The organism is Nocardia brasiliensis ATCC 700358 (genome assembly GCF_000250675.2).
Taxonomy (GTDB): Bacteria; Actinomycetota; Actinomycetes; order Mycobacteriales; family Mycobacteriaceae; genus Nocardia; species Nocardia brasiliensis_B.
Genome location: NC_018681.1, coordinates 346,029 through 402,884, shown reverse-complemented (window position 1 = coordinate 402,884; position 56,856 = coordinate 346,029). Strand labels below are relative to the sequence as shown.

The window sequence follows — 56,856 nt, the reverse complement described above, 5'->3', positions numbered from 1 at the left end:
AACCCGCTGAAATACTTCAAGAAGGATCACCGGCGCGTCTACGGCGCCCCGCTGCCGTGGAAAGACCTGCGCGCGGCCTTCACCGAGCGCGGCTGGCTGGACCTGACGCACGTGCGCCGCGACCTCGAGGTGGCCGGCATCCGCATCGCCACCGCGGGCGTGGACGACCCGCACCTGCAGCGGGACCGCTACGACACCATCGCCGGCACCCCGAACCCGTTGGCGGACTTGCGCATCGGCCTGACCCACTCGCCCGAGCCGCGGGTGCTGGACCGCTTCGCCGACGACGGCTACGACCTGATCATGGCCGGGCACACGCACGGCGGTCAGTTGTGCCTGCCCGGATACGGCGCGCTGGTCACCAACTGCGGTATCGACCGGTCCCGGGTGAAGGGTCCGTCGAAGTGGGGTGAGCACACCCAGCTGCACGTCTCCGCGGGCGTCGGCACCTCGCCGTGGGCGCCGTACCGCTTCTGCTGCCGCCCCGAGGCGACCCTGTTGACGCTGGTCGCCGCGCCCCCGAAGCGTCCGGCGACGGACTCGGGCCAGGGCGTGTCCGCATCGGAGGCCATCGCCCGCTAAGGTCGCGTGCCGAGACTTGTGTCAGGCAGGGGACAACTGTGAGTGGATTCGACGACCGGCGCAACGACCCGACGGTTCTGGGCCAGCCCGGTGTGCCGTACCCGTACCCGTCCGGCGACGCGCAATTCGACCCGTCCGCACCCCGGGACGCGGATGCCGAACAGCAGGCGCAGGGCCGCCCGTGGAAGCGGGACTCCGGCTTCCATCAAACCTGGCAGCCGCCGGCCGGCTGGGCCGAACGCCAGGCCGAAGCGGGCCAGGGCGCCGATCCCACGCTGCAATGGCAGCCGAATGCCGCTGTGCCCGACCAGCATGCCGGAGCCGACCCGAATCAGGCACGCCCCAACTATCAGTGGCAGCCCGGGCCTAGCGCGCCCGCGCCGACGGTGCAGTGGCAGCCGGGCGGCACCGCCCAGCCCGCGGGATGGCAGTCCCCGGCGCAGGCCGACCCGACGCTGCTGGCACAGCCGGTGCCCGGCGGCGCGCCGGGCGGTGGTGAACCGGCAGGACTGTGGCAGCCCAGCCTGGGGGCCGACCCGAATCAGCATCGCGCGGCCGAAGCCGCGCCGACGCTGCTCGGTTATCCACAGGCCACTCGACTAGGCCAGCCCGACCCCGGGCTGCAATGGCAACCGGCACCAGGCCAGTACGGCGAGGTGCCGCCGATCGAGCAGTATCAAGCCCCCGCGTACGGCACGCCGCAATACGGACAGCCGGGCGGCTACGGGCCGCAGAGCGGGTTCGGCGGGCCGCCGCAGCCGCCCGGCCACGGCATGGGCGGACCACAGCCGGGTGGCCGCGGCAAAGCGGCGCTGCTGATCGGGCTCGTGGTGCTCTTGGTTGTGGCGGGTGCGGTGACAGCGGTCACGCTGGCCGGGCGCGGCTCGGACGACTCTGCGGCGCAAGAGAACTCGCCGTCGATGGTGAGCGCGCTCACGCCCAGCGCCAGCACCGAGCCGGCGCCGACCAAGACCACCTCCGCGGCGCCGACGACCAACCCCAACGGCCGCAACGAAACCCCCGTGATCCCCGGCTACCAGGTCGTCGTCGCGCCCGACCGGGGCGCCGCGTACGACGTGCCCACCGGCTGGACGATCGCGCCGGAGACCGCCATCGGCGGGTTCGGCGAACCACCGAACGCGGTCGCGGGCAAGGGATATGCCAGCGACGGCAAGGGCTACTGCCCCGGCTCCACCCGCACCGTGTCCTTCCTCACCGGTTCGCAGAGCCCCGATTCCGCAACGGCGGCAACCGATCTCGGCACCCGGACGGCCAAGCTCGCCTACACCGCCTCGACCAACGGCACGCCGAGCACGCCGGTGCCGCTCGAATCGCTGGACGGCACCCAGCACGGCATGTTCGTGGAGACCAAGGGCACCGTCACCCAGGCCAAGCCCGGCTGCGCGACGGCCTACTCCGTCTTCACCGTGGCCTACCCCACCGACAGCGGCAACTTCGTCATGGTGATCGCCGCCGACACCGGCGTGCCGAACGCCCTCGACGCCGACACCGCCAAGCGCATCTTCACCAGCATCCGCGCGCACGAGGGCTAGACCGCGTCGCGATACCCCCGCTGAACAGGCGGTTTAACGTCCAGGCCGTCCCTGTTGTAAGCTACTGCAGGTTCGATTCACGGGGTGTGGCGCAGCTTGGTAGCGCGCTTCGTTCGGGACGAAGAGGTCGCAGGTTCAAATCCTGTCACCCCGACTCGTGGTTGAGACGAACAGTTCGCCCCCTGCCCAACGGCCGGGGGCGGACTTGTTTCCGGGACTGGTTTGCGCGGGGCAGCCGGCAGCCGTTGTGTCCTACGATTGCAGCGACTACCACACTGAAGGACGGTCACCGTGTCGGAACTCTTCGACTGGTCTACTCCGAAGACGTACGTCTTTCCTGTCGACATGGACGACTACCTGTCCATGCCCGAGGACATCGCGCGCAACGTCGAGGTGCAAGACGGGATGGTCGTTTTCTGCGAATCCGCCACGCCCAACCACAACGCGGTCGCGCGCAACATCGAACGCGCGCTACTCGATGCCTACGCAAAACGTTCCGACTCGGAGCCGTGCCTGCGTATCAATCGTGATGTCGACATGCTCGTCTCAGAAGTACCGCTGCACTACAAACGACCGGATGTCATCGTTTACCGCTGTATCGAAGAACCCCGTGGGCGCTGGAAGTTGAAGCCGACCATCGCGGAAACCATGCTGGTGGTCGAAGTAGTCTCACCGAGCACTGTCACTGCGGACATGATCGACAAACGGGCCGAGTACGCGCGATTCGGCATCGAAAACTACTGGATCGTGCGCATGGCCCGCGACGACGGTCCCGCGATCTCGGTCGAGATGCTCTACTTGAATTCGGACGGAAAGTACGTCGCCGACCGGCACCGGACTCGCACAGATCAGTTTGCCGTAGCGATCGAGTCATTGAGCCCCTTAGAGGTCCGAATCATGTGGGACGAACTCGACCTCGGCGTCGACTGACCTCAACCGCGAATTCCAGCCCTAGCGCTAGGCCGTCAGGCGCACTCGGCGGCGGCTATTTCTTGGGCGATGCCGTTGAGGATGATTTCCAGGGTGACGGTGAAGTCCGGGTCTTCGGTGGGGTCGGCGGGGGTGGCGGGTGGGGGGTCGAAGACGGTGGAGCTGAAGAGTTTCGCGGCTTCCGGGTAGCGGGACGGGTCGACCAGGGCGGCGAGGGAGCGGGTGTAGGCCTGGTTGACCTGAGCTTCGTCGAGACCGGTGTCCGCGCGTCCTTCGGCCAACTGCTGGGTGAGCAGGCTCGCTTGGCGGACGTGACCGCTGACCAGCATCATGACGGCGACCTTGGTGGCCCAGTCGAGCGGCGTGCCGGCCAGCACGCGCAGGTGCGCGTCCATCCAGCCGACGGTGTTCGGGCCACGCGGCGGGCCCGAGATCGGCAGTTGCGGCAGCCACGGATGCCGCAGATGGGTGGCCCGCATCGCGTGCGCCCAGCGCCGCAGCTCCGCGCGCCAATCGGCGGGCGCGAGCGGGAATTCGGGTGGCGGGCCGGCCGCGTGATCGGCCATCAGCTCGAAGAGTTCGTCCTTGGACCCGACGTGCCGGTACAGCGCCATCTTCGTGAAACCAAGGGCGGCAGCGACTTTCATCAGCGTGACGCCCGCGAGCCCATCACGGTCGGCCAGTTCGACGGACTTGCGCACCACGAGGTCGACGTCGAGCTCGGCGGGCCGTCCCAGCCGCTGCGGTGGCGAGGCGAGCCGCCACAACCTGCTCAGTTCCGCGGGCATTGCCTCGTCGGGCACTGCGGGCACCTTCCTCGAGTTCGGCACAAAGGACCGGTTGCATACTAGCCGCATAGATAGTATCTATTGGATAGTATCCACTAGATATTTAAGATTCGCGGTCAATCGAGGAAGCTGGCAGCCCATGACCGATCAACTGGTCACCCCGCGCACCCGTGTCTACGACGTAGACGCGCTACGCGGCTTCGCCCTGCTGGGCATTTTCATCGTCAACATCACGTTCATGTCGTCCGGCTACCCGGGGAACCTGGTGACCGATCCGGCGTTCGCCGGTCCGGTCGACGAGGTGGTCCGCGGACTGTCCACGGTCTTCGTCGACATGAAGTTCTATCTGCTGTTCTCGTTCCTGTTCGGCTACAGCTTCACCCTGCAGCTGACCGCGGCGGCCGACGCCGGCGCGGCATTCGGACCGCGCATGCTGCGGCGCATCGCCGGGTTGTTCCTCATCGGTGTCGCGCACATCGTGTTCCTGTACGGCGGCGATGTGCTCACCACCTACGCGCTCGCCTGCCTCGCGCTTTTCCTGCTGCGAAGGGTCACCGACCGGACCGCGCTGCGCATCGCCGGCGTGCTCTACGGCCTGGTGCTGTCAAGCCTGCTGATCAGCGGGTTGTTCCTGGATACCGCCGCTTGGCTGCCTGCGCCGGAACAGGCGCGAGCCAACGCCGAGCAAACAACCGCGGCCATGCTCGGTGGCTGGGGCGAGATCATCGGCACCCACCTCGACGGACTCCCGCTGCTGATCCTGCAGGCCATCACCCTGCAGGGGCCGACCGCGCTGGCGATGTTCCTGCTCGGCCTGGTCGCGGGTCGCCGCAAGCTGCTGGCGCGGGTGCGGGGTGACGAACCGGTGCTGCGCCGCATCCAGTGGATCGGCTTCTCGATCGGCTTGGCGGGCAGCGTGCTCTACACCCTCGGCGGCGGGACCGGCACCACGCTCGCGGTGGCGGTCAGCGTCGCCACCGCGCCCCTGCTGTCGGCCGCGTACGTCGCGACGCTGCTGCGGCTGATGCACAGCCCCCGCACCGCGTGGATCCGCACCGCGCTGGCCCCGGCCGGACGGATCGCGCTGACCAACTATCTCGGTCAATCCGCGATCGGCCTGCTCCTGTTCACCGGCGTCGGTCTCGGCTGGGCGGGCCGCCTGTCGCCCGCCGCGACCATGGCGGTGGCGGTGCTCGTCTTCGGGCTCCAGCTGGTGGTCAGCGCGGTGTGGTTGCGCCGCTACCGATACGGCCCCGCGGAGTGGATCCTGCGCTGGCTCACCAATGCCCGCCGCCCCGCCTGGCGCAGCACGCCGGGGTGACACCCCTCACCATCGCGCTGATCGGCGCGGTTCGGCCGGGAGGGTGGCTCACCTTGGGGCAGAATCGGTTTCGCCCCCTCCGAAAGGCCGAATCATGCGCGCACCCGCCGAGGACGTCACCGGAACGCTGGCCGGGAAGACCGTGCTGATCACCGGTGGCGACACCGGCGTCGGCAAGAAGATCGCCGTCTCGCTCGCCGCGCAGGGCGCACAGGTGGTGATCCAGCATCCGCACGCACCGGAATCGGCGGCCGATGTGGTCAAGGAGATCACCGGCTCCGGCGGTTCGGCGCTGGCGCTCGCGGCCGATATCGGCGATCGCCTCGAATACGAGGAACTGGTGCAGGCCCTGCTCGAAGAGTGCGGGCACTGGGATGTGCTGGTGACCACCACGGCTGCCGCGCTCAGCACTTCCCTGGCCGAGCTCACCGCGGACGAATTCGACAGCGCCTTCGCGACCCCGGCGCGAGGCGTGCTGCACGGCCTGCAACTCGCCTCGGCGCATCTGGCCGACGGCGGACGGGTCATCACCGTCGCGAACGCCGCCCCGCCGGGCAATACCGTCGACGAGGCCGCCACGGGGGCAATCGCGGAGTTCACCCGCGCACTGGCCGCGGACTTCACACCGCGGCGCATCGCCGTCAACGCGGTGAGTGCGGCGACCGGCAACCTCGACCCGAACGCGACCACCGCAGCGCGCCTGCTCGGTCCCGTGAGCGAAACAACCGAAATCTCGGAAGTGGTCGCGTTTCTGGCGAGCGACGCCGCCGAAGCGGTCACTGCGCAGCATATTCGGGTCGCCGAGGGTGGCCCGGGAACCGGAAAGACTGCCTGAGGCGCATATCGGCGAATATCGAGCAACGAGATATCCCGCCGAATTACCACCGGGCCGCCCTGGTCATCCCGGGGCCGCCCCGACGGAATAACGCAATGGCGCATAAACTACCTCGATCCGGACAGCGTGTGCCGTGCGCCCGCCGAACATGCGAGCAAACGCCTACGCTGTTGATTTATGACCCGCGTTACCGCGCAAGGGAACACAGTGGACATCGCGACAGCGTCATCGACGCCCGTGTACCGGTTGGCCGCACTCTCCGATCTCGCCCGTGTCGCGGCGGTCGAGCAGGAACGGTTCGGCGCCGACGCCTACCCTTACTTCGTGTTGCGCCAGCTCTTCGACCTGCACGGCTGCGACTGGCTGGTCGCGGAGGTGGACGACGTCGTCTGCGGGCACCTGCTGGTCGCCCTCACCCCCGATCGGCGCGCCTGGTTGCTCAGCTTCGCCGTCACCGAGAGCAAGTGCGGCAGGGGCTACGGGTCAACCCTTTTGGCGCAGGCGATCGAGCTGTGCAGCCGACACTCGGTGCGCAGCATCCTGATAACCGTCCGGCCAACCAACCAGTCGGCCTATAACCTATACAAGCGAATGGGTTTCACCTGGACCGCTTATGAGGAGCACTACTTCGGCATCGGCGAGCCTCGCGACATACTCGAGTACAAACTCTGACCGGAATACGATTCTCGAACATCAAGCGCGCGAGCCACGTTCATAATGCGCATGCCATTGCGCCACGGAAAGCCGATCGCGCACTTGCCCGATCGACGCGGTCCATTGCCGGGAGAATCCCGGATCCGATTGCAGACCCTTCCACAGGCCGCGTAACTCGGCGGGACTATGTGCCCCGGGCATCCACAGGCTCGCCAGATGTTGCAGCACGGCTGCCGCGATCTCACCTCGCTGCGGCGCCGCCGCGGGGAATCGGTCCGCCTGCTCCAGCGCCCCGCCGACTGCGGTCAAGAGCCAGTCGTGCACCGCCAGATCCGCGCAGAGGCCCGGTACCGATTCGAGTTCGGCCGCATGGCGGACCACTAACCAGGCGGAACGCACGGATCCATCGTCCAATCGCACGCCCAGTGCCGGTCCCGTCGAACCGCCGATGCGCGCCGTCCAACGCAGCCGTGTGGTTCCTGTGCTCAGGGGTACCAACTGGTCGAGGCATGGATCGGCGCGCAGCCGCAGGAGCAGGCGGTCGCCGATCGAGGCCAGGTCGAGTGTTTCCGCCGTAGCCGGGCCGTCCAGATAACCGGCGGTCAGCGCGTCGATGAGCGGTTCGCGCGCACCGCTCGCGCCGAACAACTCGGTCGTGCCGATCTGGCTCGTATAGTGCGACCACGTCTGGCGACGTCGCGCAGGCGCACGAACCACCCTGGTGCACACCGAACTCTGCAGCAGGCGTCCGCCCACCACGATCACCCGGCCGGCGACCGTGCCGACCAACCCGGCGGCCGACGCGGCGCCGTCGAGAACCAGTGCACAGTCGACACCGACCGGCGGAGCGTCCGAAACGGCAAGCGTCCCAGGACGTTCACGCCACCGGACCGGCCTGCCGGGTATCAGCTCCAGCAGTTCCTGGATCGCCGGACGCGACAGCACGGCGGACGACGGGGCCAGGCAGGTCTGTATCTCACCGAGGACCAGCAGCGCAGTCATTCACGTTCCGTCCCACAGCAAATGGGAAACGCGGTCGGAGATCTTGCGCGACACCGTGACCGGCACCTCCTCCGCGGCTCCGCGGGCGACGAGCTGATCGATCACGGCACGATCCACGTCCAGGTGATCCAGGATCAGCTGCATCGAATGAACCAGAGCGGCGCGATGTTTGGGCACGATCGACATCGACCGGTAGGCCGCGAACGGAGCTGCGTCGGGTGCGAGTTGCATTACTGCCGGTAGTTCTTGCCACCGGCTAGGCCACGGTGTTTCGGGCGAGAACAGCTGCGGCCGCACGACCGCCGCACCGTGGTAGCGCAGCGCGCCGAGCCGCAGCAACTGCCAGACCGCGGTGAGCAGCGGCGCCGACCATCGGCGGTGAATTTCGTTGCGCCCGTTGACGGACTCGGTGCGCTCACTCCACAGCTGCACATCCAGGAAGATCGAATGCTCGCTTCGGCCGAACTCCTCCGCGGGGCGGAACGGCAGCATCCACATGTGCTGCGGTTGTTCCCCGTCCGACGGGCGGCGGCCGTTGCACAACCAGCCGGACTCCGCGGTCGGCGGCCGACGCCCGGTCGACGACGAAACATCCGGCTCGGCAACGATACTGGCGGCGACCAGCTCAGCGAGGCTGATCGGCGCACCTGATGACCCGCCGTCGTCGTCGCGTGGAATCGCCGCCGCGCAGCCCGCTCGGCGGGCCAGATAGTCGATCCGCACACCGGTTTCGTCCGCCGCGGTGAGTAACTTGCCGAGGATGTCCCGCGGGTCGGCATTCGGCGCGGTGTAGTCGTCGAGGACATAGCAGGTACTCACCCGCGCCCGGGAGCCGAATTCCGCGCGGGCGACGGCGATGAACGCCTCGGCCAACGGCGCGATCCAGCGAAACCGGCGCAGCACCTGATCCATGTCGTGCGCGATCTGCGGCACCGAGAAGTGGCCGACCTCGAGCGACAGATGCGACAGCGGCACCTGCTCGATCCGGGCCTGTTCCCCGTGCTCGCTGTAGCCCATCACGACGCAGCACCCCATTGTGTCCGGCGCGCACACGCCACCTCATCCAACTGGACCAGCCCCGTTTCCACGCCCGCCGACCCTAAAAGTGTGCGCCCCTTCCCACCCCCAGCCAACCCCCCGCGCACCGCTCTCGACGTGCGGCCGAATTCCCATGGCCAGTTCACAGAGTCCCGTTGTCCCTAATTTTGAGACAATCTTCGTACCTTTGTCCTAAGATTAGAGACATCAGGACATGGAGGTGTGCGGTGCTTTACACAACCCCCGTACTCGACGCCACCGACCAGATCGTGCTCGCCGGAATCTACCGTCGTCGGGACAATCTGGCCTCGGCGATGCGGGTGCCGAAACGGTGGCCCGGTTTGCTGCGCCGCAATCTCATGGCTCGCGCCATCCGGGGCTCGAACAGCATCGAGGGCTACCACGTCGAAACCGATGACGCGGCGGCTGCCGTCGACTACGAAGAGGCGCTGACCGCGGACGAACAGACCTTCGCCGAGATCCGCGGATACCGGCAGGCCCTCGGCTATGTCCTCACCGTGGCGCAGGGCAGTGCGTCCGTCGACGAATCCACCATCAAGGCATTGCATTTCATGATGCTCGGCCACGATCTGTCCAAGAGCCCCGGCCAGTACCGCACCGGAGCGATCTACGTGCGCGATGAATCGACCGGTGATGCGGTCTACGAGGGCCCGGGTTCAGCGATGGTTCCGGAGTTGATGGCCGAATTCGCGGACACGTTGGGAAACGAGACCGATCCGATCGTCGCGGGTGCGATGGCGCATCTGAATCTGGTGATGATCCATCCCTTTCGCGATGGCAACGGCCGAATGGCACGCGCACTACAAACTCTCGTCGTCTCCCGCGGTGGTCTCGCCGAACCGACCTTTTGCAGTATCGAGGAATGGCTCGGCGTGAATACCGAGGACTACTACCGCATTCTGGCGATCACCGGTGCCGGCGTCTGGTCCCCGACACGAGACGCCGGGCTGTGGCTGAAGTTCAACCTGCGTGCCCATGACATCCAAGCCCAAACGGTCGAGGGACGACTACGGCGCACCGAACGCGCCTGGCTTCGCCTCGATGAGCGGACCACCGAACTCAAACTGCCCGAACGGGTTACCGATATCCTGTACGACGCGTTGATCGGGTTCCGCATCCGCAGGCACGGCTACCTCGTGCGCGCGGCGATCGACGAGCGCACTGCCTCGCGCGACTTCAAAGCCTTGACCGAGATCGGACTGCTGGCCGCGCGGGGCGAGACCCGCGCACGCCACTACGTCGCCGGACCGAAGTTGCTGGAGCTCAGATCGGTCGTCCGGGCGGAAGTGCCGCGGCGGATTGTGGATCCGTATCCCAAGCTGCGGGCCGAGTTGTTGATGCTTTGAGGGCGGGTGGGTTACGGGGTGCTTACTTGGTGTCATGTGGATGAAATGCGAGGTCGGTAGCGTATACAGGTATGTCGACACGGGCGGGCACACTGGAGAGTGCGGGCGGGCGGCCGCTGCGGGATGTGGTGTATGCGGCGTTGCGCGCAGAGTTGATGAACGGGGACATCAAGTTCGGGGAGCGGTTGACCGAGCCGAAGCTGGCGGCGCGGTTCGGCATCTCACGGACACCGATCCGTGAGGCGTTGACCGTGCTCTGCGCGGACGGCCTGCTGCGACGCGAGGAGTTCGGGTTCAGCCCGGTGCGTCCGAGCATCCCGTTGATCCGCGACCTCTACGAGCTGCGAACCACACTGGAACTGGGCGGAATACAGCGCGCGCTGACGAACCCGGCGGTGTCGCACGACCGTGCCCTGCTCGAGGCGGAACGCGACGCGTGGCTGGCACTGCGCGCCGACCCGCCCGCGCAGGAACCGGGATTCGTGGTGCGCGACGAAGAATTCCACGTCACGCTGCTCACGGCCGCGGGCAACGCCGAAATGGTGCGGGCCCTGCAGGCGGTGAACTCCCGCATCCGGCATGTCCGGATGTACGACTTCATGGTCAACAACCGCGTCGAGACCACCATCGCCGAACACCTCGACATCCTCGATGCCTTACTGGCCGAAGATCTTTCGCTCGCCTACCGGCTGCTGCACACACATATCGGCGCATCGCTCGACGTGGTGCTCGACCGCGTCACCCGGGCCATCGCCGCGATGGCCGCCGAATAGACCACGCCGAAATACGGGAATCCCCACCAGCAGTGATCGGAGTCGACTGAATGACCACCGGCGACCCAGCCAGGACCGCAACCCCCACCGAACGCGTGACCGCCGCGTATCAGCGGATCGCCGAGGTGGATCGACCCGAGGTGTGGATCACGCTGCGCGACCAGCAGGCGGTCGCCGCCGAGGCCGCGGCGATCGAAGCGCGGCTGGCCGCCGGCGCGGTGCTGCCGCTGGCCGGTCTACTGGTCGCGGTCAAGGACAACATCGATGTGGCGGGCCTGCCGACCACCGCGGCATGCCCCGAATTCGCCTACACCGCGCAGCGCACCGCGTCGGCGATCGAACGGCTGGTCGCGGCGGGCGCGGTCGTGCTCGGCAAGACCAATCTCGACCAGTTCGCCACCGGTTTGGTCGGTACGCGCAGTCCGTACGGCGCGGTGCGCAACGCGCATGACCCAGCACTGGTCTCCGGTGGGTCCAGTTCGGGTTCGGCGGTGGCCGTCGCGCTGGGAATCGCCGATCTCGGCATCGGCACCGACACCGCGGGTTCCGGCCGCGTGCCCGCCGCCTATCACGGAATCGTCGGTGTCAAAGCGACATTGGGCATCATCCCGACGCACGGCGTGGTGCCCGCGTGCGCGGACTACGACGCGGTCACCGTTTTCGCCGGCGATCTCGATACGGCGGTGGCGGCGGCCGCGGTGATGTGCGGGCCCGAGCCACGCGATCCGCGTAGTCGCACCTGGCCGGCCGATGTCCGGCTGGCGGCACCGGCGGCGGCGCGTATCGCGGTCCCGCGCGCCGCCGACCTCGCCGCACTGTGTGCATCGTATCGCGGGGCGTTCACCAGAACTGTTGCCGCCGTGGCTGATTCCGGTGCGACGCTCGAAGAAGTCGATATCTCCGGCTTGCTCGAGGCCGCGCGGTTGCTCTATGACGGCGCGATCGTCGCCGAACGTCATGCCGCGGTCGGCGAGTTCCTGGCCACCGCGCCCGCCGGTGCGGACCCGACGGTCGCCGCGATCATCGAATCCGCGGGTAAGACAACGGGTCCGGGATTCGCCGCGGATCTCGACGCGTTGGCGCGCGCCCGTGCGGCCGCCGCCGAGCTGCTTGCGGACTACGACGCACTGCTGCTGCCGACCACTACCGAGCATCCGAGTATCGCTGCGGTGCAGGCGGATCCGCTGGGTATCAACCGCCGGCTCGGTACCTACACGAACTTCTGCAACCTGCTCGATCTGGCGGCCGTGGCGGTGCCCGGCGCACCCACGGCCGACGGTGCGCCGTTCGGCGTCATGCTGGTGACCGCCGCGTTCGCCGATCAGGTCGGCATCGATCTCGCAGCTCGCCTGCTCGGCGCCGAAACCGCGCCGCTGCTGGTACAGCGCGGTGTCGAACTAGCCGTCTTCGGCGCGCACCTGCGCGGTCAACCGCTGCACTGGCAGCTCGAGCAGATCGGCGCGCGCTTCGCCGGCGACATCCGCACGACAGACGCCTACCGCCTGACCGCATTGGACACCACACCGGCGAAACCTGGACTGGTGCGGCACGGCCCGGGCCTAGGCGCCCCCATCGCCGGCGAACTGTTCCGCGTCGCTACCGCCGGGTTGGGCGAGTTCCTGGCTGCTCTGCCCGCCCCGATGGCGCTGACCAGCATCGAACTGTCCGATGGCCGTTCGGTGATCGGTTTCGCGTGCACTTACGACGCCGCGATCACCGCCACCGACATCACGTCGTTCGGCGGATGGAAGGCCTATATCCAGCACTGACCAACCCTGAACGCTCGTCTTACACGTTTGTACTAGACACATGTCTCAGCCTGCTGTAGACATATGTCTAAGACATTCGAGCAAGCAAGGGAACAACAGATGAGCACCCACACCCAGCCCCGCGTCCTCGTCGCCGGCGGCGGCATCGGCGGCAACGCCGTTGCGTTGCAACTGCTTCGGGCCGGCATCCGGGCCACCGTGGTCGAGCGCGCCGCCGCCCCGCGGCCGGGCGGACAGGCGGTCGACCTGCGGGGACCGAGCGCCGAGGTCGCCGAACGGATGGGTCTGATGCCGGGCATCCGCGCCTTCCAGCTGGACGAGCGCGGCATGAAGTTCGTCGACGCCGCGGGCCGCGACATCGTCCGGATGCCGACCGAGCTGTTCGACGGCAAGGGCGCCATCGCCGAAATCGAGATCACCCGTGGGGATTTGAACCAGGTTCTGCTCGACGCGCTGACGGCCGAGGGCGGCGTGGACTACCGCTACGGCGAGTGGATCACCGATATCCACCAGGACGGAACCGGCGTCGACGTCACCTTCGCATCGGGCACGAGCGCCCGCTACGACGTGCTGATCGGCGCGGACGGCCTGCACTCGGGCACCCGCCGGATGGTGTTCGGCCCCGAGGAGCAGTTCTCCACCTACCTGGGCGGGTATATGTCCTTCTTCACCATGCCCAGCGCCGCGGACGCGGAGGACCACTGGTTCACCACGCACTCGCTGGTCGGCGCGACCAATATCGGACTGCGCCCGGATGCCGACCCGGCCACCTCGAAGGCCCTGATCACAGTGCGCATACCGGCCGACCCCGCGCTGCGCCGCGATGTCGCGGCCCAGCAGGACCTGCTCCGGCGCAAGCTGGCGGGCGGCGGCTGGGAAGCGGCGCGGATCGCCGCCGCGATGCCGGGGGCGACCGACTTCTATTTCGACGAGCTGGCGCGCATCGACATGCCCGCCTGGTCGCAGGGCCGGGTCGTGCTGCTCGGCGACGCGGGCTACTGCGGCTCACCCCTGTCCGGGCAGGGCACCGCGATGGCGCTGCTCGGCGCCTACGTGCTGGCCGGTGAAATCGCCTCGCACGGCGCGGATCCCGAGCTGGCGCTGGCCCGCTACGAGGAGGTGCTGCGCCCGTTCATCGCGAAGGCGCAGGAACTCGCCCCTGGCGGCCTGAAGGCCATGACGCCCGAGACCGCGTGGGGCATCCGGGCGGGCCAGACGCTCAGCAAGCTGATGACCTCGAAGGTGCTGCGGCCGTTGATGATGAGAATGTTCACCAAGACCGAGTCCTACGAACTGCCGGACTACCCGGCACACAGCATCGCCGGGTAATCCGGCTACTCGACCACGGTCCGCTCGTCCAGCAGAAACGGAAGCACGAAGGTACGCAGCATGGTTCGTTCTTCGTCTTCGCCGTTCCCGGGCAGGGTCAGCAGCGAGACCATGGCACGGATCACCCACTGGCCGACGCGTTGCGCCGCCGTCGTGGGCAGGCCGGGGCGGAAACCGGACACGAAGTCGGCGGCGAGCGCGTCCAGCACTGCAGACGAATTCGACAGCTGCGCAACGATTCCGGCGTTGTCCGCGGCAAACCACACCGCCAGGTGCGGAGTCTTGCGCACCTCCGCGAGCAACGCGGTGAGCCCGTCGAGCAAGCGGTCCGCCGGGTCCGTGGCCGCCGGGCGGGCCGGATCACGCCACACCCGTTCGACCACCTGGCGCGCTTCGCGCCCGGCGAAGGCCACGTACAGCGCCTGGCGATTCTCGAAGTAGCGATACAGCGTCGCCCTCGAACACCCTGCGGCCTCGGCCACTTCGGCCATGCCGATACCGCTGACCCCCTTCTCGATGAACAGCGCACGGACCGCGTCGAGGATGCGCTCGCTCGCCAGTTCCGCGCGACCGTCCGCCAGCCAGCCGCTCATGCCGCACACCGGAACGCGAGCGTGGTCGGCCGCCGCACATACGGTCCGGGCGCGTATTCGACCGAATCCATATCCACCACATAGCCGGGGAAGCGTTCGAGCAGTTCCTCCAACGCGACCCGGGCCTGCATCCGGGCGACCGCGGCACCCAGGCAGTGGTGGGGTCCGTGGCCGAAGGTGAGGATGCGCTGCGGATTCCGGTCGATGTCGAGTTCGGCGGCGTCGCCGCCGAACGCCTGCTCGTCCCGGTTGGCGGAGCCGAAGACCAGGAGCACCTTGCGTCCGGCGGGAATCGACTTGCCGCCCAGCTGAAGTGGCCGCGTCGCGGTGCGCGCCAAACACTGCACCGGCGCAGTGAGCCGGGCGAATTCCTCGATGGCCGTACCGATCCGGTCCCTGTCCTCGACCAGCGCCGCCCGCTGGTCCGGATGTTGTTGCAGCAGTTGGACAGCGCCTCCGAGTAGGCCCGTCGTGGTGTCGTTGCCCCCGGCCACCATGGTCCAGGTGTAGGCCAGAATCTGCACCAGGCCACGGACATCGGCATCGTCGGCCGCCATCCCCGCCTGTACGAGCAACGACACCGTATCGTCGCCCGGATCGGTTCTGCGCCGCTTGATCAGCTCGGCGAAGTAACCCATCATCGCCATCGAGGCGGGCAGCGCCTGAGTACTGGCCCGATCGGTACTGCCCGCGACGACGGCGTCGGTCCAGCCGTCGAACCGGCCCCGGTCCGCGGCGGGCACACCCAGGTAATGCGCGACGACCATGCTCGGCAGCGGTTTGAACAGCCGCGCGACGATATCGCCCCCGCCGTCGGCGGCGAGGCCGTCCAGGCGTTCGCGAACGAACTGCCGCACCACCGGCTCCACCTCGCGCACTTGGCGCGGCGTGAAGCCGCGGGCGACGAGTTTGCGAAAGTCGGTGTGCTCAGGCGGATCTTGCATCACCAGTGGTGGATTGTCGGTGAGGCCGATCTGTTCCAGTTCGCCGTACTCCACGGTCAGCCCGTCGCGGGAGGAGTAGGTCTCGCTGTCGCGGGCGGCGGCGTACACGTGCTCGTGGGTGGTCAGCACCCAGTAGTCGGCGGCCGGGCGGGCCTGCGGCACCACGTGATGGACCGGGTCCTGTTCGCGCAGCGCGGCATACATCGCCCACGGCGAAACCCAGGTGGGGCCGGATCGCAACTCGAAGACCGGAGCCGGACGATACGCATCGATCAACATGTAGTGACGGTAAGACAAAATGGCAAAAGTGTCTAGAACAAGTTCCAGTCGTGCTGCCCGGACCGATCACCCTCCGAAACCGGTCCGGCCGCCCGTCCGACCCGAGACCGGCGCCTGCGCACCCCGTGGTTACCTTCGGCAGTGGCAACGCCGAGTTGCCCGCCAGCTCCGGGAAGAGCCATCGAAGGCGTATACCCCGTGTCCCGAGTGGCCTACCGAGCCGGTCACCCCTCGTGGACCGGCCCGGCAGGCACTCTCAACCCCCGGGACCCGACCTGCCAACCCCTCGAAGACAGGTCGAGCCCCGTTCCCCACCCCCGGTGGTGGCTCTGCACCCCGTCAACCGGAGCACCCGGTGTATTCGGTGTGACTCAAACAATGCCGTCGGCGGCTTAGCACGCACTTAAGAACACCTTGTAGGGGAAAAATTGCAGGTGATGGTGCCGATACGGCGACGAATGTGCGGAGTTTGTAGCACGCGGTCCCGGATAGCCGATGATGGAGACAAGTGCGCCAAGGAGATTGGAACGACGATGGAAACCGTGGTGGTCTGGGTACTGGCCTGTGTGCTGTATTGGTGGGGCCTGCTGTAGCAGTCGGCCGGAAAGCCTGGTCCACCCGGACCAGGCCTACTACATGCGGTCGTAGGCGTTCGCGCCGATACCGCCGGGAGTTGCCACGGCGCATCCCACCGCAGCGGGCCGTCCACCCGCCCCCGCACTACTTCGGCTCAACCACCCGCCGAGCGCCCTGACCACACTGCGCCTCCGGCGAAAGTGCCGGAGGCGCAGTGAGATTCGGCAGGGTCAGCGGTCCGCGCCGACCGAATCCGGCACGATCTTCTCCCCCTCCGCCGAATCGACTGTGCGCCCGGCACGTTCACGCATCAGCACCAGCGCCAAGGCGGCCGCGCCGAGCACGGCGCAGGCGCCCGCGACGAACGTGGTGGACATGGCGACGGTGAACGCGGAACGAGCGGCGGCGGCGAGCGCGCCGTCACCGGTGGCGCTCGCCAGGGCCAACGCATCGGAGATGGCTTCCCTGGCGTGTTCCGGTGCGGCGTCCGGCATTTGGCCGGTGTAGCTGCCGGCCAGCACCGCGCCGAGGATGGCGACGCCGAGCGCGGCGCCCGCCTGCTGAATGGTGTCGTTGAGCGCGGAGCCGACGCCGGCGTGGTCGCCGGGCACCGCGCTCATCAGCGCGCCGATCGCCGCGGGCATCGCCAGACCCATGCCGCTGCCCAGCAGCGCGAGCGCCACCGCGGGCATCCAGAAGCTCTCGTCCACATCCAGCGTCGCCAGCACGCCGAACCCGGTCGCGGTGATCACCAGGCCCGTCGCCACGATCCACCGGTTGCCGACCTTGCCGGCCAGCGACGCCCCGATGCCGTTGCACACCAGTACCGCGACGGCCATCGGCGTGAACGCGAACGCGGTCTGCGTCGGCGTGTACTCGAGCACGAATTGCAGGTACTGGGTCAGCACCAGCAGCAGTCCGCCGCTGGCGAAGGTCAGCAGCACCAGCGAGAAGCTGGAGCCGGTGAAGATCCGGTTGCGGAACAGTTCCAGCGGAACCATCGGCGACTCGGTACTAAGCTCGCGAATCACGAAGCCCGCCAACGAGATCACCGCGATCACCAACGCCGTCAAGGTGCCACGCGCGGTGAATCCGTCGATCGGGGTGACGATGATGGTCCACACCAGCGCGGTCATGCCGATCACCGAGAGCAGCATGCCCGGCAGGTCCGGCTTGCGCCACGGCCCTCGGGATTCGGGCATCAGCAGGAACGCCGCGACGATCGCCACCACCACGATGGGCACGTTCAACACGAACACCGAGCCCCACCAGAAGTGATCGAGCAGGAAGCCGCCGAATATCGGGCCGCCGACCATGCCGACGACGGAGACCGCGCTCCACGCGCCGATCGCCTTCGGCCGTTCCCGCTCGTCGAAGACGGTGATCAGGATCGACAGCGTGCTCGGCATGATCAACGCGCCGCCGATGCCCATCAGCACGCGGCCGCCGATCAGCAACTCCGAGGTGGTGGCGAAGGCCGCGAGCGCCGACGCCGCGCCGAACAGGAACAGGCCGATGACCATCACCAGCCGACGACCGTATCGGTCGGACAGGCTGCCGGAGGTGAGCAGCAGTCCGGCGAAAACCAGAATGTAGGAGTCGATGATCCACTGAATGTCCTGCGCGCCCGCACCCAGGTCGGTGGCGATCTGCGGGATCGCCACATTCAGCACCATATTGTCGATGACCAGCACCAATGAGCTGAAGCACAGCACGATCAGGATGAGCCAGCGGCGCGGATCGCGCGCCGCGACAGCCACCTCTTCGGTCGATTCGGTCATGTTCGTGAACCCTTCTGGATAAACCCCGCCGCACACCGTGCGGATATTCGAACACTGTACGGTCAGCGCACAACGTGCGCAATACCCAACAGTGTGCGTCAGACCGCACGATGTGCGGTCTCGGCGGCTATGCTGGGCCGAGGCCCGAAAGGAGCAGACGCATGCCGGCGAAGGAACAACCGATCGCGTCCGTGTGGGCGCGGCCGCGGAAACCACGACGCGAACAGCCCGCGCTCAGCCGCGAACAGATCGTCGCGGCAGCGCTCGCACTGCTGGACAGCGCGGGCTTCGAAGCGCTGAGCATGCGCAAACTCGGCGCCGAACTCAATGCCGGCGCGACCTCGCTGTATACCCACGTGGCCAATCGCGACGAGCTGATCGAACTGGTCGCCGACGCCGCACTGGGCGCACTCCCGGTCCCCGATCCGGCGGACCCGCGCGGCTGGCGTGCGGCGGTCACCGACTTCACCGTCGCACTGCGCCGCACCATGCTGCGGCACCCGTGGCTGTCATCGATGATCGGCGAAATCGGCACCCTGTACCTGGGGCCGAACATGATGCGCGGCACCGACGGCTTTCTCGGTGTGCTGGAGCAGGCCGGAATGGACTCGGCCACCGCCGACCTCGCGATGAGCACCGTCCTCGGCTACGCCTTCGGCATCACCATGTCCGAGGCCGCCTCGCTCCGGGTGGTGCAGCGCAGCGGGCTCAGCGAAACGCAGTGGTACGCGAGCATCTGGCCGGCCGCCGAGTCCGCCGCCCGGAGCTATCCGTATCTGCACAAACGCTATGCCGCACCGCCCACGAACGATCTGTCGACCGAACGCGACCAATTGTTCGTCCGCCAGCTGGAATTCATCCTCGACGGCCTGGAAGGCGCACTACGCCGGGCGGATTGAACGAGTTCTACCTGCGAATGCCGGGTGCGCCGGGGCCCAGGCAGACCAGGATGGCGCACCCCGGCGCGGTGTCCCAAAATGGCGGCGCCAGTGGGGAATTCAGGCAGGACAAGACGTTACATCCGGGATAGGCGAAGGGCCCCGCGCCGAAAACCGCCAGCACGAAGTTGAAGTCGACGAACTGGCCGGGGTTGAGCCGGATCGGCGGTTCGACGTACGGTCCCGGATCGGGAATCGGCGGCTCGTGGAACGCCGCGAAGAGCCTGCGGAAGAACTCGTACGGCAGTTCCTGGGTGTTCTGGATCACGCCGGACAGACCGTACTGGCTGACATTGCCGTAGAACCCGGTCCACACCACGGTGAGATCGAGACTCGGCACGATGAAGACGTTCTGCATGCCGAGGCCGGCCATCATGTACACATCGGACGGCAGAATCGCCGCGGATTCGGCACAACCCGGCCCGAGCCAGAACAGATAGCCGTAGCACCGGTTGGTCGCCGACGGCGTGCGCGCCTGTCGCAGATACTCCCGGGAGACGAGTTGCGTTGCACCCCAGCGTCCGTCATTGCCGACGAGCAGTCCGAGCTTGGCGAAGTCGTTGGGCGGGATCATCAGGTGCGCGTAGCCGTAGGTATGTGCGGAACGGTCCCGGGCCCAGTAGTAGTCGCCGCGTTCGATGCCGAGCGGATCGAACAGTTCCCGCTGCGCGAACTGCTGGAGCGGTTCGCCGATCGCCGATTCCATGACGTAGGTGAGCAGGTCGACGTTGCGCTGGCTGTAGCTGAAAACAGTGCCGGGCGGGTTGTCCAGTGGCACCCCCAATGCCTGTACCGCGCTGTTCGGATCGATCGGAATCACCGCGGTGGCACCCTCGGTCAGCACGCCGACCTTCATCCCCGAGGTTTCGGTGAGCAGATTCGCCACGGTGATCGAGCGATGTTGGGCATCGCCGAGGCCCGGCGGCAGGTACCGGTCTATCCGGGCGTCGATATCGAGCTTGCCCTGGTCCCAGGCGATTCCGGCGAGCAGCGACACCACGCTCTTCGTGGCACTCCAGATGTTCCACGCGATATCGCCGGTCTGCGCGTTCGTCGGACCCTCGCCGATCAGGCAGTTGTGCCGGAACACCTGCACGTTCAACCGGTTTCGGGTGGCGGCGAACTGCAATGCGGCACTGAGCCGTTGCCGGTCCAGGCCGACCTGCTCCGGTTCGGCCCTGGCGAAATCGCGGCCGGACGACACCGCACAACTCGCCGTCTCCGATATCCGGCCGGGCTCTGCCTGCGCGCTCGCGACGACGCCGTGGCCCGCCACCAGCGATAGCGCGGCGAACCCGATCAGGAATCCACCGAATCGCCCCATGGACACGAGGTTATCGCGTGCGTCCAGGACAGACCGGGGAATGACGGATGCCGGGCGGGCCGAGATTCAGCGAATTCCTGGCGCACCGGGCCCGGTGCACAGCAGAATCGCACATCCCGGTGCGGTATCCCAAAAGGGCGGAGCCAGTGGATAGTCCAGGCAGGAGAAGACGTTGCAGCCCGGATAGGCGTTCGGGCCGATGCCGAACACCGCGAGCAGAATGTCCTCGTCGACGTAGGTGCGCGGATCCAGCCGCACCGGCGGCTCGACGAACGGGCCGGGGTCGGGCAGGGGCCGATCGTGGAAGGCGGCGAAGAGTCGCCGGAAGAATTCGTAGGGCAGTTCGGCTTGATTCTGCAGGGTGCCGGTCAATCCGCCGCTGCTCTTGTTACCGAAGAAGCCGGTCCAGACCACCGTCAGATCGAGGCTGGGGATGCCGAAGACGTTCTGCATGCCCAGCCCGTCCATCATGAAGATGTCCTCCGGCACGTTGTAGAGCGGTGCCGCGCACTCGGGCCCGAGCCAGAACAGGTAGCCGTAACACTCGTTCGGCTCGGACGGCCGCAGTGCCGCGCGCAAATACTCCGTCGAGACGATTTGCTTTGTGCCCCAACGTCCGTCGTTGCTCACCAGCAGGCCGAGTTTGGCGAAATCGTTCGGCGGGATCATCAAGTGGGCGTAACCGTAGGTGTGCCCGGCACGATCGCGCGCCCAGTAGTAGTCGCCGCGTTCGATGCCGAGCGGATCGAACAGCTCGCGCTGCGCGAACTGCTGCAACGGCTCGCCCACCGCCAGCTCCATGACATAGGTGAGCAGGTCGACGTTGCGCTGGCTGTACCGGAACGTGGTGCCCGGCGGGTGGTCCAGCGGCATACCCAACGCCTGCACCGCGCTGTTCGGGTCGATCGGGATCACGCCGGTGATGCCCTCGGTGAGCGCGCCGACCCGCATGCCCGAGGATTCGGTGAGCAGATTCGCCACGGTGATCGAGCGATGCTCGGCGTCCCCGAGTCCCGCAGGCAGGTACCGGTCGATCGGCGCGTCGAGATCGAGTTCGCCTCGGTCCCAAGCGATTCCCGCGAGCAGCGACACGATGCTCTTGGTGGAGCTCCAGATGTTCCACGCGACGTTGCCGGTCTGCGCGTTCGTCGGCCCCTCGCCTATCAGGCAGTTGTGCCGGAACACCTGCACATTGAAACGGGCCCGGGTGGCGGCGAAGGTCAGCGCGTCGGCGAGCCGGTCGCGATCCAGGCCGACCTGCTCGGGCTCGGCGCGAGCGAACTCGCGACCCGGCGACACCGCACAGCGCACGTCGCCGGACGCGCGGTCAGGGGTCGCGTGCGCGGTGCCGGTGCACAGATTCCCGGCCACCAGTGCCAGCGCGGCGAACCCGACCAGGAATCCACTGCATCGCCCCATGCGCACGAGGCTATCGCCGCGCTCGCCCGGATCGGGCCAGCCCGGCCCGGCGCGTCAGAAACCACAAACGCCGCCAGGTCCTACGACCTGGCGGCGCTGAGTCGCCGGACGCCACGCCAGCGTCACGACTCGTGCCGACGTCCCACAAGCGCCTCTCGGCGAGTGGTCGCACGTAGCGACAAAGGGTGAGGCCCGGGGCTGTCCGGACGCCGACAGTGGTGATCAACGACCACCGGCGCGGAAGTATTCCACGCATGACATGCCTCCTCTTTTCTTGACTCATTCCAGAAAAGAGGGGAGTATCGAAGTCATGCACACCAACCACACCGACGCCAAGGCGCAGCTGCGCGCGGCCGGTCTGCGGGTCACCGCCCCGCGGATCGCGGTGTTGGACGCGGTCGCGGCCGCACCGCACACCGATGCGGATCGTGTGGCCGCCACCGTCCGGCAAGCGCTGGGTTCGGTCTCCACCCAGGCCGTCTACGACGTCCTGCGGGCCTGCGTGCACGCCGGGATCCTGCGCCGGATCGAGCCCGCCGGATCGGCGGCGCTGTACGAGACCCGGACCGGAGACAACCATCACCATCTGGTGTGCCGCAGCTGCGGCACAGTCGTGGACATCGACTGTGTCGTGGGCGCAGCCCCGTGCCTGGAACCCGACGACGCACACGGGTTCGCGATCGACGAGGCAGAAGTCGTTTTCTGGGGTCTGTGCCCGCAATGCCGTACATCCACGCGGCAAGAATCCTGATCGAGTCCCGGGGGAACAGCCCACCCCTGGGACATTCGCACCGACGAGGAGGCTTCGAACATGACCAAGCCGACAACGACGAATACCGGCACCCCGGTGGAGAGCGACAACGAATCGCTCACCGCGGGCACGCAGGGCCCGATCCTGCTGCACGATCACTACCTGATCGAGAAGCTCGCCCAGTTCAACCGCGAGCGGGTGCCGGAGCGGATCGTGCACGCCAAGGGCGCGGGCGCCTACGGCGAACTGGTCGTCACCAACGACGTCAGCCGCTACACCAAGGCCAAGTTGTTCCAGCCCGGCGCGCGCACCGAGTCGCTGGTCCGGTTCTCCACCGTCGCCGGCGAGCAGGGCAGCCCCGACACCTGGCGCGACCCACGGGGCTTCGCGGTGAAGTTCTACACCGAGGACGGCAACTACGACCTGGTCGGCAACAACACCCCGGTCTTCTTCATCAAGGACCCGATCAAGTTCCCCGACTTCATCCGTTCGCAGAAGCGCTTGCCCGGCAACGGACTTCGCGACCACAACATGCAGTGGGACTTCTGGACGCTGCGCCCCGAGTCGGCGCACCAGGTGACCTGGCTGATGGGTGATCGCGGCATCCCGAAGACCTACCGGCACATGAACGGCTACGGCTCGCACACCTACCAGTGGATCAACGCCGCGGGCGAACGCTTCTGGGTGAAGTACCACTTCAAGACCGACCAGGGCATCGACTATCTGACCCAGGCCGACGCCGACCGGATCGCCGGCGAGAACGCCGACTACCACCGCAAAGACCTGTGGGATGCGATCGAACGCGGCGAGTTCCCCAGCTGGACGCTGCACGTCCAGGTGATGCCGGTCGCCGAGGCGGAGAACTACCGGTTCAACCCGTTCGACCTGACCAAGGTGTGGTCGCACAAGGACTACCCGCTGATCGAGGTCGGCAAGTGGACGCTGAACCGCAACCCGGCCAACTACTTCGTCGATATCGAGCAGGCCGCCTTCGAGCCGTCGAATGTCGTTCCCGGCATCGGCTATTCGCCCGACAAGATGCTGCTCGGCCGCGTGTTCGCCTACGCGGACGCGCACCGCTACCGGATCGGCACCAACTACGCGCAGCTGCCGCCGAACCTGCCGCGCGCCGCGCAGGTGAACTCCTACTCCAAGGAGGGCGCCATGCGGTACTTCTACAACGACGCGAATGTGCCGGTGTACGCGCCGAATTCGTACGGCGGGCCGCACGCCGATCCGGCGCAGGCGCCCGACGGGGGACTCTGGGAGTTCGAGCCGACCATGGTGCGGGCGGGCTATATCGAGCACGCCGAGGACGGGGACTTCACCCAGCCGGGCACCTTGGTGCGCGAGGTGTTCAACGATGCGCAGCGGGACCGTCTGGTGAGCAACGTCGTCGGACATGTGCTCGGCGGCGTGCAGGAGCCGGTGCTGAGCCGGGTCTTCGAATACTGGACCAAGGTGGATCCCGAGATCGGCAAGCGGATCGAAGAAGGGGTGCGCGCCGGGCTCGACGGCGCCTCGACACCGCCGCCCGCGCAGGGCTGAGTGCCTGGTCGCGGGGTGCGCACATGCGCATCCCGCGACCATTTCCGCAGGTCAACCGGACCGCGGTCGCAGTTGCCGGATGATCACCCGCCTGCAAAAGTGGTGGGATGATTCGGTTCACACGTGATACCCGGGTGGCGTTGGCCGCCGCCGCGCTGGTCCTGCCGCTGCTCGCCGGCTGCGGTACCGATTCCCCTGCGGCACAGACCGAATCAGCCGTGGCGAGCACCGCGGCCGTGGCCGCTCCCGCCGAACTGACTGCGCTGGAACAGCAGTACGACGCCCAGCTCGGGCTGTTCGCCGTCGACACCGGCAGTGGGAAGACGCTGACCAATCGCGCCGACCAGCGCATGCCCTTCCTGTCCACCTTCAAAGGGCTCGCTGCGGGCGCACTGCTGAAGGCGCACCCGCTCGCCACCGGATACTTCGACAAGGTCGTGCATTTCACCGAAGCCGACCTGGTCACCTATTCGCCGGTCACCAGCACCAAAGTGGCCGAGGGCATGACCATCGCCCAGATAGCCGACGCCGCGATCACCCAGAGCGACAACACCGCGGGCAACCTGCTGCTTCGCGAACTCGGTGGGCCGCAAGGACTCACCGCCTTTCTGCGCACCCTCGGCGACCAGGTCAGCCGCCTCGACCGCTGGGAACCGGATCTCAACACCGCCCTGCCCGACGATGAACGCGACACCACCACCCCCGCCGCGCTCGCCGCCGACTACCGCGCCTTGGTCCTGGGCGATGCCCTGGGCGCTCCCGAACGCGACCAGCTCACCAAGTGGCTGAAGGCGAACACCACCGGCGACAAGCGCATTCGCGCGGGCGTCCCGGCAGGCTGGACCACCGGCGACAAAACCGGCACCGGCGACTACGGCATGGCCAACGACGCGGCCGTCACCTGGCCCGACGGCGGCCGCGCCCCCCTTGTCATCGCCATCCAAACCCGCAAATCCACCACAGCAGCCGAACCCAGCAACGACCTCGTCGCCGCCGCCACCAAACTCGTCGTCGAAAAGCTGCGCTGACCGTCGGAGTTCCGGGGGCTGTTTCGCACGCGTCGAGATCGAGGGCACAGCGCGACCGCCGGATTAGGCTCGGGCGGTGACTGAGGGACGTGGCGGTCGGGCGGCGCAGGCGGATCGGCGGCGGGAGGAGATTCTCGAGGCCGCGCGAGAGGTCATCGCAGAGCGGGGGTATCGGGGGGCTTCGCTGGCGGCGGTGGCCGAGCGGGCGGGGCTGACGCAGCCCGGGCTGCTGCACTACTTTGCGAGTAAGGAGGACCTGCTGGTCGCGGTGCTGGAGGCGCGGGATCGGTGGGATACCGCGGCGTTCCTGGCCGGGCCCGCGGCGAGTTCGCGACTGTCGTCGATCGCGCAGTTGGTGGAGTACAACGCGATGCGGCCCGGGGTGGTGCAGACGTTCACGGCGCTGGCGGCCGAAAGCGTCACGGGCCGGCATCCGGCGCGCGCCTACTTCGTCGAGCGGTACGCGAACGCCAGGACGAAGGTCACGGAGCTGCTGCGGGCGGAGTTCGGAGACCGACTCGCGGGCGGGCGCACCCCGGAACAGGTGGCGCCGCTGCTGCTCGCGGTGATGGACGGTTTGCAGACGCAATGGCTGCTCGACCCGCAGACTGTTGACATGGGTGATTCCTTCCGGAACTTCATCGCTCTGCTCGGACCGGAAGCCGAGCCCGCAGACTTATCTGAAGATAACGAAAACATAACTTCACCTACTATTGATTAGGTGAGCATGGCGGCGTCGCCCGCCGCACGCTCCGCCCTTCGTGGCGACCGCCGACCGTTTCGCGACCGCCACGCGCATTGTCGTTGCGAGACAAAGGAGTTCACCATGACCCAGCTCGACCCGGCCCGCGAGGAAGTCGTGGCGGCGGCCATCGGCAAACTCGACCTGGACGCGAAGGCCCGGCTGCTGATGGGGCAGGACATGTGGTCGTTGCCCGCCCTGCCGGAGATCGGGCTGCGTTCGCTGGTGATGTCGGACGGGCCGATCGGGGTGCGCGGGGTGCATTGGACGGCCGATGATCCGTCGATCGCGCTGCCCTCGCCGACCGCGCTCGCCGCGAGCTGGGACCCGGAGCTGGCCCGGCGGGCGGGCAGGCTGCTCGCGCAGGAGGCGCGGCGCAAGAGCGTGCACGTGCTGCTCGCGCCCACGGTGAACCTGCACCGATCTCCGCTCGGCGGAAGACATTTCGAGTGTTACTCCGAGGACCCGTACCTCACCGGGCAGATCGGGACCGGGTACGTCCGCGGCGTGCAGGACGGCGGAATCGGCACCACCGTCAAACATTTCGTCGCCAACGACGCGGAGACCGACCGCTTCACCGTGAACAACGTGGTGTCCGCGCGCGCTCTGCGCGAACTGTATCTGGCACCGTTCGAGGCGATCGTCCGCGATGCGGGCCCGTGGGGCATCATGGCGGCGTACAACCGGGTGAACGGCCCGACCATGACCGAGCACCACGCGTTGCTCACCGGAATACTGCGCGGCGAATGGGGTTTCGACGGTTTCGTCGTCTCCGACTGGACCGCCGCCCGCTCGACGGTCCCGGCGATCACCGCCGGGCTCGATGTCGCGATGCCGGGACCGCGTGGCGTGTACGGCGAGGCGCTCGCCGCGGCGGTGCGCAACGGCGAGGTCGAGGAGTCCGTGGTGGATGCCGCGGTACGCAACGTGCTGCGGCTGGCGGCGCGGGTCGGCCTGCTCGACGGGGCCGAGCCCGCGGTGACCACGCTGCCGGACGAGATCGACGGCGTCGCGCTGGCGCACGAAATCGCCGGTCGCGGTTTCGTTCTGGTGCGCAACGAGCAGGTCGGCGGGCGGCCCGCGCTGCCTTTGGCGAAGGACGGGACGAAGGTGGCGTTGCTCGGGCTCGCCGCCCGCGACGCGCGCATCCTCGGCGGCGGCTCGGCGACCGTGTTCCCCGCGTCGGTGGTCTCCCCGCTGGACGGACTCACCGCCGCGCTGCCGCCCGGCGCCCTGACCTACGCGATCGGCGCCGCCCCGAGCGACGAACTCAGCGCCGCCGGCCGCGGATTCGACCTGCGCGCCCGCATTTTCGACGCCGACGGTGCGCTGCTCGGCGAGAGTTCGCTGCCCAACGGCACGGTCAACTGGCTGGGCGAACTACCCGACGGTGTCGCCTACGCCGACCTGCACACGGTCGAGGTGCGCGGCACCTTCACGCCCGAGGAGACCGGCGCGCACGCGTTCGGCACCAAGGGGATCGGCGATTTCCGGCTCACGGTCGGCGACTCGGTGCTGTTCGACGGCACCGAAACCCTCACCGGCTCCGATCCTTTCGAGGCCTTCTTCGGCACCCCCACCACGCGCGGCACCGTCGAGCTGACGGCCGGGACGACGGTCGAGGTGACGATGACACACACGCCGGTGAAGTTCGCGGACATGCCCATCCAGGCCGTCCTTTTCACCCTGGGGCACGCCGATCCCCGGCGCGACCCGGACGAGTTGATCGCCGAGGCCGTCGAGACGGCGCGCAACGCCGACGTCGCGGTGGTCGTGGTCGCCACTACCGAGCAGGTGGAATCGGAGGGCTTCGATCGCACGAACCTGCGCCTGCCCGGCCGGCAGGACGAGCTGGTGCACCGCGTGGCCGAGGTCAACCCGCACACCGTGGTGGTCGTCAACGCCGGTTCGCCGGTGGAAATGCCTTGGCGGGACCAGGTTTCGGCGGTGCTGCTGAGCTGGTTCCCCGGCCAGCAGGGCGGGGCGGCACTGGCCGAGGTCCTGCTCGGCGACACCGAACCGGGCGGGCGGCTGCCGACCACCTGGCCGGTCGCCCTGGCCGATTGCCCGGTCTCCGAGGTCACGCCGACCGACGGCGAATTGGTCTATCGGGAGGATCTGTTCATCGGCTACCGCGCCTGGGAGCGGGCGGGCACCGCGCCGGCGTACCCGTTCGGGCACGGATTCGGTTACACCACATGGGAATACGAGTCGATCGAGCGGGAGGCGACGACGGTGACCGTGCGGCTGCGCAATACCGGCGCCCGCCGCGGCGGTGAGGTGGTGCAGGTCTATCTCGCACCCGTCGCGGATTCGGTGGTGCGACCGGCTCGCTGGCTGGCCGGGTTCGCGCGGGTGGAAGCCGACCCCGGCGAGCTGGTCGAGGCACGAATCACCCTCCCGGACCGGGCATTCCAGATCTGGGACGAAGACCGGGACGCATGGCGTCCGGTACCCGGTGTCTACCAGATCGAGGCGGGCCACTCGTTCGCCGAACGACCGCTGACCACGCAGATCGAAGCGTAGGCGAACCGCTCCGCGGCCGTGCGCGTGCACGGCCGCGGCACGGGGTCAGCGATTGCTGAGCAGGACCTCAGCGATCTGAATGGTGTTGAGCGCAGCGCCCTTGCGCAGGTTGTCGCCCGAGATGAACAGGGCCAGGCCGCGGCCGTCCGGCACGCCGGGATCCTGCCGGATCCGGCCGACGAGCGAGTCGTCGGCGCCCGCCGCCTGCAACGGCGTCGGCACCTCGACCAGCTTGACGCCGGGCGCCTTGGCCAGGATCTCCTTGGCCTGCTCGACCGAGAGCGGCTGGTCGAACTCGGCGTTCACCGACAGCGAGTGCCCGGTGAACACCGGGACGCGCACGCAGGTGCCACTCACCAAAAGATCAGGGAGCCCCAGGATCTTGCGGCTCTCGTTGCGCAGCTTCTGGTCCTCGTCGGTCTCGCCGGAGCCGTCGTCGACGAGCGAACCGGCCAGCGGCAGCACGTTGAACGCGATGGGCGCGACGTACTTGTTCGGGGCCGGGAAGTCCAGGGCGCTGCCGTCGTGGGTCAGCTGCTCGGCGCCGTCGATCACCGCGCGCGCCTGCGTCGCGAGCTCTTCCACACCGGCCAGGCCACTACCGGACACCGCCTGGTAACTGGACACGATGAGGCGGCGCAGTCCCGCGATGTCGTGCAGCGGCTTCAGCACCGGCATCGCGGCCATGGTGGTGCAGTTCGGGTTCGCGATGATGCCCTTGGCCAGGTTGCGGGTCTGCTCCGGGTTGACCTCGCTCACCACCAGCGGCACGTCGGGGTCCTTGCGGAACGCCGACGAGTTGTCGATCACCGTGACGCCCGCGGCCGCGAACCGCGGGGCCTGTACGCGCGACATGGTGGCACCGGCGGAGAACAGCGCGATATCGAGTCCGGCCGGATCGGCCAGTTCGGTGTCCTCGACGACGATCTCGCCGCCGCGCCACGGCAGCGTCTTACCCGCCGAGCGCGACGAGGCGAAGAAACGCACCTCGTCGGCCGGAAAGTTGCGCTCTTCCAGCAGTTTCCGCATGACGGCGCCGACCTGACCGGTCGCGCCGACAACGCCTACTCGGATGCCCATGGTTATCGTCCTGTTCCCGCGTGCACCACGGCGACCTCGTCGCCGCCCAGCTCGAAGGCCCGGTGCAGCACCTTGACGGCCTCGTCCAGTTCGGTGTCCTTGACCAGCACCGAGATCCGGATCTCGGAGGTGGAGATGAGATCGATGTTCACGCCCGCGTCGGCCAGCGCCTCGCAGAACTTGGCGGTGACGCCCGGGTGGCTCTTCATGCCCGCGCCGACCAGCGACACCTTGCCGATGTGGTCGTCGTAGAGCACCTGGGAGAAGCCGATCTCGTCCTGCTGCTTGGTGAGCATCTCGACGGCACGCGCGCCGTCGGTCTTGGGCAGGGTGAAGGTGATGTCGGTCTTGCCGGTATCGATCTTGGAGATGTTCTGCAGCACCATGTCGATGTTGATCTCGGCGTCGGCGACCGCGCGGAACACCTTGGCGGCGTAGCCCGGCACGTCCGGCAGACCGACCACGGTCACCTTGGCCTCGCTGCGATCGTGCGCGACGCCCGTGAGGATTGCTTGCTCCAAGGGGATGTCCTCCATCGATCCGTAAACGTAGGTGCCCGGCTTGTCGGTATAGGACGAACGCACATGCACGGGCACGTTGTAGCGGCGCGCGTATTCGACGCAGCGCAGCATCAGCACCTTTGCGCCGCAGGCCGCGAGTTCCAGCATCTCCTCGTAGGAGACCTGCTCGAGCCGCTGCGCGTCCGGCACGATCCGCGGGTCGGCGGTGAAGACGCCGTCCACGTCGGTGTAGATCTCGCAGACGTCGGCCTCCAGCGCTGCGGCCAGCGCGACCGCGGTGGTGTCGGAACCGCCGCGCCCCAGCGTGGTGACGTCCTTGCTGTCCTGGCTGACGCCCTGGAAACCGGCGACGAGCACGATCTGACCGTCGTCGAGCGCCTGGCGCAGCCGCCCCGGCGTCACGTCGATGATCTTGGCGTTGCCGTGCGCGCCGGTGGTGATCACGCCGGCCTGGGAGCCGGTGAACGAGCGAGCCTCGGCGCCGAGCGAGTGGATGGCCATCGCGACCAGCGCGTTGGAGATGCGCTCACCCGAGGTGAGCAGCATGTCCATTTCCCGCGCGGGCGGCGCGGGCGCGACCTGCTGGGCGAGGTCGAGCAGTTCGTCGGTGGTGTCACCCATGGCCGAGCAGACGACCACCACGTCGTGGCCCTGCTTCTTCGTCTCGACGATCCGTTCAGCGACGCGCCGGATACGCTCGGCGGTTGCCACCGAGGATCCTCCGTACTTCTGAACAACGAGAGCCACGACAGGGTCCTCCAAGATCGACAACCAGCTGCTAACAGCCACCCAGCGTACCGGCCGTGGTCCAGCGGATTGCCGCTACCTCCTCAGCCGGCCGCCGCGCGGGAGCCGGCGCGCTGGTCGGACTTGGTCGCGAACTTCGCGAGCAGCCAGTGATATTTGGTGTTCTGGAAGGCCGCGATCCGCCATTCGCCGTTGGCGCGCACCACGATCGTGGTCTGCACCTTGGTGTTGCGCAGCGTGCGCCGGCGCCTTCCTTTGAGCACCGCCCCGCGCCCGTGCACCACCGCGACATCCGGGGTCAGAAAACGGAAGCCGGTGATCTCCCCGTCCATGCGGGTGTTCTTCAAGTACTTCTCGAAGACCGGGAGGTGGGACTCGTAGATCTCCTGGCGGCCCTTGCTGTGCGTGCCGAACCAGGTGACGTAGTCGGCGTCCTCGGCGAAAACCGCCGCGAAAGCCGCGGCGTCGCCCGCACCCCACGCCCTGGCCTGACGGTCGAACAACGCGTGGATGGCGGCCTCGTCTGTGTGCTGCGTGCTGGACATCACGAACTCCTCGAAAAAGCTGATCAGTTCATTAACTGCATGGCTCAATAGTTGATTTAGTAAGATATTGTCCGAGTGAGACTAAGGTGTCAAGCCATGCCGGAGAACGCGGAATCGAAACGAGCCGAACTGGGCGCGGCGTTGACCGTGGCCGCCCAGGTCAGCGCGACGGACGCGGTGATGATGCATCAGGCCGTCGCCGACAAAGCCGGACTGCACGTGACGGATCTACGCTGCTTGAACATGCTGCGACTGGGCGGGCCCGCGACCGCGGGTGAGCTGGCCGCCACCGCCGGACTGACCACCGGCGCGATCACCCGGATGATCGACCGGCTGTTGCAGGCGGGGTATGTCCAGCGCGAACACGACGCGCAGGACCGGCGGCGGGTGATCATCACCGCCGTCCCCGCCCGGATCGACGAGTTGGCCCCGCACTACGAACTGCTGGCACAGGAATTCGGCGCGGTGACCGCCGACTACACGGACGAGCAATTGGAACTCTTGCTCGAACTGTTCGGACGGTTGCACGAGACCTCGGTTCGGGTCACCAAGGCCTTGCGCACCGCCGAGGACTGAGCGGTGGCGCACGATGGAGTGATGAAGAGCACGGTATTAGCGGTGACCACCGGACGGACCGAGGTCGTGCAGGACATCACCGGGGAGTGCGCGTCATTCGTGCGCGAAGCCTCCGGTGGCGGTGACGGGCTGCTCAATGTGTTCGTGCCGCACGCGACAGCCGGGGTCGCGGTCATGGAACTCGGCGCGCGCAGCGACGACGATCTGCTCGCGGCGCTGCGCGAACTGCTGCCCGCCGACGATCGCTGGCGGCACGCACACGGATCGCGCGGACACGGACGTTCCCACGTGATGCCCGCCCTGATCGCGCCCTACGCCACGATCCCGGTGATCGACGGCGCGCTCGCCCTCGGCACCTGGCAGTCCGTCGCACTGGTCGACCTGAACGTCGACAACCCCGACCGCCAGGTGCGCCTGTCCTTCCTCAGCGACTAGATCCTGTCTCGCAGTCCGGTCGGACCGCGGAAGCGCCAATGGGACTGCTCGGCGTGTGCGCCGGACAGAACTGCCGAGGCACTTTCGTGGACCTCTCGCGCAACGGCTCGAAACAGTTCTGCACCCGCACTTGCGCCCACCGGGCCAGCGTCGCGGCCTACCGGAGCCGGCGCACCCCGCGGTGAGCGACGACCGAGTCCACCGAGCGTGCATCGCGAATGGCGGCGGCCGCAGCGAAAGACGCTGGGCCGCCGCCATTGCCGGGTCAGGCGCGGGTGAGCCAGGTGACCTGGTTGCCGTTGCTGAACTCGCGGCGTGCGGTCGGCGTGAACAGGGTCGGCTGGAACGCGCCGTCGAAAGCGCGCACACCCTGGCCCGCGACCACCGGGTAGCTCTTGATCACCAGCTCGTCGATCTCGCCGAGCAACGTGGCGGCCAGCTTGCCGCCACCGGCCAGCCAAATATCCTTGCCCTCTTCCTTTTTGAGCCGCTGAACCAGTGCGAGCGGGTCGGACTCGACCAATTCCACTGCGGGATCGTCGATCCGGCCGAGCGTGCTCGACACCACGTACTGCCGCATATGGCCGTACGGGCTGGTGAGCCCCACGGCCAAGGCCGGCTCGTAGGTGCCCCGGCCCATCACCAACGTGTCGAACCGCTGGTTCGGCGCGTCGACGGCGACACCGAAGTGCGGCCTCGCGTGCGTGGGCAGGGTCTCGGGGTAGTCGTGCCCGATCCAGGCGATGAAGTCCTCGGGCAACGGATAGAAGCTGATATCGCCGTCGGGTGCGGCGATGTAGCCGTCGAGCGACATGCCGACGAAGTAGGTGAGCTTTCGCATGGCAGAACCTCTTTCAGAAGGGGGAGCAATCAGGCGCGGGTAAACCAGGTGACCTGCGCGCCGTTGTCGAATTCCTTGCGCCGGGCCGGGGTGAACAGCGTCGGCTGGAACGCGCCGGCGAAGGCCGAGATCCCGCTGCCCGCAACGACCGGATAGCTCTTGATGATCAGTTCATCGAGTTCGCCCAGCAGCTGGGCGGCGAGGTTGCCGCCGCCGCACAACCAAATGTCGCCGCCCTCTTCCTTTTTGAGTCGCTGCACCAGCCCGAGCGGGTCGGACTCGACCAATTCCACTGCGGGATCGTCGATCCGGCCGAGCGTGCTCGACACCACGTACTGCTTCAGATGGCTGTACGGGCTGGTCATGCCCACGGCCAGGCCGGGCTCGTAGCTGCGGCGACCCATCAGCACGGTGTCGCATCGCGTGTTCGGTTCATCCACAGCCATGCCGACCTGCGACCGGAACCCGGTCGGCACGAACTCCGGGTACTCCGCGTTCAGCCAACGGCCCATCTCGTCGCTTTGCGGATAGAAGTCGTACTCCCCCGCCGGACCTGCGATGTAGCCGTCGAGCGACACGGCGACGTAATAGACGAGCTTTCGCATTCCGTTACCACCTAGCTTGTTGTACTCTCTTTGTAGTGGTCAGAATGTAGTACTACGGATGGAGTGGTGTCAAGTGCGGACCAACAACGAGCGCAGGCAGGCGCTGCTCGACGCGGCCATCGAGGTCCTGGCCAGGGACGGCGCGCGCGGTCTCACCTTTCGCGCGGTGGACAAGGACGCCGGGGTGCCCGCGGGTACCGCGTCGAACTACTTCGCGAACCGCGACGATCTGCTCACCCAGGCAGGCGGGCGCTTCTACGAACGGCTGCAGCCGAGCGAGGCCACCATGGCCGAACTCGCCACAGGACCGCAGACCCGCGAGCACATCGTCACGCTGATGAAAGAGGTCGTGGGTCGCATCGAGGCGTACCGCACCGGCTACCTCGCGCTGCTGGAGCTGCGCCTGGAGGCGACCCGGCGGCCCGAGCTGCGCGCTGTGCTGACCGATCGGGTGCGCGCGGACATCGAGTTCAACGTGCGCAATCACCTCGACGCCGGCTTGCCCGGTGACGAAAAGTCGGTACTACTGCTCTATCTCGCGCTGAACTGGCTGATCGTGGACCGGCTCACGTTGCCCGAGGTGTTCACCGAGCAGCAGAGCCAGGACCTCATCGAGGCGGCGGTAGCTCGGGTCATCCAGGGGTGAGACCAAACGGTCGCAACGATCGGAAACCCGGTGAGCGCCGTCACACCGTTCGATAATGAGTCGATGATGGCGAAGGTCGGCGACCGGTTGCTCGTGCACGGACACGTGGTGGGGCGGGGTGATCGGCAAGGGGAGATCATCGAGGTGCGCGGCCCGGACGGGTCGCCGCCCTATCTCGTCCGCTACACCGATGGGCGCGAATCCCTGGTGTATCCGGGACCGGACGCGATAGTGGAACCGGCGGACCGATGATCACGACGACGCCCGCCGAACCTTCCACCCGGAAGCTGTACACCGCGTAGTCGATCTTCACCCCGAACACATCAGTGCACGTCGCGGGTGTGCGCGAACCACCAATCCGTACCAGAAGGTTGACGGACCGAGAAGTGCTGGAGACAATCGGGCCGTTGTCCATCGGGGGTCGGAAGGTTTTTCATGCGCACCAGAACCGATATCCGATTCGTCGTCGACGCCGATTCCGCACAGGTACTCGATGCCCTGGCCGCCGTGGAAATGCTGCCGGAATGGTCACCGGGATATACCGATGCCCGCGTCGCGTCCCGCGACGACGCGCGACGACCACTGCGCGTATTCGTGAAGACCGAAATCCTGGGCAGCTCCGATATGCAGGTGCTGGAATACGATTGGGCCGAAGATCGGGTGTCCTGGCAGGTCACCGACAGCACTCGGAACGCGAAGGGCGGCGGCTTCTTCGAGATCTCCGAGGGCGCGGACGGCACCCGGGTCTGGTATCACGCGGAGATCTACTTACCCATCCCGGTGCCCGGCCTACTACTCAAGCGCACCGTGCGAAAGCTCAACGAGACCGCGGTGCAGAATTTCATCGAGTTTGCCGAACGGTTTCCGGAGACGGAAAACTTTCAAGCCGTATAGCCATGACGAATAACCGGAGAATTCCCCGCCACGCGCGCCCCGCCTGACCGGCATCGACGGCGTCCGGGTGCGACGATGTGCACCATGATCGGTTCCAAACGGGTTCGGCTTCAGCCGGTGGCCGAGGGTGCGTCGGTGACGCAGCTCGAGCTGTTCTTCGACCTGGTGCTCGTGTTCGCGTTCACCATGGTCACCGACCTGGCGGCGGAGGAGACCAGCGCGAAGAACCTGCTGCGCGCCTTCCTCGTGCTCGCCCTGATGTGGTGGCTGTGGATCGCCTACTCCTGGCTGGGCAACGTGATCCGCGCCGACGAGGGCTTCGCCAGGGTCGCGATGTTCACCGCGATGGGCGGTGCGTTCCTCGCCGCGCTCACCATCCCCGAGGCGTTCCACGACATGGCGGGCGGCTGGTATGGCCCGCTGGTCTTCGCCATCGCGTATCTGGTCGTGCGCCTGGTGCACGTCTTCGTGTTCTGGCTGGCCAGCGCGCAGGACGCGCAGTTGCGCAACCAGGTGCTGCGCTGGGCGCTCGGTTCGATCACGATCGGCACCACCCTGCTGGTGATCGCCGCGATGACCGAGGGCAAGGTGCAGATCGCGCTGTGGATCGCCGCGATCGCGGGCGACTACCTGTGGACCCTGCTCGCGGGCACCGATTGGCGGCTGAACTCGGCGAGTCATTTCGCCGAGCGGTACGGGCTGATCATCATCGTCGCGCTCGGCGAATCGATCGTCTCGATCGGCATCGGGGTGGCCGGGCTGCCGATCTCCTGGCCGATCGCGGTGGGCGCGCTGCTCGGCTTGGCCATCTCCGGACTGCTGTGGTGGACCTATTTCGACGTCGCCGCGCTGTCCATCGAACACGAGCTCAAACACGCCGACGGCGCGCGGCAGATCAAGATCGCGCGGGGCGCCTACACCTTCTGGCATTTTCCGATGATCGTCGGAATCATCGGGCTCTCACTGGGTTTGAAGAAGGTGCTCTACTACGTCGGGGACGCCTCGCACCACACGCTGAGCGACGCGCTCTACGGCATCCCGTTGTTCGCGTTGTACGGCGGCGTGGTGCTGTACCTGGTCGCGCTGATCGGCGCGAAACACTATGCGACAGGGGCGATCAGCGTGCCGCGGGTGCTCACCGTCGTGCTGCTGCTCGCGCTGATCCCGCTCGCCGCCGCCCTGCCCGCCTTGATCTCACTGACCATGCTCTGCGCGGTACTCACGGCGCTCACCCTCTTCGAGACCGTGCGCTTCGCCCAGCCCCGCGACCAGATCAGGCACGGCGTACCTGAGTGAGCTTGTGCGCGACCCCGTGTTCGGCCGCCGTCGGCCCGTACGCCGACGGCGCCACCCGGACCCCGTCGCGCACCGCGTCCCGGATCTGATCGATGTTCTCCCGCAACACATCCGAGACGAGTTCGTCGGTGCGCGGATCGGCGAGCACCTGGAAGACGATGCGGAACGTGGTGTCGGCGATCAACCGGATGATCTCGTCGTGGAACGGGATGTAGCGCACCCGGCCGGCCTGCGGGTCCTTCTTGATCAGCTCGAGGATCATCTCGTCCATCTCGGCCCGGTTCTCCTCCAGCGCCGCCGCGATGTTGCGGGTGTAGTGGCCGGTGCGCAGCACGTGCGCCACCTCGTCCATCACCGCGATCGTCATCGGGCGCTTGATCACGTCCACGATGGTGGTCACGAACCGGTTCACCACCGCGGCGGTGATCCGGTCGCCGAAGATCCGGTCGGCGACGCGGCCGAGCCGGACCAGGATCACCACGATCCGCAGCAGCCGGAACCCGCGGAAGAACGGGCTGGTCACCGGGATCATGCCGAGGACCTCGTACCAGTAGACGAACGGGAACGTCCACGGCCAGCCCGCCCGGCGCCAGCGCCACAGGAACTCGACCGCGAAGATCCCGCAGATCGACCAGTCGACGAGCACGATCACCCGATGCGTCTGCGCGGCGACCGGGAAGAAGGTGATCCAGACGACCAGCACCACCGAGACGATCGCCAGCGCGAGCATCACGAAATCGGTCCACAACGCGGGCGGCTTACGCGGGTAATCGCCCTCCGGAAGCTCCTCGCCGACCGGAGTGGGGCTGACATAGGCCACGACGCGGATCCCTTTCGACACTGAATGGTCAGGCCGAGGGTAGTACGCGGTCCGCGCGACGGCACGGACCGCGAGCCGGTGCTACTTCCCCTGGCGGATGATCGCCTCGATATTGCGTTCGGCGAGCGCCGCGATGGTGAGCGACGGGTTCACCGTGCCGGTGCTGCCCGGGATCGCGGCGCCGTCCATCACGTACAGACCGGGATGGCCGTGCACCCGGCCGTAGCCGTCGGTGGCCCGGCCGAGCACCGCCCCGCCCAGCGGATGCGCGGTGAACAGGGCGTTGGCGTCGTAGCCGAGCGCGCCGTATTCCAGGACGGCGTCGGCCCTTTCGGCGATCCGGTGATCGACCGCGCGGGCGGCCGCGACCATCTCCGCGCGGTTCGCCGCGGGCCAGCTCAAGCCGACCCGGTTCGCCGCGCGGTCGTAACCGAACCGCGCGCGCGTCCCGTCGAGCACCATGCCCAGCGAGGCGAGCGCGCCCGTCTCGAATGGGATGCCGGGGATGTACCAGCTCTCCAGGGTGAGCGGCGCCCCCGATTCGTCGAAGATCCGGCTCGCACTCGGCACGCCCTGCCCGAGCCCGGCCAGCGCGCTCGCGCCCCGGCCGAGCACCACGTCACCGTTGGTGCCCCAGCCGTCGCCGATGTGCTCGTTGAGGTTGGGCAGGGTGCCGGTGGCCTGCGCGCGGACCAGCAGTTCCGAGGTGCCGACCGAGCCGGCGCCGAGGAACAGCTGATCGCAGGTGAGGGTGCGGGTGCCGAGCACCTCCCCGGTCGGCGCGAGCTTCGAGACGATCAGGGAGTATCGGCCGCCCGGCTCCTGGGCGATCGATTCCACCTGATGGCCGGGGAAGATCGCGGATCGGCCGGTGCCCTGGGCGTAGCGCAGATAATTCTGGTTCAGGTCGAACTTCGCGCCGTTGGAGTTGCCCAGGTTGCTGCGCGCCGCGGTGCCCGACGGACGGGAGCCGCCGCCGAGTTCGGCGCGCAGGATGTCCCAGTTGAAGATCGAGTCGTTGGGCAGTGGCTGATAGCCGGCTTTGCGCACCTGATCGTCCCAGGCCCGGGAGTGCGTGAACGGCGTCGAACCGTAGATGTCCGGCGGCATCGTGTTCAGCCGCAACATCTCTCGCACCCGGGGGTAGTAGACGCGGTCCAGCTCGCCGTAGTCGACGGTGCCGCCGAACACGTGGTCGAAGAAGCGGCGCTCCGGGGCGACCATCGCGCCGGTGAAGATCACCGAGCCGCCACCGACCGCCGCCGCCCGCCAGACATCGATGCCGGGGTAGCTGGTGCAGTCGAGCACGCCGCCGAAGCTCGCGAAATGCACCGGCACCTTGGAGACGCCGGTGAAGCTGGTGCGATGCCAGAAGCCACGGCCGTCGGGCAGGTCGTCGCCGGTGAAGATCTCCCGCCAGGGATCATTGGGCCAGCGCGAGCCGCGTTCGAGCACCGTGTTGGCGATACCGGCCTCGGCCAGCCGCAACGCGGTGACCGCGGCGCCGAAGCCGGAGCCGATCACGATCGCGGGCGAATGCTCGGGCGGATCGGGCAGCGGGGCAAAGATTTCCGGCACCCAGGCCTGGAACAGCAGATTCCAGACGGGGTCCGCGGACCCCACACCGGCCGTCAGCGACGAAGCCGAACCCGCGGCAGCGCCCAGCAGGGCGGCTGCACCCGCAGCTTTGAAGAAGGCGCGTCTACGCACCCAGCCACCTCCCTCATCACGCATGGCCGAGCGCAGATTACCGGTATTCCCGTGCGCTGAACAGTCGTTCACGGCCCGTCACCGACTGTCCGCCTGCTATTGCCCTGGCGGACTTCCGCATTCGGGTGCGCGCAGCGGGCAACGGCCAGGTGACGTCCTGGCAACGAGCCGGGTCGACCCCGGTTGACGGCACGGTTCCCGAGCCGGATTCACCGCGCGAACGGCGCCTCGTCCGGCTCGCAGGTCGCGCCCGGCGCCGGGAGTTGCTGATCGATGAGGTAGCGCTCCTGCAACCGCCGGGTGCAGTCGGTGGTGGTGTCGTGGCCATAGCCGCCGTCGATGACCACCAGGCGCGCGTTCACCAGGGCCTGCTGCGCGGTGCGTGCCGCCGACAGCGGCGTCACCGGGTCGTATCGGTTACTGAACAGCAGTGCGGGCACGTCCGAGCGCATGATCCAAGGGCCCGCGTACCGCTGCGGGTAGCCGCCCTCGGGAATCGGCCACGCGGCGCACGGCTGCCGGATGGCCAGCCAGAACGCGCCGTAGATCGGACTCTCCGCACTCAAATCCCGTGCCATCGTGGGCCATTGCGCGGGGTCGCGCGGAAAGGTGTTGTCCGCGCAGGAGATCGCGGTGAACGAATCCAGGAACCCGGGCGGCAGCGCGCTCGCGGCCAGCACGGTGCGGACCACATCGGGGTTGCCCTCCGCGCCGCGCTCGAGCTCGGTGAGCAGCTGTGCCAGTGCGGGCCAACCCTTTTCGGAGTCGTACAGCAGCAGCGCGTGCGGGGTGATGACCTCGTGATAGGTGACCGAGCGGGCCCGGTCCCCGGCCCCGACCACAATCGGCCCCTGCCGCAACCGATCCAGCAGCGCGTTGTCCCGAGCGCGCAGATCCTCACCGCCGGTCGGCTTCTGATCGGTGCGGATCTGACCGACCGGATCGGCTGTCGCCGGCTTGCCGGCGCTCGCGAAAGCACAGCGCGGCTGGCCCGCCTGCGCGCACAGCCGGAAGAATTCGGCGAGCACCTCCTCGGTGCCCGCCGCCGAGTTCGCGACCTCGGTGCGGGTATCGGAGGTGTAGGCGTCCGGGTCGATCATCGAGCCGAGGCTCAGCGCCCGCACCCGGTCGCCGAAGAGCGCGCCGTACACCTCGCCGAGATAGCTTGCGTACGAACCACCTTCGAAGGTGAGCTGGCGGTCGCCGACCGCACGGCGCAGCAGGTCGAGATCGCGGGCGGCGTCGACGGTGGTCAGGTGCGGCAGCAAGGCGGCGCTGTGCGCGGCGCAGCCCGCGGCCAGGTCCCGACTGGCCCGCGCCTGCTGCGCCTCCTGCTCGGCGGTCACCGGCGGCAGCCACGCGGCAGCCCAGAAGCGCTGCTGCTCTTCAGGATTCGCGAAGCAGCGGACCGGCGCGCTGCGGCCGGTACCGCGCTGATCGAAGGTCACCACGTCGAAGCGGCGCGCAATCTCGCCGGGGAACATCTCGCCTTGGGCCGCCCACTGCAGACCCGAGCCACCCGGCCCGCCCGCGGCGGTGAACAGGGTACCGATCCGGCGCGACTGATCCGTCGCGGGCTGACGCACGACCGCGAGTTCGATCGTCTCCCCCTGCGGTTGCGCGTAGTCCAGCGGGACGGTCGCGCTCGCGCATTGCAGTTTGCCCAACGCCTTGTCCTGGCACGACGCCCAATCCAGCCGCGGGGTCGCGGCCGCGTCGGCCTGCCCGGCCAGGTCGGCCACGGCCTGTTCGTGCTCGTCCGGGGTGCCGCAGCCGCTCAGCGGCGCCACCAGCAGGGCGAGCGCAGCGACAACGACGATCCTCCACCCACGCATACCGATTATCTTGTGCCGCGCGGGCGCGGCCGTCGTCCCCCGCAGGGATGAATTGCACCCTGAGTCGGCACCGACCACCTCCTAGGACATCAACAGCCGGACCACCGCGATGGTGCCGACCACGACGATGACCGCGCGCAACACGTTCGGCGGCATGCGCCTGCCCATCCTCGCACCGAGCTGACCCCCGATGATCGAGCCCAGCGCGATCAGCACGACCGCCTGCCAATTCACGTCCGCGATCACGATGAAGATCAGCGCGGACACGCCGTTGACGATCAGCGCGAGCACGTTCTTGACGCCGTTGAGCCGCTGGATGTCCTCGTGCACGAGAACACCGAGCAAACCGAGTAACAGCACACCTTGGGCAGCCCCGAAGTAACCGCCGTAGATGCCGGTCGCGAAGACCGCGACGAACAGCACCGGCCCGCCGTGCTTCGGCGCGGGCCCCTCCCCGTCCGCGCGCCGCGCCTTCACCCAGCGCGACAGCCGGGGCTGCACGACGACGAGTATCAGCGCCAGGATGATCAGCACCGGCACGATCGCCTTGAACGCGTTCGCGGGCAGCGTCAGCAGCAGGACCGCGCCGGTGATGCCGCCGAGCAGCGACGCAGTGCCCAGTCGCACCAAGCGTTCGCGCTGTCCGGCCAGTTCCCGCCGGTAACCGTGGACGCCGCTGATGGCCCCCGGGACCAGGCCGATGGTGTTGGAGACGTTCGCGGTCACCGGCGGCAAGCCGAAGGCGAGCAGCGCCGGAAAGGTGATCAGGGTGCCCGACCCGACGATCGTGTTGATCCCGCCCGCCGCGATGCCCGCGCCGAAGATGGCGAGCTGTTCGAGCCATGTCATAGGAAAATCCGTTCCTTGCTTCTTTGCGGAACGCTAGCGCCGTCGTCGGATGACCCGACGACGGGACCGGGCTTTCGCCCGTGTATTGCCACCCGGTAAACTCGCCGACATCATGCAGCGGGCACTTCTTCTCGGCCGCCGCGACGGGTTCTGATTGGACCGGCTCCCGTCGCGGGGTTTTGCCGCGCCGGTCGACCCAAACCTTTGGGAAACACCACACCCCCTCGGAGAAATCGCCATGTCCCCCGCTGACGCCTTCGTATCCGGCTCCCGCACCATCACGCCGCCGTCCAAGCCCGCGCCGGCCGACCAGCCCGCCTGGAATGCGCAGAAGAACTCGTCGATGCCGACCTTCCGGTACCGTCCGTTCGCCGAGGAGGTCGAGCCCGTCACGGTGCCCGACCGCACCTGGCCGGACAAGATCATCGACGTCGCGCCCGGCTGGTGCGCGGTCGACCTGCGCGACGGCAACCAGGCCCTGATCGACCCGATGAGCCCGGCCCGCAAGCGCCGCATGTTCGATCTGCTGGTGCGGATGGGCTACAAGGAGATCGAGGTCGGCTTCCCCTCGGCCAGCCAGACCGATTTCGATTTCGTCCGCGAGATCATCGAGGACGGCGCGATCCCGGACGACGTCACCATCCAGGTGCTGACCCAGTGTCGCGCCGAGCTGATCGAGCGCACCTTCGAGGCCTGCTCGGGCGCGCAGAACGTGATCGTCCACTTCTACAACTCCACCTCGATCCTGCAGCGCAAGGTGGTCTTCCGGGCCGACCGGGCGGCGGTCAAGAAGATCGCGACGGACGCGGCGGCGCTGTGCCTGCGGATCGAGCAGCAGTACCCCGACACCAACTGGCGCTATGAATACAGCCCGGAGTCCTACACGGGCACCGAACTGGAGTACGCCAAGGAGGTGTGCGACGCGGTCTCCGAGATCATCGCGCCCACCCCGGCCAAGCCACTGATCATCAACCTGCCCGCAACCGTCGAGATGGCCACGCCGAACGTGTACGCCGACTCGATCGAGTGGATGAGCCGCAACCTGGCCCGTCGCGATTCGATCGTGCTGTCGCTGCACCCGCACAACGACCGCGGCACCGCGGTGGCCGCCGCCGAACTGGGCTACCAGGCCGGCGCGGATCGGATCGAGGGTTGCCTGTTCGGCAACGGTGAGCGCACCGGCAACGTCTGCCTGGTCACCCTGGGGATGAATCTGTTCTCCCGCGGCGTCGATCCGCAGATCAACTTCTCCGATATCGATGAGATCCGCCGCACCGTCGAATACTGCAACCAGCTGCCGGTCGCCGAGCGGCACCCCTACGGCGGCGACCTGGTCTACACCGCGTTCTCCGGTAGCCATCAGGACGCGATCAACAAGGGCCTGGACGCGATGAAGGTCGCGGCCGACGACGCGGACGCCGATGTGGACGACATCGTCTGGTCGGTGCCGTACCTGCCGATCGACCCGAAGGACGTCGGGCGCACCTACGAGGCCGTCATCCGGGTCAATTCGCAGTCCGGCAAGGGCGGCGTCGCCTACATCATGAAGACCGATCACGGCCTGGCGCTGCCGCGGCGGCTGCAGATCGAGTTCTCCCAGGCGGTCCAGCGGATCACCGACGGCGAGGGCGGCGAGGTCACGCCGAAGGAGATGTGGGACGTCTTCGCCGACGAGTACCTGAGCCCGATCCGGCCGCTGGAGCGGATCCGGCAGAAGGTCACCGCCTCCGAGACCGACGGCGGCACCGACACCATCGCCGTGGTGGTCAAGGTCGACGGCGTGGAGCAGGAGATCACCGGCACCGGCAACGGCCCGCTGGCCGCGTTCATCGACGCGATCGCGACCGTCGGCTTCGACGTCCGGGTGCTGGACTACTCCGAGCACGCGATGTCCGCGGGCGACGACGCGCAGGCCGCTGCCTACGTGGAGTGCGCGATCGGCGACAAGGTGGTGTGGGGCGTCGGCATCGCCACCTCGATCACCACGGCGTCGCTGCGCGCGGTGGTCTCCGCGGTGAACCGCGCGCACTGACCCGCGACGCGGGCGGCGGGTGTCCTGGGTCAAGCTGGGCACGCTGATCGCGCAGGTCGAGTACGGTGAGAGCCGGGCGCGACGGTCGTTGATCGACCGGGCGCCCGGCTCTCGATCTTGCTGTCGGAGACCAGATATCGGCGGCGTGTCATCCGGGCGCGTCCGCCGTCCATAGTGCGTTTGCAAGCGAATACCGGCGGCCGCACACGGCGACGCGAGCCCGCGAACCCCGTGCTAGCGTTGGTTTCGCACTCAAGCGCCGAGCTCTCTGCTCGAAGTCCCGAGCAGATGGGGGAACTGTGACAACTAACGACCACAACCCGACCTCACCGCCCTGGCTGCAGAGTCAAGCGGTGGACACGGCCGACGCCACGGAGTCGGAGAAATCCGCCGAGCAGTCGCCCGAGCAGACCGGTGACGTGGAAGTGCCGGCGGCCGAGGCGGAGACGCCGGACCAGCCGGAGCAGGATCCCGCGCAGCCCGACTTCAGCGGCTCGACGGACCAGACCGTGTCCTACCCGCAGGCGTCCGCGCCGCCGCAGCCCTACGGCCCGCCCGAGGGTTTCCCGCCGCCCGGCCCGGCCGAGCAATACGGCGGCTACGCCCCGCCGAACGCCGGTCCGTTCGCGCCGCCTGGCGCATATGAGCCATATCAGACCGGCGCGTACCAGCCGGTGGCCGGACACAGCGGCAGCCATCAGATCGCGGAGGCGCCGAACCCCGGCTACGGCGAGTACCGCCAGGAGATCGGCCCCGACGGACTGGTCCGGCGCGTACCGGATCAGCCGGAAGCGCCCGCGCCGCAGCCCGAACCGCAGGCCGCGCCCATCTACAGCTGGGCCCCGCCGCCACCGCCGGTGTCGCATCAGCCGCCGCCGGTCTACCAGCAGCAGCCTCCGCCGCCGCAGCCGATGGGTCAGCAGCCGGCGCCGAGTTGGCAGGGTGGGCCGAATCCGCATCAGCCCGCGCAGCCGTTCCAGCCGCAGCACGTGCCCGCGCCGGGTCAGCCCGGTCATTCGGTCAACGACCTGAACCTGCTCAAGCGGGCCAGGCGGGCCCCGCGCAGCGGCTGGCGCCGGGCTGTGCACAAGGCCACCGGCGGCATGCTCAACCCGGGTGAGTCCGCGGCCGACGTGGTCTACCGCGACCTGGTCGACCGGGTGAACCAGCCGGTGCGCGGCGATTACCGGATCGCGATCCTCTCGCTCAAGGGCGGTGTCGGCAAGACCACCACCACGGTCGGTCTCGGCTCGACGTTCGCGTCGCTGCGCGGCGATCGGGTGATCGCGATCGACGCCAACCCCGACCTCGGCACGCTCGCGCACCGGGTGCCGCGGCAGACCCGCTCCACCGTGCGCAACCTGCTCGAAGACCAGCACATCAGCCGGTACTCCGATGTCCGCGCGCACACCTCGCAGGCGCCGAGCCGCCTGGAAGTGCTTGCCAGCGAACAGGATCCGGCGGTTTCCGAGGCGTTCAGCGAGGCCGACTACCGCAAGGCGATCGGTATCCTGCAGTCGTTCTACAACATCATCCTGACCGACTGCGGCACCGGCCTGATGCACTCGGCCATGGCGGGCGTGCTCGATATGGCCAGCTCACTGGTGCTGGTCACCTCGCCCGCGATCGACGGCGCGCGCAGCGCCTCGGCCACGCTCGACTGGCTCGATCACCACGGCTACGGCAAACTCGTCGAGCGCACCGTCGTGGTGGTCAACGCGTCTCGCCGCGGCGCCTCCACCGTCGACCTGGATCAGCTGCGCAAGCTGTTCCTCGACCGCACCCGCGCGGTGCAGGTGGTGCCCTTCGACGACCACCTCGCCGAGGGCGCCGAGATCGATCTGGAACTGGTGAGCAAGCCGACCAGGCGGGCGCTGCTGGAGCTGGCCGCGATGGTCGCCGACGACTTCGGTTACGTCGGCGCCCAGCAGTACCACCACCCGGGCCCGATGGGTCACTGAAAACCTGAAAAACGTTGCGGCCCGGCACTTCTGTGCCGGGCCGCGGTCGTTTGCGCGATCTCAGTACTTGCCGAACAGCACCGCGGAGTTGTGCCCGCCGAAGCCGTACGAGTTGTTCATCACGTACTGCACGTCGGTGTATCTTGTTGCGCCGCTGACGATGTCGAGATCGATCTCGGCGTCCCGGTGGTCCAGGTTGAGGGTCGGCGGGATCGCGCCGTCGCGCAGCGTCAGCACCGAGATCGCGGCCTCCAGTGCGCCCACCGCGCCGACCGAGTGGCCGAGCGCCGACTTGGGCGCGTAGATCGACGGATGGTTGCCGATCGCGGCCGAAACCCCTTTGGCCTCGGCCACATCGCCGAACGGCGTGCCGGTGGCGTGCGCGTTGACGTGATCCACCTCGGCGCCGTCGACACCCGCGGTCTCCAGCGCGCGCCGCATCGCGCGCGCGTTGCCCCGGCCCTCCGGGTCCGGCGCCACCAGGTGGTAGCCGTCGGCGGTCAGGCCCGCGCCGAGCAGCCGGGCGATCGGCCGGGCGCCCCGTGCCAGCGCGTGCTCCTCGGCCTCCAGCACGAGCAGTGCCGCCGACTCGCCGAAGACGAACCCGTCCCGGTCCCGATCGAACGGACGCGAGGCGCGTTCGGGTTCCCCGACCCGCGAGCTCAACGCCCGCATGTTCGTAAAGCCCGCCAGCGCAAGGGCATTGATACGGCCCTCGACGCCACCCGCGACGATCATGTCGGCCTCGCCGAGAATGATCGAGCGCCACGCGTGCACCAGCGATTCACACCCCGACGAACATGCCGACACCGGCGTCACCACACTGGCCCGGGCACCGAGTTCGAGTCCGAGCACCGCCGCGGGCCCGTTCGGCATGGCCATCGGGATCGCGAACGGCGAGACCTTGCGGTAGCCCTGATCGCGCAGGATGTCGTTCGATTCGACGATCACCTCGGCGCCGCCCACGCCGGTGCCGATCGAGACGCCGAGCCGGTCCCGGTCCACCTCGGGTGCACCGAGGGTCTCCCAGATCCGTTTGCCCATCACGTAGGCCACCTGCTGGACGTAGGACATGCGCCGCTTCTTGACCCGGTCCAGCTCGGCGGTCGGGTCGACCTTGAACTTCGCACCGATATCGATCGGTAAGCGTCCGCTCTCGACCTCCGGGTCGTCGAGCTTGCGCACCCCGCTCTCGCCCGCGAGGAGCCCCTTCCAGGTGGACTCGGCGTCGGCGCCGAGCGCGGAGGAAACCTCGACCGCGGTCACCACCACGCTCCGGAATCCTCCGTTGCGGGTGGAGAACTCGGTGATATCGCGCATTGCTGTCGCGTGTCCTTTCGTATTGCCGGATAGCCTGTCCTGCAATTTATTTGGCCGATCGACGGCGCGTCATGTGCGGAACACTCACAGCCGGGCGCGGGAGTTGTGCGAAGTTACCAACGACGCCGACGCGTTCGCCCCCTAAGCTCGGCACTCGACCCCCGGTACCAGTGGCTTCGCCGAGCCGGACCCGAACGGCCGCGAAACCCCCTGTGCGAACTCGACAATTCACCGCAGGCCGGTTCGGCTCCCGTCCGGCGGCGGGGAACCGGCGGTGACGGTGGCGACGGCGTCCCGGAACGCCGCCAGCACGGCCGCGATGGCGGGGCGGTGCTCGGCGCGGCGGCGGGTGGCCAGTTCGTAGACGCGGGCGGCGCGCACACCGGTGAGCCGCAGCACCGACAAGCCGGGGTGCGAGACCGCATAGCGCGGCATCAGCGCCACGGCGTAACCGGACGCGACCACGGTTTCGATGAGGTGGAATTCGTTGAGCCGCTGCGCTATTCGTGGCCGCACCCCGGTGACCGTGGCGATCGAGCGGAGCACGTCGTCGATCGGGAAGCCACCCTTGACGCTGAGCCAGGTCTCGTCCGCGAGTTCCTCCGGGGTCACCGCGGAGCGTCCGGCGAGCCGATGGGTCGGCGCGACAACGACATCGATGGGTTCGCGCATCAGCATGTGCACCGAGATGCGCGAATCGGCGACGGGCGCGGCGCGCTCGTCGCGGTGGGTGAGCACCACGTCGTTGTCGGCGAGCAGCCGGGGCAGGTCGGCGGGCGGCAGGTCCCAGTCGGTGGCGACCACGTCGACGCCGCTGTCGGTCATCGCGGGCAACACCAGGGGCAGCAAAAGCGCTCCGCCCGAAGGGAATACGGCCACCCGAACCCGGCCGCGGGGCGAGCCGCGATAGTGCGCCATCTCCGCCACGGCACGATCCATCGCCGCGAGCACCTCGTCGGCGCGCACCACCAGCGCCTGCCCCGCGTCGGTGAGCCGGACCCGGCGGCCGTCCGGCTCCAGCAACGCGACGCCCGCCTCCCGGGCCAGCACCTTGAGCTGCTGCGATACCGCCGACGGCGTCATCGAGAGCGCGGCGGCCACGGCGGCGATGGTGCCCCGATCCGCGAATTCGCACAGCACCCGCAGCCGGTCCAGCGACATCGGCGGGCCGCCGGGATGCTCAGCCACCGGCGCCCGTGCCGAGCGAGCACCGCGCAACGATCATGAAGCAAAACTACATCAATGATCCGTATTTATTCGATTGTTCTGATGGTTAGCCGAACGCACGATGGACCACGTGACCGCTCGTGATCGACTGCTCGGATTTACCGTCGTCCTGCTCTGGGGACTGAACTTTCTCGCCATCCGCGTGGGCCTCGATCACTTCCCGCCCTTCTTCTTCGCCGCGCTGCGGTTCGCGGTCATCGCGGTCCCGGTCCTGCTGTTCGTCCCGCGGCCGCAGGTGCGGACGCGCTGGCTCCTGCTGTACGGCACGGGTTTCGGCATCCTGCAGTTCGCCTTCCTGTTCACCGCGATGCGGGTCGGCATGCCGACCGGCCTCGCCTCGCTGGTGCTGCAATCCTCCGCACCGTTCACCGTGCTGCTCGGCGCCCTGTTCCTACGGGAACGGATCCGGTCGATCCAGGTCGCCGGCATCGCGGTCGCGCTGGCGGGCATGGCGGTGATCGGCTGGGACCGGCTCGAACACGCCACCCTGCTGCCGGTGCTGCTGACCCTGGCCGGCGGTCTGGGCTGGGCCTTCGGCAATATCGGCGCGCGCCAGGCGACGGTCGAGTCACCCGGCCTGAACACCCTGCATCTGACGCTGTGGCTGGCCGTGGTCCCACCGCTGCCGTTGTTCGCGCTGTCCGCGGCCGCCGAAGGCCCGGCCACCGGCTGGCACGCACTCGCCGACTCCTTCTCCGCGGCCGGTTGGCCCGCCCTGGTGGCACTCGCCTACATCGCGGTGCTCGCCACGGTCATCGGCAGCGGCATGTGGACCTACCTGATGAGCCGCTACCCCGCCGGCGTCGTCGCACCGCTGACGCTGCTGGTCCCTGTCGTCGGAATCGCCGCTGCCTGGGCGTTTCTCGACGAAACCCCCACCCCCCTGTCCCTGGTCGGTGGCGTGATCGTCATCGCCGGTGCGTTCGCCGCCACCTCCGGCAAGCGCACCGCGACCGCCACCGGCCAGGCCGCGTCCCCCGACGCGGCCACCGATCGTCCCCGTCCGCAACTGATCGAGGCCTGAACCCGCCCGGATATTCATGTGTGCCAAAGGGTTCTGGCAACCGTCGTCACAGGTTCGCCTATCCCGGCGCCGATATCGCTATGCTCACAGCCATTGTCCGAATCAGCGTTCCCTCGGGCGAGGCACGGGGCGGGTACGCCGGTTCGGGACCTGCCGCTTTACAGTAGTGACAACATGTAACAAAGGTCCCGAGGCTAGGCACAGAGCGGCGCATGGCAGAAAATCGGTGGACCGTATCGCGCAGGAACGTACTTCGCGGCACGGTGACGGCGGGGGTAGCAACAGCGGGGGCACTGCTGACCGGCGCGCTCAGATCCGGGCCTGCCGCCGGTGATCCGGGCGGCAGGCGGGTCGCGGTACTCGGCGGTGGCGTCGCGGGTTTGACCGCGGCGCACGAACTGATCGAACGTGGTTTCGAGGTCACGATTTTCGAGCGACGCGCCTGGGGCGGCAAGGCGCGCAGCGTGCCGGTCCCCGGCACCGGGTCCGGCGGCCGGCCGGATCTGCCCGGCGAGCACGGTTTCCGCTTCTTCCCCGGCTTCTACCAGCACGTGCCCGACACGATGCGGCGAATTCCGTTCGGCGACAACCCGAATGGCGTATGGAACAACCTGGTCGCGGTGCCGGAGGCGCGCTTCGCCCGGCGCGGCGGCGACGATTTCCGAGTACCGCTCGGCTTCCGCGCGCGCGGCCCGTTCAGTCCGGACGCCTTCCGCGAGACACTCGGCGCGGCTCTGTCGACCGCGTTGAAAATGCCGCCCGCCGAAGGCATGTACTTCGCCGACCGCCTGCTGGTCTTCAACAGCAGCTGCGATGCCCGCCGGGACGGCCAGTGGGACAACACTTCCTGGCACGACTACGTCGGCAACCACGCGCGCTCGCACGAGTTCCGCGCGCTGCTCTCGCGCACGCTGACCAGCATCATGGTCGCCGCCAAGGAGAACGTCGCCAGCGTCCGCACCATCGGCAACATGGGCGAGCAGTTCCTCGGCAACCCGCTGGAGATCGGCAACGACGGCGGGATGGACCGGGTGCTGAACGGGCCGACCAACGCGGTCTGGATCGAGCCGTGGCTGGACCGATTGCGCACGCTCGGTGTGACATTCGTGCTCGGCGCCGAGGTGCGCGAGCTGGCACTGCGCGACCGCCGGATCAGCGCCGCGCGCATCGTCGACGAGCACGGCACGCACCGCAGCGTCGAAGCGGACTACTTCGTCGTCGCGCTGCCCGCCGAACGTGCCCGCATGCTCTGGTCGCCCGAGCTGCTCGAGGTCCGTCCCGAACTGGGCGCGATGGACAGGCTGGTCACCGATTGGATGAACGGCATCCAGTTCTACCTGCGCAGGCCCGCCGATATCTCGCGCGGCCACGCCGCCTATATCGACGCACCGTGGGCGCTCACCTCGATCAACCAGAATCAGTTGTGGACCCGGAAATTCAGCGAATTCGGCGACGGCACCGTGCAGGACTGCCTTTCGGTGGACATCTCCGACTGGAACACCCCGGGCCTGCTGTACGGCAAACCCGCCAAGGAGTGCACGCACGAGGAGATCGCGCGCGAGGTCTGGGCACAGCTGGCGGCGCATCTCGACGACCGCGGCGACGTACTGCGCGAGGCCGACCTGCACTCGTGGTTCCTCGATCCGGGCATCACCTGGCAGGCGGACAAAGGCCGCAACGCGAACGCCGATCCGCTGCTAATCAACACGGCGGGCTCCTGGGCGCACCGGCCCGCACCGCACGGCGCGCTCGAAAACCTGTTCCTGGCAGGCGATTACGTGCGCACCAATGTCGATCTCGCGACGATGGAGGGGGCCAACGAGTCGGCCAGGGCCGCGGTCAACGCCCTGCTCGACGTGGCGGGCTCGAACGCCGAACGCTGCCGGATGTACACCCTGTACCGCGCACCCGAACTCGAACCGCTGCGCCGCATCGACGCCGACCGCTACGCGGCGGGGCAGCCGAACCTGTTCGACGTCGCGATCTGAGCGATCGATCGGAAGGAAGATCGCCTCGCCCGCGCAGATGCTTGAATCAACTGTGGGCGAAATCAGCGATCAGATCACCGACCCGGCCGACCTGCGGCGACTACTCGGCGAGGTCACGCCGCTCGCGGCGAACAAGGAGCGCGTCGCGCTGCATCCCAGGGATCGGGACTGGATCGCGGCCACGCCCTTCCTGGTGATGAGCACCAGCGACGCCGAGGGCAACTGCGACGCCTCGCCCAAGGGCGACCCGGCCGGCTTCGCGAAGGTCCTCGACGACCGGACCATCGCGATCCCCGAGCGGCCGGGCAATCGACGGGCCGACGGGTACCTGAACATCCTCGCCAACCCGCACGTCGGCCTGCTGTTCATCATTCCCGGGCGGCCGCAGACCCTGCGGATCAACGGACGCGCCAAGCTGGTGCGCGACGCACCGTACTTCGACGACATGGTGGTGCGCGGCCACCGCCCGATCCTCGCCGTCGAGGTGTCGATCGAGCAGATCTATTTCCACTGCGCCAAAGCGTTCCTGCGCAGCCATCTCTGGCAGCCCGAGCAGTGGCCCGACGACGGCCTGCCCAGCTGGCCGCACCTGGTCAAAGAGGTGCAGAGCGAGGTCACCGCGACGATCGAGCAGCTCGAACAGCACTACGCCCCCGCCAACTACAACGCCAAGCTCTACCAGGGCTGATGCCGCTCGAGTGGGACGGGTACCGGCCGAGGACAGCTGGCGGAGCCTACGGCGCCGGTCGACACTAGACTCGCGGCGTGGCAGACATTTCGGTGCGTGGGCGAATCGCGCTGCGAGCCGCGGCGGCAGCGTCGTGGGCGTCGCAGCGGGCGGGACGCGGTAAGGGATCGATGATCGGCGGGCTCATCGCGCTGCAGATCGACAAGACGATCATGGACCAGCTCGGGCGCGGCAAGCGCACGGTGCTGATCACCGGCACCAACGGCAAGTCGACCACGACCAGGATGACCACGGCGGCGCTCAGCACGCTCGGCGCGGTGGCCACCCAGGCCGACGGCGCGAACATGGACGCGGGCATCGTCGCCGCGCTCAGCGCGCACCGCGGCGCCCCCCTGGCCGCGATCGAGGTGGACGAGCTGCATCTGCCGCACGTCACCGACTCGCTCGATCCGGCCGCGGTGGTGCTGCTCAACCTGAGCCGCGACCAGCTGGACCGGGTGGGCGAGATCAACATGATCGAACGCAGGCTGCGCGCGGGCCTGGCCCGCCACCCCGGCACCGTGGTGATCGCGAACTGTGACGACGTGCTGGTCACCTCGATCGCCTACGACCACCCGAACGTGGTGTGGGTGGCCGCGGGCAGCGGCTGGTCGATGGACGCCACCAGCTGCCCGCGCAGCGGCGAGCCCATCCGGTGGGAGGGCAGCCACTGGCGCAGTACCGGCGCGGATTTCGAACGGCCCGAACCGAATTGGTGGCTGGACGGCAACGACCTGGTCGGCCCGGACGGGGTACGGTTGCCGCTCGAGCTGGCCCTGCCCGGCCGTGCCAATCGGGGCAACGCCGCGCAGGCGGTCGCCGCTGCCGTCGCGCTAGGCGCCACCGCCGCCGACGCGGTCGCCGCCACCGGCACGGTGCGCGAGATCGCGGGCCGCTACCGGACCGTGCAGGTCGGCGAGCATGCCGCGCGACTGCTGCTGGCCAAGAACCCGGCGGGCTGGCAGGAGGCCCTCTCGATGATCGAACCCGCCTCGGCCGGACTCGTCATCGCGGTGAACGGACAGGTACCCGACGGCGAGGATCTGTCCTGGCTCTGGGACGTGCGGTTCGAGCACTTCGAAGGGGTCCAGGTGGTCGCGTCGGGTGAGCGGGCCACCGACCTCGCGGTGCGCCTGACCTACGCCGGTGTCGAACACACGACCGTGCCGAATCCGGTGCGCGCCATCGCCTCCTGTCCCGCCGGGCACGTCGAGGTGCTGGCGAACTACACCGCGTTCCGTGACCTCAACCGCGACCTCGACGGACGGACGGCATGACCGAATCGATAGTTCGCATCGGGCTGGTCCTGCCCGACGTGATGGGCACCTACGGCGACGGCGGCAACGCGCTGGTGTTGCGCCAGCGGCTGCGGCTGCGCGGCTACGCCGCCGAGATCGTCGAGATCACCCTGGCCGACCCGGTACCCGACTCGCTGGACGTGTACACCCTTGGCGGCGCGGAGGATTCGGCCCAGCGACTGGCCACCCGGCATCTGCAGCGCTACCCCGGGCTACAGCAGGCCGCCGCGAAAGGCGCTCCGGTGCTTGCCATCTGCGCCGCGATCCAGGTGCTCGGCCAGTGGTACGAGACCTCCTCGGGTGAGCGGGTCGACGGTGTCGGCATGATCGACGTGACCACCTCGCCGCAGGCCGAACGCGCGATCGGCGAGGTGACCACCACGCCGCTGCTGCCCGGCCTGACCGCGGCGCTGACCGGCTTCGAAAACCACCGCGGCGGTACCAAACTCGGCGGCGACGCGACCGGCTTGGCGCGGGTCACCCGCGGCGTCGGCAACGGCGTCGGAGATGGCTTGGAGGGCGTGGTGCAGGGTTCGGTGCTCGGCACCTATATGCACGGTCCCGCGTTGGCGCGCAATCCGGAACTCGCGGATCTGCTGCTGATGCGGGCGCTCGGCGTCTCGGAGCTGGCGCCGTTGGACCTGCCCGAGGTCGAACAGTTGCGCAGGGAGCGGCTGCGCGCCTAGGCGATACGCCAGGTATCGATTACCGCCCGGCAGCGCGGAATTCCGGCCCGATGTGCACGCAACGCACATCGGGCCGAATTCATTCATCGCGCCGAGTCCGTAAATGAATGCGTTCGCGACTCGAACCATTCGCTCCGTCGGATAGCGCGTCGCGCGCGCTACGCTCCCCGCTATGACGACGATCACGCCGGGCGCTCCTGCCGAATCAATAAAGCAGCCGGCCCGTCCCGCCACGTGGTCGCGGGTACGCAGCCTGCTCCGGCCGCGTCCGTTGTATCTGTCGCTGCTCGTTTCCGCCGTGGTGGCGATGAAAGCGTTCGAAATGTCGTTTGCCGCGCTCCATCATCTCGCCGTGCGGAATCTGGTGGAACCCGGCCTGGCCTCGAATGTGCCGATCGCCATCGACGGCCTGGTGGTCGGCTCCATCGTGGCCACCGCATCATTTCCCAAACGCAGCCCGGGGTGGTGGTATGCGACCGGACTATTCGTTCTTTCCACCCTGGTTTCGGTCGCCGGAAATATCGAATACGCGCGGGAAATCGGCGGCGGCCCGGTGTCTTTGATCATCTACGCCGGAATGCCGCTCACCTTGCTCTTCGCGGTCCACCTCACCTTGATCCTGCTGGCCCGCAGCACCGCGCGGCCCGCGCCCGTCGTCGAGCCGGTGCTCTCGACCGAGCCGGACGAGGTCGCCGACCCGGTGACATCGCCCCAGCTCAATGGCCACGAATCGGAGCTGGATGGCCATGCTCCGATGGCACCCGCGGCGATGGTGAGCCCCGCACCGCCCGGTGGGCCGCGTACCCCCCTGCGCTTCAACGGTTTCGAGGCCGCGAACGGCCGCACCCTGCTCAACTCCAACAACCGATAGACAGGTTTCGCTGAAAATACATCCGCGCTCGACTACTTCGATGGAGTAAACATGGCTCTCACAGTCTGGCAGGACCAAGACGTCGATCAGTTCCGGGAAGTCGCGAGCAGGCTCGCCTCGGTGATCCAGAGCAGTGTTGATCGATCGGGCGCATTGAGCCAGCTCACCGAAGCCGTGGAAAGCGGGGACGCGTTCACGGACCTGTTGATCGAATTCGCCGGCCGCTGGTTCCACGAAACCGGCGGGCAGTCGGTTCTGATCGGGCCGGAATTGTTCTGGTTGCTCTCCGAACCCAGTCTGCGCAAAGGGATCAGCAACGCCGTGCGTGGCCCGGAAACCGCACCGGATCTCGAATACTCCGTGAGCAGGCGCAGCCGAAAGTTATTGCTGATCTGCGTCTTCGAGACGTTGGCGCAGAACCAATGGCTGGCGGGCAACATCAGCGAGCACATCAATATGAGCGTGACACCGAACGCGACAATCAACACCAGCATGAACGGGGTCGGCTGAAATCGTTCGGACGGGCGCGGCCGGACGTCGTACGTCCGGCCGCGCCCGAATTATGTTCACGGCGTTCTTAACTCTCCCCCGCCCCGGCCCACCCGGATAACGTCGACGTTTGCCGTGCTGGGCGGCGAATCGTGAGGAGAGTGTCGTGTCCGACGTTGGCCTGCTGGGCAGGGCCGGATGACCGCGATCAGCTCACCGGAGACGCCGACGATCGCGGCCGGAGCGGCCCCGGTGCCGGTACGACGCCCGCACCGCTCGCGCCGCTCGATCAGGCCGGTGCTCACCCGCGTCGCGGCGCTCGGCCTGGTGCTCGGACTCTGGACGGTGCTCACCGCGGCGGGCTGGGTCGATCCGCTCTATCTGCCCTCGCCCCGCGCGGTATGGGATGCGTTCGTGCGGGCCAACTCCCGGCACCAGGTCGCGGCCGGCGTCGACCGCACGGTGATCGGCGAACAGAACTATTACCTGTGGGAACACCTGGTCGCCAGCTTGCAGCGGATCGCGGCCGGAGTGGGCCTCGCGATCGTGGCCGGGCCGCTGGCCGGCTTCGTGATGGGCATGCTCACGCCGGTGCGGCTGATCACCGAGCCGATCCTGAACTTCCTGCGGTCGCTGCCGCCGCTCGGCTACATCGGCCTGCTGATCGTCTGGTTCGGCATCGGTGACGTGTCCAAGATCTGGCTGCTGTTCCTCGCCGCCTTCCCGCCCATCGCGATCGCCACGCTCAGCGGCGTCACCGGGGTCAAGCAGGACTACCTGAACGCGGCCCGCGCGCTGGGCGCCGGTCGGGCGCAGGTCGTTTCGCGGGTGGTGCTGCCCGCGACGCTGCCGGAGGTGATCGGCGGTATCCGGATCGCCACCGCGTTCGCCTGGACCACCGTCGTCGCCGCGGAGCTGAACAACGGCATTCCCGGCATCGGCGGCCTCGCCTACATCGCGGGCACACAACTGAATACGCCGCTGACCATCGCGTGCATCATCGTGATCGGCTGCGCCGCACTAGCGCTCGACTCGGTCATCAAATTTCTTGGTGCCAAAGCAGTTCCGTGGAAAGGCAAGGTATGAAATCCGCTGTGCGTCGTGCCGTCACGACCGGATTGGCCGTGGCGGCAGTCCTCGCGACCACGGCGGGGTGCGTCGAATCCGGCCGCGGCGACACCGGCGCCACTGGTGCACAGGCGAGTTGCCCGTTCGCCGCGGACCCCGGCGTCACCACGACGGCCCGGCTCGGTTACCAGGCGATCCCCAACGCCGACCTGCTGGTGAAGGATCGCGGGCTGCTCGCCGCCTGCCTGCCCAACGCGAAAGTCACCTGGAGCCAGTTCGCTTCGGGCGCCGACGTGGTGCAGGCGTTCGGCGCGGGCAGCCTCGACATCGGCACACTCGGCTCGGCGCCCGCGACCAAAGCGCTGTCCGCACCGT

At 68.1% G+C, this 56,856-nt stretch carries 53 protein-coding genes and 1 tRNA gene (2 of these 54 running past the window's edge); 35 read left to right on the top strand and 19 right to left on the bottom strand.

Features of this window, described 5'->3' with window-relative positions; all coding sequences use genetic code 11:
- The 4 genes from O3I_RS01780 to O3I_RS42315 form a co-directional block, all read left to right on the top strand.
- Positions 1–582: the 3' portion of a metallophosphoesterase gene (locus O3I_RS01780; RefSeq protein WP_014981175.1), read on the top strand. Its footprint begins 381 nt before the window's first position; only the last 582 of its 963 coding nucleotides appear in the window; its start codon lies off the left edge, out of view; it ends in the stop codon at positions 580–582.
- A 38-nt stretch (positions 583–620) separates the two neighbouring features.
- The gene (locus O3I_RS01775; protein WP_014981174.1) at positions 621–2,135 is read left to right on the top strand and encodes a hypothetical protein; all 1,515 of its coding nucleotides are present in this window, start codon (positions 621–623) and stop codon (positions 2,133–2,135) included.
- A gap of 80 nt (positions 2,136–2,215) precedes the next feature.
- A tRNA-Pro gene (locus O3I_RS01770) sits at positions 2,216–2,289 on the top strand.
- Between the two features lie 191 nt (positions 2,290–2,480).
- Positions 2,481–3,065 (top strand): Uma2 family endonuclease, encoded by a 585-nt coding sequence (locus tag O3I_RS42315; protein ID WP_014981173.1) that lies wholly within the window; start codon positions 2,481–2,483, stop codon positions 3,063–3,065.
- Between the two features lie 35 nt (positions 3,066–3,100).
- On the opposite strand, the gene O3I_RS01760 is transcribed toward O3I_RS42315, so the two are convergent.
- Positions 3,101–3,868: a TetR/AcrR family transcriptional regulator gene (locus O3I_RS01760; protein WP_014981172.1), complete on the bottom strand. Its 768-nt coding sequence runs from the start codon at positions 3,866–3,868 to the stop codon at positions 3,101–3,103.
- Between the two features lie 124 nt (positions 3,869–3,992).
- Between O3I_RS01760 and O3I_RS01755 the strand changes: the two genes are divergently transcribed.
- The 3 genes from O3I_RS01755 to O3I_RS01745 all read left to right on the top strand — a co-directional run bounded on the left by O3I_RS01755 (position 3,993) and on the right by O3I_RS01745 (position 6,681).
- Positions 3,993–5,174: a DUF418 domain-containing protein gene (locus tag O3I_RS01755; protein WP_014981171.1), complete on the top strand. Its 1,182-nt coding sequence runs from the start codon at positions 3,993–3,995 to the stop codon at positions 5,172–5,174.
- A gap of 94 nt (positions 5,175–5,268) precedes the next feature.
- Positions 5,269–6,009: an SDR family oxidoreductase gene (locus O3I_RS01750; RefSeq protein ID WP_014981170.1), complete on the top strand. Its 741-nt coding sequence runs from the start codon at positions 5,269–5,271 to the stop codon at positions 6,007–6,009.
- A gap of 237 nt (positions 6,010–6,246) precedes the next feature.
- Positions 6,247–6,681 (top strand): GNAT family N-acetyltransferase, encoded by a 435-nt coding sequence (locus O3I_RS01745; protein ID WP_029904084.1) that lies wholly within the window; start codon positions 6,247–6,249, stop codon positions 6,679–6,681.
- A gap of 21 nt (positions 6,682–6,702) precedes the next feature.
- Here the strand turns inward: O3I_RS01745 and O3I_RS01740 are convergent, their stop codons facing one another.
- Together O3I_RS01740 and O3I_RS01735 are read right to left on the bottom strand one after the other, a co-directional pair.
- Positions 6,703–7,665 carry an SCO2521 family protein gene (locus O3I_RS01740; protein WP_014981168.1) on the bottom strand — a complete coding sequence of 321 codons (963 nt, stop codon included), beginning with the start codon at positions 7,663–7,665 and terminating at the stop codon, positions 6,703–6,705.
- Entirely contained in the window at positions 7,666–8,682 is a 1,017-nt protein-coding gene (locus tag O3I_RS01735; RefSeq protein WP_014981167.1) for an SCO2522 family protein, read from the bottom strand.
- 248 nt (positions 8,683–8,930) lie between these two features.
- Between O3I_RS01735 and O3I_RS01730 the strand changes: the two genes are divergently transcribed.
- From O3I_RS01730 to O3I_RS01715, 4 genes are all read left to right on the top strand, one after another.
- Positions 8,931–10,070 (top strand): Fic family protein, encoded by a 1,140-nt coding sequence (locus O3I_RS01730; RefSeq protein WP_014981166.1) that lies wholly within the window; start codon positions 8,931–8,933, stop codon positions 10,068–10,070.
- Positions 10,071–10,141: 71 nt separating this feature from the next.
- On the top strand, positions 10,142–10,843 hold the full coding sequence (locus O3I_RS01725; protein WP_014981165.1) for a GntR family transcriptional regulator: 702 nt from the start codon (positions 10,142–10,144) through the stop codon (positions 10,841–10,843).
- Positions 10,844–10,893: 50 nt separating this feature from the next.
- Entirely contained in the window at positions 10,894–12,612 is a 1,719-nt protein-coding gene (gene atzF, locus O3I_RS01720; protein WP_014981164.1) for an allophanate hydrolase, read from the top strand.
- Positions 12,613–12,711: 99 nt separating this feature from the next.
- Entirely contained in the window at positions 12,712–13,941 is a 1,230-nt protein-coding gene (locus O3I_RS01715; protein ID WP_014981163.1) for an FAD-dependent monooxygenase, read from the top strand.
- Between the two features lie 5 nt (positions 13,942–13,946).
- On the opposite strand, the gene O3I_RS01710 is transcribed toward O3I_RS01715, so the two are convergent.
- The 3 genes from O3I_RS01710 to O3I_RS01700 all read right to left on the bottom strand — a co-directional run bounded on the left by O3I_RS01710 (position 13,947) and on the right by O3I_RS01700 (position 18,114).
- Positions 13,947–14,534: a TetR/AcrR family transcriptional regulator gene (locus tag O3I_RS01710; protein ID WP_014981162.1), complete on the bottom strand. Its 588-nt coding sequence runs from the start codon at positions 14,532–14,534 to the stop codon at positions 13,947–13,949.
- Positions 14,531–15,757, bottom strand: coding sequence for a cytochrome P450 (locus O3I_RS01705; protein WP_014981161.1), 1,227 nt, complete (start codon positions 15,755–15,757; stop codon positions 14,531–14,533). The genes O3I_RS01710 and O3I_RS01705 overlap by 4 nt, the downstream gene beginning before the upstream one ends.
- A gap of 806 nt (positions 15,758–16,563) precedes the next feature.
- Positions 16,564–18,114, bottom strand: a complete 1,551-nt coding sequence (locus O3I_RS01700; RefSeq protein ID WP_014981160.1) for an MFS transporter — start codon at positions 18,112–18,114, stop codon at positions 16,564–16,566.
- Between the two features lie 161 nt (positions 18,115–18,275).
- Between O3I_RS01700 and O3I_RS01695 the strand changes: the two genes are divergently transcribed.
- Complete coding sequence (locus tag O3I_RS01695; RefSeq protein ID WP_014981159.1) at positions 18,276–19,013, top strand: TetR/AcrR family transcriptional regulator; 738 nt, start codon at positions 18,276–18,278, stop codon at positions 19,011–19,013.
- Positions 19,014–19,020: 7 nt separating this feature from the next.
- Here the strand turns inward: O3I_RS01695 and O3I_RS01690 are convergent, their stop codons facing one another.
- Positions 19,021–20,376 (bottom strand): serine hydrolase domain-containing protein, encoded by a 1,356-nt coding sequence (locus tag O3I_RS01690; protein WP_014981158.1) that lies wholly within the window; start codon positions 20,374–20,376, stop codon positions 19,021–19,023.
- Positions 20,377–20,442: 66 nt separating this feature from the next.
- Positions 20,443–21,795 (bottom strand): serine hydrolase domain-containing protein, encoded by a 1,353-nt coding sequence (locus O3I_RS01685; RefSeq protein WP_014981157.1) that lies wholly within the window; start codon positions 21,793–21,795, stop codon positions 20,443–20,445.
- A 310-nt stretch (positions 21,796–22,105) separates the two neighbouring features.
- Here O3I_RS01685 and O3I_RS01680 point away from each other — a divergent pair, with 310 nt between their 5' ends.
- The 5 genes from O3I_RS01680 (at position 22,106) to O3I_RS01660 (ending at position 28,390) form a co-directional block, all read left to right on the top strand.
- A complete protein-coding gene (locus O3I_RS01680; protein WP_014981156.1) occupies positions 22,106–22,546 on the top strand; it encodes a Fur family transcriptional regulator in 441 nt (146 codons plus the stop codon).
- 60 nt (positions 22,547–22,606) lie between these two features.
- Positions 22,607–24,094: a catalase gene (locus O3I_RS01675; RefSeq protein ID WP_014981155.1), complete on the top strand. Its 1,488-nt coding sequence runs from the start codon at positions 22,607–22,609 to the stop codon at positions 24,092–24,094.
- 107 nt (positions 24,095–24,201) lie between these two features.
- Positions 24,202–25,122 (top strand): class A beta-lactamase, encoded by a 921-nt coding sequence (gene bla / locus O3I_RS01670; protein ID WP_014981154.1) that lies wholly within the window; start codon positions 24,202–24,204, stop codon positions 25,120–25,122.
- A gap of 76 nt (positions 25,123–25,198) precedes the next feature.
- Positions 25,199–25,843, top strand: a complete 645-nt coding sequence (locus O3I_RS01665) for a TetR/AcrR family transcriptional regulator (RefSeq protein WP_014981153.1) — start codon at positions 25,199–25,201, stop codon at positions 25,841–25,843.
- A gap of 105 nt (positions 25,844–25,948) precedes the next feature.
- Positions 25,949–28,390: a glycoside hydrolase family 3 protein gene (locus O3I_RS01660; RefSeq protein WP_014981152.1), complete on the top strand. Its 2,442-nt coding sequence runs from the start codon at positions 25,949–25,951 to the stop codon at positions 28,388–28,390.
- Positions 28,391–28,435: 45 nt separating this feature from the next.
- Here O3I_RS01660 and O3I_RS01655 read toward each other — a convergent pair whose 3' ends face one another.
- The 3 genes from O3I_RS01655 to O3I_RS01645 form a co-directional block, all read right to left on the bottom strand.
- A complete protein-coding gene (locus O3I_RS01655) occupies positions 28,436–29,470 on the bottom strand; it encodes an aspartate-semialdehyde dehydrogenase (RefSeq protein WP_014981151.1) in 1,035 nt (344 codons plus the stop codon).
- Between the two features lie 2 nt (positions 29,471–29,472).
- Entirely contained in the window at positions 29,473–30,738 is a 1,266-nt protein-coding gene (locus O3I_RS01650; RefSeq protein ID WP_014981150.1) for an aspartate kinase, read from the bottom strand.
- Positions 30,739–30,821: 83 nt separating this feature from the next.
- Positions 30,822–31,283, bottom strand: a complete 462-nt coding sequence (locus O3I_RS01645) for an SgcJ/EcaC family oxidoreductase (RefSeq protein WP_014981149.1) — start codon at positions 31,281–31,283, stop codon at positions 30,822–30,824.
- Between the two features lie 96 nt (positions 31,284–31,379).
- On the opposite strand from O3I_RS01645, the gene O3I_RS01640 reads away from it, so the two are divergent.
- The 3 genes from O3I_RS01640 to O3I_RS47000 are packed head-to-tail and all read left to right on the top strand — an operon-like array spanning position 31,380 to position 32,479.
- Entirely contained in the window at positions 31,380–31,859 is a 480-nt protein-coding gene (locus tag O3I_RS01640) for a MarR family winged helix-turn-helix transcriptional regulator (RefSeq protein ID WP_014981148.1), read from the top strand.
- A gap of 21 nt (positions 31,860–31,880) precedes the next feature.
- On the top strand, positions 31,881–32,294 hold the full coding sequence (locus O3I_RS01635; protein ID WP_014981147.1) for a secondary thiamine-phosphate synthase enzyme YjbQ: 414 nt from the start codon (positions 31,881–31,883) through the stop codon (positions 32,292–32,294).
- A gap of 38 nt (positions 32,295–32,332) precedes the next feature.
- Positions 32,333–32,479 carry a CGNR zinc finger domain-containing protein gene (locus tag O3I_RS47000; RefSeq protein WP_014981146.1) on the top strand — a complete coding sequence of 49 codons (147 nt, stop codon included), beginning with the start codon at positions 32,333–32,335 and terminating at the stop codon, positions 32,477–32,479.
- An 80-nt stretch (positions 32,480–32,559) separates the two neighbouring features.
- Here the strand turns inward: O3I_RS47000 and O3I_RS01630 are convergent, their stop codons facing one another.
- Together O3I_RS01630 and O3I_RS01625 are read right to left on the bottom strand one after the other, a co-directional pair.
- The gene (locus O3I_RS01630) at positions 32,560–33,135 is read right to left on the bottom strand and encodes a dihydrofolate reductase family protein (protein ID WP_014981145.1); all 576 of its coding nucleotides are present in this window, start codon (positions 33,133–33,135) and stop codon (positions 32,560–32,562) included.
- Positions 33,136–33,164: 29 nt separating this feature from the next.
- Entirely contained in the window at positions 33,165–33,740 is a 576-nt protein-coding gene (locus tag O3I_RS01625) for a dihydrofolate reductase family protein (protein WP_014981144.1), read from the bottom strand.
- Between the two features lie 58 nt (positions 33,741–33,798).
- Between O3I_RS01625 and O3I_RS01620 the strand changes: the two genes are divergently transcribed.
- The 4 genes from O3I_RS01620 to O3I_RS01605 all read left to right on the top strand — a co-directional run bounded on the left by O3I_RS01620 (position 33,799) and on the right by O3I_RS01605 (position 36,576).
- The gene (locus O3I_RS01620; RefSeq protein WP_014981143.1) at positions 33,799–34,386 is read left to right on the top strand and encodes a TetR/AcrR family transcriptional regulator; all 588 of its coding nucleotides are present in this window, start codon (positions 33,799–33,801) and stop codon (positions 34,384–34,386) included.
- 63 nt (positions 34,387–34,449) lie between these two features.
- Positions 34,450–34,638, top strand: coding sequence for a DUF1918 domain-containing protein (locus tag O3I_RS01615; RefSeq protein WP_041563288.1), 189 nt, complete (start codon positions 34,450–34,452; stop codon positions 34,636–34,638).
- Positions 34,639–34,821: 183 nt separating this feature from the next.
- Positions 34,822–35,280, top strand: coding sequence for an SRPBCC family protein (locus tag O3I_RS01610; protein ID WP_014981141.1), 459 nt, complete (start codon positions 34,822–34,824; stop codon positions 35,278–35,280).
- 84 nt (positions 35,281–35,364) lie between these two features.
- On the top strand, positions 35,365–36,576 hold the full coding sequence (locus O3I_RS01605; protein WP_014981140.1) for a low temperature requirement protein A: 1,212 nt from the start codon (positions 35,365–35,367) through the stop codon (positions 36,574–36,576).
- Here the strand turns inward: O3I_RS01605 and O3I_RS01600 are convergent.
- From O3I_RS01600 to O3I_RS01585, 4 genes are all read right to left on the bottom strand, one after another.
- Entirely contained in the window at positions 36,554–37,396 is an 843-nt protein-coding gene (locus O3I_RS01600; RefSeq protein WP_014981139.1) for an ion transporter, read from the bottom strand. The genes O3I_RS01605 and O3I_RS01600 overlap by 23 nt on opposite strands.
- A gap of 81 nt (positions 37,397–37,477) precedes the next feature.
- A complete protein-coding gene (locus tag O3I_RS01595) occupies positions 37,478–39,130 on the bottom strand; it encodes a GMC oxidoreductase (protein WP_171904444.1) in 1,653 nt (550 codons plus the stop codon).
- A 185-nt stretch (positions 39,131–39,315) separates the two neighbouring features.
- Entirely contained in the window at positions 39,316–40,941 is a 1,626-nt protein-coding gene (locus O3I_RS01590) for an alpha/beta hydrolase (RefSeq protein WP_014981137.1), read from the bottom strand.
- An 81-nt stretch (positions 40,942–41,022) separates the two neighbouring features.
- Positions 41,023–41,790: a sulfite exporter TauE/SafE family protein gene (locus O3I_RS01585; RefSeq protein WP_014981136.1), complete on the bottom strand. Its 768-nt coding sequence runs from the start codon at positions 41,788–41,790 to the stop codon at positions 41,023–41,025.
- 238 nt (positions 41,791–42,028) lie between these two features.
- On the opposite strand from O3I_RS01585, the gene leuA reads away from it, so the two are divergent.
- Positions 42,029–43,822, top strand: coding sequence for a 2-isopropylmalate synthase (leuA, locus tag O3I_RS01580; protein WP_014981135.1), 1,794 nt, complete (start codon positions 42,029–42,031; stop codon positions 43,820–43,822).
- A 299-nt stretch (positions 43,823–44,121) separates the two neighbouring features.
- Positions 44,122–45,783 (top strand): MinD/ParA family ATP-binding protein, encoded by a 1,662-nt coding sequence (locus O3I_RS01575; RefSeq protein WP_237748240.1) that lies wholly within the window; start codon positions 44,122–44,124, stop codon positions 45,781–45,783.
- Between the two features lie 60 nt (positions 45,784–45,843).
- On the opposite strand, the gene O3I_RS01570 is transcribed toward O3I_RS01575, so the two are convergent.
- Both O3I_RS01570 and O3I_RS01565 read right to left on the bottom strand, forming a co-directional pair.
- Entirely contained in the window at positions 45,844–47,103 is a 1,260-nt protein-coding gene (locus O3I_RS01570) for a KasA/KasB family beta-ketoacyl-ACP synthase (protein WP_014981133.1), read from the bottom strand.
- A 228-nt stretch (positions 47,104–47,331) separates the two neighbouring features.
- Positions 47,332–48,264, bottom strand: coding sequence for a LysR family transcriptional regulator (locus O3I_RS01565; protein WP_014981132.1), 933 nt, complete (start codon positions 48,262–48,264; stop codon positions 47,332–47,334).
- A 136-nt stretch (positions 48,265–48,400) separates the two neighbouring features.
- On the opposite strand from O3I_RS01565, the gene O3I_RS01560 reads away from it, so the two are divergent.
- From O3I_RS01560 to O3I_RS01520, 9 genes are all read left to right on the top strand, one after another.
- Complete coding sequence (locus O3I_RS01560; protein WP_041563286.1) at positions 48,401–49,354, top strand: EamA family transporter; 954 nt, start codon at positions 48,401–48,403, stop codon at positions 49,352–49,354.
- Between the two features lie 212 nt (positions 49,355–49,566).
- Positions 49,567–51,342 (top strand): hydroxysqualene dehydroxylase, encoded by a 1,776-nt coding sequence (locus O3I_RS01555; RefSeq protein WP_041562350.1) that lies wholly within the window; start codon positions 49,567–49,569, stop codon positions 51,340–51,342.
- 52 nt (positions 51,343–51,394) lie between these two features.
- Positions 51,395–52,030: a pyridoxamine 5'-phosphate oxidase family protein gene (locus O3I_RS01550; RefSeq protein ID WP_014981129.1), complete on the top strand. Its 636-nt coding sequence runs from the start codon at positions 51,395–51,397 to the stop codon at positions 52,028–52,030.
- Between the two features lie 77 nt (positions 52,031–52,107).
- The gene (locus O3I_RS01545) at positions 52,108–53,346 is read left to right on the top strand and encodes a MurT ligase domain-containing protein (protein ID WP_041562348.1); all 1,239 of its coding nucleotides are present in this window, start codon (positions 52,108–52,110) and stop codon (positions 53,344–53,346) included.
- Positions 53,343–54,053: a type 1 glutamine amidotransferase gene (locus O3I_RS01540; protein WP_014981127.1), complete on the top strand. Its 711-nt coding sequence runs from the start codon at positions 53,343–53,345 to the stop codon at positions 54,051–54,053. Before O3I_RS01545 ends, O3I_RS01540 begins: the two co-directional genes overlap by 4 nt.
- 172 nt (positions 54,054–54,225) lie before the next feature.
- Complete coding sequence (locus tag O3I_RS42310; protein WP_081593869.1) at positions 54,226–54,924, top strand: DUF2637 domain-containing protein; 699 nt, start codon at positions 54,226–54,228, stop codon at positions 54,922–54,924.
- A 51-nt stretch (positions 54,925–54,975) separates the two neighbouring features.
- On the top strand, positions 54,976–55,434 hold the full coding sequence (locus O3I_RS01530) for a hypothetical protein (RefSeq protein ID WP_014981125.1): 459 nt from the start codon (positions 54,976–54,978) through the stop codon (positions 55,432–55,434).
- 177 nt (positions 55,435–55,611) lie between these two features.
- Positions 55,612–56,499, top strand: coding sequence for an ABC transporter permease (locus O3I_RS01525; RefSeq protein ID WP_014981124.1), 888 nt, complete (start codon positions 55,612–55,614; stop codon positions 56,497–56,499).
- Positions 56,496–56,856, top strand: the 5' end (the start) of a protein-coding gene (locus O3I_RS01520) for an ABC transporter substrate-binding protein (RefSeq protein ID WP_014981123.1). 707 nt of this gene lie beyond the right edge of the window; the window shows 361 of its 1,068 coding nt (coding positions 1–361); it begins with the start codon at positions 56,496–56,498; the stop codon falls past the right edge of the window. The genes O3I_RS01525 and O3I_RS01520 overlap by 4 nt, the downstream gene beginning before the upstream one ends.

Bases quoted from the DNA above. Each gene is read 5' to 3' on its own strand.
- O3I_RS42315 (WP_014981173.1), top strand. From the start codon at position 2,481: ATGGACGACTACCTGTCCATGCCCGAGGACATCGCGCGCAACGTCGAG.
- O3I_RS01755 (WP_014981171.1), top strand. From the start codon at position 3,993: ATGACCGATCAACTGGTCACCCCGCGCACCCGTGTCTACGACGTAGAC.
- O3I_RS01750 (WP_014981170.1), top strand. From the start codon at position 5,269: ATGCGCGCACCCGCCGAGGACGTCACCGGAACGCTGGCCGGGAAGACC.
- O3I_RS01740 (WP_014981168.1), bottom strand. From the start codon at position 7,665: ATGACTGCGCTGCTGGTCCTCGGTGAGATACAGACCTGCCTGGCCCCG.
- O3I_RS01735 (WP_014981167.1), bottom strand. From the start codon at position 8,682: ATGGGCTACAGCGAGCACGGGGAACAGGCCCGGATCGAGCAGGTGCCG.
- O3I_RS01725 (WP_014981165.1), top strand. From the start codon at position 10,142: ATGTCGACACGGGCGGGCACACTGGAGAGTGCGGGCGGGCGGCCGCTG.
- atzF (WP_014981164.1), top strand. From the start codon at position 10,894: ATGACCACCGGCGACCCAGCCAGGACCGCAACCCCCACCGAACGCGTG.
- O3I_RS01715 (WP_014981163.1), top strand. From the start codon at position 12,712: ATGAGCACCCACACCCAGCCCCGCGTCCTCGTCGCCGGCGGCGGCATC.
- O3I_RS01710 (WP_014981162.1), bottom strand. From the start codon at position 14,534: ATGAGCGGCTGGCTGGCGGACGGTCGCGCGGAACTGGCGAGCGAGCGC.
- O3I_RS01705 (WP_014981161.1), bottom strand. From the start codon at position 15,757: ATGTTGATCGATGCGTATCGTCCGGCTCCGGTCTTCGAGTTGCGATCC.
- O3I_RS01700 (WP_014981160.1), bottom strand. From the start codon at position 18,114: ATGACCGAATCGACCGAAGAGGTGGCTGTCGCGGCGCGCGATCCGCGC.
- O3I_RS01695 (WP_014981159.1), top strand. From the start codon at position 18,276: ATGCCGGCGAAGGAACAACCGATCGCGTCCGTGTGGGCGCGGCCGCGG.
- O3I_RS01690 (WP_014981158.1), bottom strand. From the start codon at position 20,376: ATGGGGCGATTCGGTGGATTCCTGATCGGGTTCGCCGCGCTATCGCTG.
- O3I_RS01685 (WP_014981157.1), bottom strand. From the start codon at position 21,795: ATGGGGCGATGCAGTGGATTCCTGGTCGGGTTCGCCGCGCTGGCACTG.
- O3I_RS01680 (WP_014981156.1), top strand. From the start codon at position 22,106: ATGCACACCAACCACACCGACGCCAAGGCGCAGCTGCGCGCGGCCGGT.
- O3I_RS01675 (WP_014981155.1), top strand. From the start codon at position 22,607: ATGACCAAGCCGACAACGACGAATACCGGCACCCCGGTGGAGAGCGAC.
- bla (WP_014981154.1), top strand. From the start codon at position 24,202: ATGATTCGGTTCACACGTGATACCCGGGTGGCGTTGGCCGCCGCCGCG.
- O3I_RS01660 (WP_014981152.1), top strand. From the start codon at position 25,949: ATGACCCAGCTCGACCCGGCCCGCGAGGAAGTCGTGGCGGCGGCCATC.
- O3I_RS01655 (WP_014981151.1), bottom strand. From the start codon at position 29,470: ATGGGCATCCGAGTAGGCGTTGTCGGCGCGACCGGTCAGGTCGGCGCC.
- O3I_RS01645 (WP_014981149.1), bottom strand. From the start codon at position 31,283: ATGTCCAGCACGCAGCACACAGACGAGGCCGCCATCCACGCGTTGTTC.
- O3I_RS01640 (WP_014981148.1), top strand. From the start codon at position 31,380: ATGCCGGAGAACGCGGAATCGAAACGAGCCGAACTGGGCGCGGCGTTG.
- O3I_RS01635 (WP_014981147.1), top strand. From the start codon at position 31,881: ATGAAGAGCACGGTATTAGCGGTGACCACCGGACGGACCGAGGTCGTG.
- O3I_RS47000 (WP_014981146.1), top strand. From the start codon at position 32,333: ATGGGACTGCTCGGCGTGTGCGCCGGACAGAACTGCCGAGGCACTTTC.
- O3I_RS01630 (WP_014981145.1), bottom strand. From the start codon at position 33,135: ATGCGAAAGCTCACCTACTTCGTCGGCATGTCGCTCGACGGCTACATC.
- O3I_RS01625 (WP_014981144.1), bottom strand. From the start codon at position 33,740: ATGCGAAAGCTCGTCTATTACGTCGCCGTGTCGCTCGACGGCTACATC.
- O3I_RS01620 (WP_014981143.1), top strand. From the start codon at position 33,799: ATGGAGTGGTGTCAAGTGCGGACCAACAACGAGCGCAGGCAGGCGCTG.
- O3I_RS01615 (WP_041563288.1), top strand. From the start codon at position 34,450: ATGATGGCGAAGGTCGGCGACCGGTTGCTCGTGCACGGACACGTGGTG.
- O3I_RS01610 (WP_014981141.1), top strand. From the start codon at position 34,822: ATGCGCACCAGAACCGATATCCGATTCGTCGTCGACGCCGATTCCGCA.
- O3I_RS01605 (WP_014981140.1), top strand. From the start codon at position 35,365: ATGATCGGTTCCAAACGGGTTCGGCTTCAGCCGGTGGCCGAGGGTGCG.
- O3I_RS01595 (WP_171904444.1), bottom strand. From the start codon at position 39,130: ATGCGTGATGAGGGAGGTGGCTGGGTGCGTAGACGCGCCTTCTTCAAA.
- O3I_RS01590 (WP_014981137.1), bottom strand. From the start codon at position 40,941: ATGCGTGGGTGGAGGATCGTCGTTGTCGCTGCGCTCGCCCTGCTGGTG.
- O3I_RS01585 (WP_014981136.1), bottom strand. From the start codon at position 41,790: ATGACATGGCTCGAACAGCTCGCCATCTTCGGCGCGGGCATCGCGGCG.
- leuA (WP_014981135.1), top strand. From the start codon at position 42,029: ATGTCCCCCGCTGACGCCTTCGTATCCGGCTCCCGCACCATCACGCCG.
- O3I_RS01570 (WP_014981133.1), bottom strand. From the start codon at position 47,103: ATGCGCGATATCACCGAGTTCTCCACCCGCAACGGAGGATTCCGGAGC.
- O3I_RS01565 (WP_014981132.1), bottom strand. From the start codon at position 48,264: ATGTCGCTGGACCGGCTGCGGGTGCTGTGCGAATTCGCGGATCGGGGC.
- O3I_RS01555 (WP_041562350.1), top strand. From the start codon at position 49,567: ATGGCAGAAAATCGGTGGACCGTATCGCGCAGGAACGTACTTCGCGGC.
- O3I_RS01540 (WP_014981127.1), top strand. From the start codon at position 53,343: ATGACCGAATCGATAGTTCGCATCGGGCTGGTCCTGCCCGACGTGATG.
- O3I_RS42310 (WP_081593869.1), top strand. From the start codon at position 54,226: ATGACGACGATCACGCCGGGCGCTCCTGCCGAATCAATAAAGCAGCCG.
- O3I_RS01530 (WP_014981125.1), top strand. From the start codon at position 54,976: ATGGCTCTCACAGTCTGGCAGGACCAAGACGTCGATCAGTTCCGGGAA.
- O3I_RS01525 (WP_014981124.1), top strand. From the start codon at position 55,612: ATGACCGCGATCAGCTCACCGGAGACGCCGACGATCGCGGCCGGAGCG.